Source organism: Mycobacterium sp. 1482292.6 (genome assembly GCF_001672995.1).
Lineage (GTDB): Bacteria > Actinomycetota > Actinomycetes > Mycobacteriales > Mycobacteriaceae > Mycobacterium > Mycobacterium europaeum_A.
Genome location: NZ_LZKV01000120.1, coordinates 1 through 56,673 on the forward strand (window position 1 = coordinate 1; position 56,673 = coordinate 56,673).

Below are 56,673 nucleotides of genomic sequence, written 5' to 3' on the forward strand. Positions count from 1 at the left end.
GCGATGAGGAGGAGTGGCGCGATGACCGCGCCGGCGACGATGCAGAGCACAGCGATGAGGAGGAGTGGCGCGATGACTTTGTCGGAGGGGCATGCCGCGCGCGCGTCGACGGGCAACGGCGACGCCAGATTCGGCGAGGCGCCGCTTGCCCAGACCGTGGCCGCCGCTGCCGCCATGCGGCGCCTGAGTTCGCTGCTGGTGTCCCTCGAGCACCCACACCCCGCGGTGGACGCCATGCTGGAGAAATTCGCCGAGTGGGAAGGCGAGCTGGTCGCCGCGGCGCCCGCGGACAACGCACCGCGCATCGGCGAATTGCCCGACGATCCGCGCCGCGTCTACCTCAACCACGCGACCGACATCGGTGCATACAACCCGTGCTTTCCGGAGTACCGGTTCGACGGACTCGACGCCGAGAACGCTACGGGCACTGTCGAATTCCCCCTGGTGTACGAAGGGCCGCCGGGCCTGGTGCACGGCGGCTTCCTGGGCGTCTTCTTCGACTGCGTCATCCAGCACCACAATTGCGTCACCGGCCTGTCCGGCAAGACACGATCCCTGGTCGTAACCTTCCGCCGGCCGACCCCGGTGTTGACCGAGCTGCGCTTCGACATAGCCCGCACGGAGGGTGAACGCGGCATCACGTCGACCGGGCGGCTGTCGCTTCACGACGAAGTCCTCTGTACCGGCGAGGTCAACACGTTGGCGTCACGGCCGGAAAAGCTTGCCGGATCGCGGTTCGGCAGGCGCCGAAAGGAGTCCGATACATGACCGCCTCGAGCACCTCTGACGATCGCGTGCTCTTCGACATCGATCCCGATCGGCGCATCGCGACCATCACGTTGAACAATCCCCAACAACGCAACTCCTATGACGCGGCAATGCGTGAGGCCGTCGCCCGATGCCTTGATCAGGTGGCCGAGGACGACGACCTGACGGTGGTGCTACTGCGCGGGGCGGAGGGGGTGTTCTCCACCGGTGCGGACATGAACAACGCCTACGGATGGTACGGCTCGTCCGCGCCACCGGACCAGGCGGCCGGTGCCGACCGGGCCGCCAAACGTCGCCCCAGCCAGCGGCGACGACTTACGGTGGACCGCAAGTCTTTTGGCTTCTACCACAATTTCATGGGATTCCCGAAGGTGACGGTCGGGGAGATCGCCGGTTACGCGCTCGGCGGCGGTTTCGAGATGGCGTTGATGACCGACATCTCGGTCATCGCGCGTGACACCAAGATCGGCATGCCCGCGACACGGTTCCTGGGCCCCGCCCTCGGCAGCCTGCACATGTTCTTTCACCGGCTCGGCCCGGTGCTGGCCCGGCGCCTGCTGTTGACCGGCGACATCATCGAGGCGGGCGAGATCGAGCACCTGGGAATCTTCACCGACACCTGCGCACCCGGCGCGGTGACGGCCCGCGCGCGCTACTGGGCCGAGAAGGCGGCGAAGATGCCCGCCGACGGGGTCGTCATCGCCAAGGAGGCATTCCGGCTGGTCGAGCAGAGCCAGGCGTATCAGGGCGAAGAGGTCGCCAGCTATCTGTTCCACGCGCTCGGCACCAACCTGCAATTCGGGCCGGGCGAATTCAACTTCGTCAAGACCCGCGCGCAGCACGGCGCCAGGGAGGCGTTCCGGTTACGCGACGAGCACTTCCACGTCCCGGAACCCGAGGGCTGACAAGCCCTTTCGGGGCGCTAGCGAGCCGCTGTCGCCTTGGTCCGGCCCCGGGCCGGCGCCGACTTGGCCGGCTTGCGCTGCCGCGACGGCGCCGCCTTGCCGCCCTTGGATCCGTTGCTCTCGTCGATCAGCCGGCTGGCGTGATCGAGGATGCAGGTGAGTCCGTATTCGAAATTCGTTTCGTCGGGGGCGCCGATGCGGTGGCCTATCCCGGTCACCTGAGCGAGCAGCGGCGTCTTCTCCGGGTCGATCGCAACCGCGTCCTCGATGGCCCGGGGACCGACGTCCGAGGACTGGTTCTTTTCGTAGAGCCGTTGCAGCACCACTGAACCGCGCACGTGCACCGAAATCGCCGAATAGGTGTCGAAGGCATCCTCCGGCGACAGCCCGGCCTGCACCAGATTGGCGACCGCCTTTTCCATCTCCTGAGCGCCCATCCGCGCCGCCTTCGGCGAAAGCGCGGCTCGAATCAAAATCAGGTCGCACAGAATTGGGTTGCCCATGAACGTCTTACGCATCAAGCGCGCGTGGTTGGCCAAGGTCTCACGCCAGTCGCTGGCCTCGACATAGGGCGTGGCGAACACGTACTTGCTCAGCGCGCGGTCGGTCATCGCGTTGAGCAGGTCGTCCTTCTTGCGGAAGTACCAGTAGATGCTCGTCACACCCACGCCGAGATGTTTGCCGAGCAGCGGCATGCTCAGGTTGTCGATCGACACCTGCTCCGCGAGTTCGAATGCGCCGCTGATGATGTCGTCGGGATTGATGGACCCGCGTTCGCGTCGTTGACGCTTATCGGCGGTTGCCTGTTTTGCCACTACGGGCACCTCCATCAAAATCCGTTCCGGGTATGCGGTCTGGCAGCCGTGCTGCCGGTACGATTGAATTTACCGGCACTTCTTTTTTGACCTGCGTATACGCCTTCGTGTCACATTATCCCTCTGCTACTGTAATACCTATCGTAGGCTTTTTGGTAAAGCGGCTGGACAGGCGAAAATGACCAGACTGGGGCTACGGATTACGCAATGGATCTAGGGCTGGCGAATGCCACGGCGGTGGTAGTCGGCGGTAGCCGCGGCATGGGATTGGCAACGGCGCGCTGCTTCGCCGACGAAGGCACCCGGGTCGCGGTGATAGGCCGCAGCCGCGACGCCCTGGACGCCGCGGTGACCGATCTCACGCAGCGCGGTAGCCCGGACGCGATCGGATTGACGGCGGACATCGGGGACGACGGTGCGGTGAGCGAGGTGTTCGGCGAGCTCGCCCGGCGATGGGACGGCGAACTCAACGCGCTGGTTATCACGGTGGGACCGGGCGCGGCCGGCACGTTCGAGCAGCTGACCGACGACCAGTGGCGGCAATCCGTCGAAGACGGCGTGCTGGGAATGGTGCGCTGCGTCCGCGCGGCGCTTCCGCTGTTGCGCAAGGCGCAATGGGCCCGGATCGTGAACTTCTCCGCACACTCGACGCAGCGGCAAAGCGTCATGCTGCCCGCCTACACGGCGGCGAAGTCGATGCTGACCAGCGTGTCGAAAAACCTGTCTCTGCTGCTGGCCAAGGACGAGATCATGGTCAACGTGGTGTCGCCGGGCAGCATCGCATCGGAATCGCTGATCGGCTGGGCGAATTCGGTGGGGGTCGACGGCAATGACCCTTACGCCCTGATGGACGCCATCGGCAAGCATTTCGGTCATCCGGCGCACATGCCGCGTGCGGGCTTGCCGGAGGAAATCGGCCCGGTCGCCGCGTTCCTCGCCTCGCGGCGCAACTCCTACATGACCGGCGCCAACATCAACGTCGACGGCGGTTCGGACTTCACCTGACGACGGGTCGAAGAAATCGATTGGCAGACAAAAGGAGTCGATTGTGGCTACGGCAGCGGAGGCGCGGGCGTGGGCGTCGGGCGCATTGCGGGGGATCGGTGACTCCCTTTACACGCCGTTCTGCGGCACCGACGGCGATGACATCGACTGGGAGGCCTATCGGACGCTGGTGCGCTATTGCGTCGGTGATCTGGGGCATCCGATGTTGTGGTGTACCAGCGGGATCGCGGAGTTCTGGTCGCTGACCATCGAGGAACGCAAACGCCTGCTGGAGGTGGCCGTCGAGGAAGCGCGCGGCATCAATCCCGACGTGGTGGTGCAGGCGTGCACGGCGGCGATGTCGGCGAAGGACTGCCTGGACCTGACGCTGCACGCGCAGGAGGCGGGGGCCGACATCGCCTACATCCAAACGCCGATGATGGAGGCGCACGGGGGTGACGGCGTGCTGCGCTTTTTCAAATACGTGGCGGCGCGGACGGATATCGCCCTGGGCATGTTCAACTCGCCGTCCTCGGGTTACGTCTTGACGCCCGCCGAGAGCGCCCGGATCTACGACGAAGTTCCCGCGGTGTGCGCGACCAAGGAAGGCGCCTTCCGGCCGGCGAGCAGCCGGATGCTGCATGAGCTGGCGCCCGGCCTCGCGGTGTGGGAATGCGACAAGACCGTCTACCGGGCCGGCTGGCTGCGCGACGGGATCGTCTGTCCGGCGCAATTGGGTACCGCCGGCTACCTTTTCGAGACGCCCACCCGGCGACTGTTCTCCGAATACTGGGATCTCATCCAGAGCGACAAACTCGTCGAGGCCATGGACTACGGCCGTGAGTCGGGCTTGGACCAGTTCGACCTCGACGTCGGATCCTGGTGGACCTGTTACCCCGGCCGCGCGGATTACTTCACCCACTGGGGCGGCGCATTCAAGTACGCCGCATCGCTGCTGGGCCTGCCCATCGGCGCGTATCCGCACTCCCGCCCCCCGCAGGCCGAGCTGCCCGCCGAGGCGAAAGCCCAGATCGAAAACGCCTACCAGCGGTTGGGCCTGCTGGAAACCGCGTTGCGGTAGCAGGGTTTACGCAGCGAAGCGGGCCCGGTCAGTGACCGGGCCCGCTCGACTAGCTGACCGTTTACTGCTGCTCGGCCCGCTCGCGCTCCTCGTAGGCCTTGGCCTTGCCGCGGGCTTTCTCGGCGGCGGCTTCCTTCTTGCCGGCGTTGCGCTGCGCTTCCGCCTTGTCCTGCTGAGCCTTGCCCTCTTCGGCCAGGCTGTCATTGCCGATGATGATCCCGATGACCTGCTTGGTCTTCCCGAGGGCATCCTCGACGATGCCACGGACGAGTTCGATCGGACCACTCTTGACGTCAACCATTGCGTCTACCTCCCTTGTCGACTGGCTGGCTTGTTCCGGGATTCCCGATCGCGCGGCCGACGCAAACGTGGCAGCAACGTGTCCCACACCACAACATTTAAGTCTTGCCACGTCGGCGGCCGGTTGCCGCCGAAAATTCATTTCCGGCACCCGATTCGGCGGTTACGACCGCGTCAAAATCGTCGCCCGCCGGGCCGTCGACCCGCGGGCGCCCGAGTCGGCGTCGCGGTGCGTGAAACCGCTGTTTAGTCGGGGTTTCGCCGCCGGATCGCGGCAGTTGTGGAATGCAGTACCGATAGGTATACAGTATGGGTACAAACTCGCCAGTCGATCAGCTATGAGGGGACGGTCTGATGAGCGCCGCCGACCGCGTGGTCACCGATGCGGCGGTGCTGTATGAGACCACTGAAACCGGTGTGGCGGTTCTGACGTTCAATCGCCCGGATCGGCTCAACGCCTGGGGCCCCGACATCGCCGCCGGGTTTTATGCGGCGATCGATCGCGCCGAACAGGATCCGGCCGTCCGGGTCATCGTGTTGACCGGCCGGGGCCGGGGGTTTTGCGCGGGCGCGTATTTGGGCGCGCCAAGTTCGGCACCCGGCTATGGCGAGACGATGGAGAAGGCCGGTCAGACGAATCTGGCCGAGTTGGTCGGGGAGCGCCCGCCGCACTTTGTGACGACGTTGCGCAAGCCCGTCATCGCGGCCGTCAACGGGGCGTGTGTCGGCATCGGGTTGACCCAGGCGCTGATGTGCGATGTCCGGTTCGCGGCCGCCGGCGCGAAGTTCGGCGCGGTGTTCGCGCGTCGGGGTCTGATCGCGGAGTTCGGCATCTCTTGGATACTGCCGCGGCTGACCAGCTGGGGCGTCGCCCTCGATCTGTTGCTGAGCGGGCGGACGTTTCTCGCCGAGGAGGCGGCCGAGTTGGGTCTGGTCAAAGAGGTTGTCGCGCCGGACGATTTGATGAAGCGCGCGCTGGAATACGCCGAGGACATCGCCGCGAATTGCTCCCCGGCGTCGATGGCGGTGATCAAGAGGCAGGTATACGGCGACGCGACCCGCGACGTCGAGCAGGCCAATTCGCTCGCCGAAGTTTTGTTGCACGAGGCGATGCCGCGCCCCGATGTCATCGAGGGCATCACCAGTTTTCTCGAGAAGCGGCCGCCGCAATTCCCGTCGCTCGATTCGACCGACGCTTAGTGTTCGCCGGTAATGGCGGAAAGGATGATCATGGCTGAGTTGGGTTACCAGGCGATCGACGTCGACAATCACTACTACGAGCCGCTGGACTCGTTCACCCGCTATCTGGACAAGAAGTTCAGGGGGCGGGGCGTCCAGATGGTCAACGAGGGCAAGCGGACCTGGGCCGTGATCGGCGGCCGCATCAACCATTTCATCCCCAACCCCACCTTCGACCCGATCATCGTGCCGGGTTGCCTCGACCTGCTCTTCCGCGGCGAGATCCCCGACGGGGTCGATCCGGCCTCGCTGATGAAGGTCGAGCGGCTGGCGGAACACCCCGAGTATCAGAACCGCGACGCCCGGATCGCGGTGATGGACACCCAGGACATCGAGACGGTGTTCATGCTGCCGACGTTCGGATGCGGAGTCGAGGAGGCGCTCAAGCACGACATCGAGGCGACGATGGCGTCGGTGCACGCGTTCAATCTGTGGCTCGACGAGGACTGGGGCTTCGACCGTCCCGATCACCGAATCATTGCCGCACCGATCATCTCGCTGGCCGACCCGGACAAGGCCATCGAAGAGGTGGAGTTCGTGCTCGCGCGCGGCGCCAAGCTGGTGCTGGTGCGCCCGGCGCCGGTGCCCGGCTTGGTCAAGCCGCGGTCGCTGGGCGATCGCAGCCACGACCCGGTCTGGGCGCGGCTGGCCGAGGCAGGGGTGCCGGTCGGATTCCACCTGTCCGACAGCGGCTATCTGCACATCGCGGCGGCCTGGGGCGGCAAAGCGACGTTCGAGGGCTTCGGCGCCAAGGATCCGCTGGATCAGGTGCTGCTCGACGACCGCGCCATTCACGACACGATGGCGTCGATGATCGTGCACGGCGTGTTCACCCGTCACCCGAAACTCAAGGCGGTCAGCATCGAGAACGGCTCGTACTTCGTGCACCGGCTGATCAAGCGATTGAAGAAGGCGGCCAACACCCAACCCCAGTACTTCCCCGAGGACCCGGTGGAGCAGTTGCGCAACAACGTCTGGATCGCGCCCTACTACGAGGACGATCTGGCCGACCTCGCCGGCGCCATCGGCGTCGACAAGATCCTGTTCGGTTCCGACTGGCCGCACGGGGAAGGCCTCGAATCGCCGGTGTCGTTCGCCGAGGAGCTAAAGGGCTTCAGCGAGTCCGACGTTCGAAAGATCATGCGGGACAATGCGTTAGACTTGCTCGGCGTCCAAGTCGGCTCGGCCGCTTGACCTCCCTTGATCACCCGAGGCCGGCTACACCAGTGAGCGAATGGACCATAGGGGCGGTTCTCGACGAAATCGCCCACGTCGTCGGGGACCGGACGATGACGGTATGCGGCGGCCGCCGCAGCACCTTTCGCGAGTCGGCCGAGCGCACCCGCCGGCTGGCAAACTTCCTGGCGGGCAACGGATTAGGGGCACATCGGGAGCGCGCGACGCTGCAGAACTGGGAATGCGGGCAGGACCGGGTGGCGCTGGTCATGCACAACGACCTGTACCCGGACATGGTCATCGGCTGCCTCAAGGCCCGCACCGTCCCGGTGAACATCAACTACTACTACACGCCGAACGAGGTCCGCGAGCTGCTCGACTACGTCAAGCCCCGAGCGGTCATCTACCACCGCGGGCTGGGCGCGAAATTCGCCGACGTGCTCACGGATGCCGGCGTCGACCTGTTGGTGTCCGTGGATGACGGCAGCGGCGCTGCGGAACTGTCGGGCGCGGTGTCGTTGGATGACGCACTGGCGCAAGGGGATACCGGCCGGGGGGTGACGGCGTCCCCGGACGATCTGCTGATGATCTGCACCGGCGGCACCACTGGTCGGCCCAAGGGCGTGCTGTGGCGACAGTCCGACATCTATGTGTCCTCCATGGTGGGGGCCGATCATGCCTGCGCGGAAGAGATCCACGACAAGGTGCGCGGTAACGCCGGTGCGCCATGGTTCGCCGTCTCGCCGTTGATGCACGCGGCCGGCATGTGGACGGCCTTCTCGGCGATCATGGCCGGCACCACCGTGGTGATGTATGACACCGGCCGCAAGCTCGAACCGCGATTGGTGTGGGAGACCGCGCAGCGCGAAAAGGTCGGCCTGATGACCATGGTGGGGGATGCCTACGCCGCGCCACTGGTGGCCGAGCTGCAGGGCGGCTTCTACGACTTGTCCTCGCTGTACGCCATCGGGACCGGGGGCGCCGCAACGAATCCCAAGTATCAACAAGCCCTGCTGGAGCTGTTACCCCACATCACCCTCATCAACGGTTACGGCTCATCGGAGACCGGGAACATGGGCTTCGGCCACAGCCGGCGCGGCTCCCAGGCCGACACCTTCACGCTGCGCGAAGGCGGCTTGGTGCTTTCCGAGGACTACAGCCACTTCCTCTCCCCCGGCGAGCCGGAAGTGGGCTGGGTCGCCCGGGAAGGGCGAATACCGTTGGGCTACTTTGACGATCCCGACGCCACCCGCAAGACCTTCCCCGAGATCGACGGCAAGCGAGTGGTGATCTCGGGTGACCGCGCCGCACTGGAAGCCGACGGCGCGTTGCGGTTGTACGGCCGCGACTCGCTGGTGGTCAACACCGGCGGCGAGAAGGTCTTCGTCGAGGAGGTCGAAGAGGTGCTGCGCGCCCACCCGGCGGTCGCCGACGCGCTGGTGGTCGGCCGGCCCAGCGAGCGCTGGGGCGAAGAGCTGGTCGCGCTCGTCGAACTGCGCGACGGCGCCACCGGAACCGCCGAGGAGCTCCACACGCTGTGCACGTCGCGACTGGCGCGGTTCAAGGCGCCCAAGGAGTTCCTCGTCGTCGAGCGGGTTCAGCGCTTGGGCAACGGGAAGGCCGATTACCGTTGGGCGAAACGTCACGCAACAGCAAAGGCGCCGATGTCGACATGAAAGCTATCGATTGCCTGGTCAACGTGCACTTCGGCGAGACCGAGCAGCAGCCGACCTGGATGCTCAAGGTGCGGGACGACTACTTCAAGGGGCCGGAGTCCATGTTCGCACCGGTCGAGTTGTCGAAGCTGCTCGAGGAGATGGACGCCCAGGGTGTGCGCAAGGCGATCTTGATGGACAACCTGGCCACGCCGTCGGTGACCGCGCGCAAATTCGTCGAGGAGAAGCCCGACCGGTTCGCCCTGGCGATGGGTGGGGTCAACCTGTTGCGCCCGATGCCGTCCCTGCGTGAGTTGTCCGCCATCGTCGACGACCTGCCCGTCGCCTATGCCGCTGTGGGACCGAGCTTTTGGGGCGACGGCCAATACCCGCCCAGCGATGCCGTCTATTACCCGCTGTACACCAAGTGCGCCGAGCTCGAGCTGCCACTGTGTATCAACACCGGCATCCCCGGACCACCCATCCCCGGGGAGGTGCAGAATCCGATCCACCTCGACCGGGTCTGCGTGCGATTCCCGGAGTTGAAGCTGTGCATGATTCACGGCGCGGACCCGTGGTGGGACATCGCGATCAGGCTGTTGATCAAATATGCCAACCTGCGGTTGATGACGTCGGCGTGGTCGCCGAAACGGTTGCCGGAGAGCCTGTTGCACTACATGCGGACCCGCGGGCCGGACAAGGTGATCTTCGCTTCCGACTGGCCGGTGCTCAAAATGCACCGCGTGGTTCCCGAAGCGGCCGGGCTGGACCTGCCGGCCCACGTGCTCGACAACTATCTCTACAACAATGCCCAAGAATTCTTCTTCGGTGGCCAGGAGGAAGGCTGAGGATGGACCGCTATGAACTACGTAGGCTCGACTACAGCCTGACGTCGGATCACGAGGCGTTGCAGGCCGCCTACCGCGATTTCTTCAAGACGCATTGTTCGATCGAAACCGTGCGCGCCGCGGAGGAAACCGGCTTCGACAAGAATCTGTGGGAACGGTTGTGCGCCATGGGCGCAACGACCATGGCGGTGCCCGAGTACGCGGGCGGGGACGGGGCGACGCTCGTCGACCTGACCCTGGTGGCCGAGGAGATCGGCCGGTCGCTGGCGCCGGTACCGTGGATCGACCAGGTTTGCACCGCACGGCTGCTCGCGCGCCTCGGCGCGGTCGAACCCGATGTGGTCCACGGCAAGCGACTCGCGGCCTTCGACCCGCAGCACGACAGCGCCGCCGGGGCGCGGCTTTTGCCCACCGGGTCGATCGCCGACCAGATCATCGTGCGCGACGGCGACGACGTCGTCGCGCTGACGTTCGGCACGCGCCCGACCAAGGTGGACAACATCGGCCGGCTGCCGATGGCCTGGGTGGATCCCGCGTCCGCCGATACCCGCACCGTGCTGGCCGGCGGATCCGAGGCGCTGGCCGAATATCAACGGGCGCTGGATGAGTGGCGGGTGCTGAGCGCGGCGGCGTTGGTGGGCCTGGTGGAGGAGACCATGACCATCGCCGCCGAATTCGCCAAGACCCGCTACACGTTGGGCGTGCCGATTTCGACGCTGCAGGGCATCTCGCATCCGCTGGCCAACATCGCGATCACCGTGCAGGGCGGTCGCAACCTGGCGCGGCGCGCGGCCTGGTTCCTGGACAACGAGCCGCACGAGCGCCCGGAGCTGGCGCCCTCGGCGTTCGTGTTCATGGCCGAGGAGGCGGCGAAGGCCGCGACCATGGCGGTGCATATCCAAGGGGGACTTGGCGTTTCGGCGGAGGCCGCCGCGACGGCATATCTGGTGCGAGCCCGTGGCTGGGCATTGGCCGGCGGGGATCCCGGCGCCAGCGCCAAGTATGTCGGCGAGCTGGTCGCCGCGCGCGAAAGTGGAAAGGGCGCCTAAGTGGATTTCTCACGAGTCACGCTGTCCGACGACGATCAGCGGTTCCTCGAAGAAGCGCGCGACTTCCTGCGCACGCATGTGACCGAGGACGTCAAGCGCAGGGACCGCGAAACGGGTGACAACTTCGACGAAGGAGTGCACCTGGCATTGGGCGCCGCCGGTTACCTCGAACGCGAATGGAAGTCGGAGGCCGACGGCGGCTTCAGCAGGGTGCGTCGGCGCATCTGGGAACTGGAGAAACGGCGCGCGCACGTGCCCTGGGTGACCTGGGGCACCACCGCCATGGTGGCCCGCTCGGTCGCGAAGTTCGGCTCGGCCGAACTGCGGGACGAGGTGTTGCCGGGCGTGTTCAGCGGGCATGTCCGGCTATGCCTGGGCTACACCGAACCCGAGGGCGGGTCCGACATCGCCACCTGCAAGACCCGCGCGGTGCGTGACGGCTCGGGAGATGGGGGCTGGATTATCAACGGTTCCAAGATGTTCACCACCGGCGCGCACAACTGCCAGTTCGTCTTCCTCATCACCAACACCGACCCGGGTGCGCAGAAGCACAAGAGCCTCACGATGTTCCTGGTTCCGCTGAACTCCCCGGGCATCGAGATCCAGGGCATCCGCACCGTCGACGGCGACCGCACCAACATCGTCTACTACAGCGACGTGCGCGTCGACGACAAGTATCGCCTGGGCGACGTGAACGCGGGCTGGACGGTGTTGCGCGAGCCCCTCAACACCGAGCACGGGGCGGTCGCGGCCGCACCGGACGGGCTGCAAGACGTGTCGATCATGATGCACCAGGCCGGTTTCATGGCCGACGCGCTGGACAAGGCGGCGGCCAAAGTAACGCAGCCAGACCCGAACGGGCGCAGGCTTATCGACGACGCCGCGGTGGCCTATCGCCTGGGCCGCAGCGCCGCGCGGATGGAAGCCTCCCTGAGCGCGCCCAGCATCTTCGGACGCGTCGCGCTGGCCCAGACGATGCGTGACATCTCCCCGGATCTGATGGACATCCTGGGCACGGCGTCGACGCTGCCCGTCGGCACCGACGGGGCGGACGACGGCGCCGCCGAGTACGTGTACCGGTTCGCGCCGCTGGTCGGGATCTATGGCGGCACCCTCGAGGTGTTCCGCAACATGATCGCGCAGTACGTGCTGGGTCTGGGCAAGCCGGCGTACGCGCCCGTCGCGCAGAAAGCCTCGTAGCCGCGGCTAGCGCTTCGCACCAGCGAAATCCAATGTGAGGCTAGGGCTTTGGGTGTGAATTTGCGGCGGGGTTTGCCGGCGCGTCGTCGCCCGGTAATGACACTCAAAGCCGAGGATTAACACTCGACGCGCCCCCGGCTTGCCGACGCCGTTGCTTCCTGCCGTCGAGTTAGGTTACCCTAACTTCGATGGAAGGAGGTCTGATGGCGACAACATGGGTGGGCGCGCTGCTGCGGAAAAGGCGCGATCCGGGACCGTCCCCCTTTCCGCATCAAGCGACGTTTCTTCTGGACAATCCAGTTCGGCGAGCGCTGATGCCGCCCCGGCGCATCATCGACGCCTTGGACCTGACCGGCACCGAGCGGGTTCTCGAACTCGGACCGGGCCCGGGTTTCTTCAGCGTCGAGATCGCTCGCCAGCTCACCGATGGCAGGCTCGACTTGTTCGACCTCCAGCCGGAAATGCTGGAGAAGGCTCGGCGCCGACTCGAGCGGGCCGGCTTCGTTGATGTCGGCTTCACCAGTGGGCAGGCAAGCGAGCAATTCCCGTTCCCCGACAACGCTTTTGATGTGGCGTTTCTGGCGGCGGTGATAGGGGAGGTGCCCGACCAGCCAGGCATGCTTACGCTCGCTGCACCGCGTCTTGAGGCCAGGTGGCCGACTTGTTTTCGTGGAGATGCCGTCCGATCCCGACCGGCTGAGCGTGCCGCAGTTGCGCGACCTCGCCGAACCGGCGGGCTTCGAGTTCACCCACGCAACAGGAAACCGCAGGGAAGACGTCGTGCACTTTCGCGCGGTCGCGCAGAAAGCCTCTTGACGCCGTCAGGTCGTGAGGATGGTCGCCGCGGCGGTGCCCGGCGCGCCGTAGAGCTGCGTGAATCCCACCTTGGGGTTGCCGGGCACCTGACGATCGCCCGCCTCACCGCGGAGCTGGCGCACGATCTCGTGGATCTGCCGCAAACCGGAGGCGCCGATGGGCTCGCCGTTGGCGATCAGCCCGCCGTCGGTGTTGACCGGCATCGCACCGTTGATCTCGGTGGCGCCGTCGGCCAGTAGCTTCTCCTGATCGCCGTGCTCGCAGAACCCGCACTCGGCCATGTGAATGATCTCGGCGCCGGCGTCGGTGTCCTGCAACTGGATCACGTCGACATCGTCGGGGGCGATGCCCGCCTTCTCGAAGGCGGTGCGGGCGGCGTAAACCGTTGGGGCCACGTCTTCTTCGACCGGGGCGCACGTGGTGTTCACCTCGTAGGCTCCGTAGCGGCGGGTGCGGACCTCCACCGCCCGCAGGTAGACGGGCTTGGAGGTGTAGCGGTGCGCGATGTCCGCCCGGCACATGACCACGGCGGCGGCGCCCTCGTCGGGCGCGCAGAACATGTACTGGGTCAGCGGATAATTGAGCATCGTCGAGTTGAGGATGTCTTCCTCGGAGATCGGCTTGCGGCGAAAGGCGTTGGGATTCATGGCCCCGTTGCGGAAGTTCTTGGCCGCGACCTTGGCCAGGGTCTGCTGCGAGATGCCGTGGTCGTGCAGGTAACGGTTGGCTTTCATGCCGAAGAACTGGGTGGTCAGATACTGCCCGTTCTGCGCATACCAGCGCGGCATGCCGACCAGGGCGGGGTCTTCGGTGAACGCGCCGCGCGGGTGCTTGTCCAGTCCGATGGCGATGCCGATGTCGTAGTCGCCCAGTCGGATACCGTCGGCGCACGCCTTGGCCGCGCTGGCCGCGGTCGCGCACGCGTTGAACACGTTGGTGAACGGGATGCCGGTCAGCCCGACCATGCCGACGATCGCGTCCGGGTTGGCCACCGTCCAGCTGCCGCCGGTGGCGAATTGGACGTCGCGCCAAGCGATACCGGCGTCGGCGACAGCGGCGTGGATCGCGTCGACGCCCATCTGCATCGCCGACTTGCCCTCGAAGCGCCCGAACGGGTGTAAGCCCACGCCGATGATGGCGACATCATTCACGCCGCGCCACTCCTCACGCAATAGCTCCTGCATTCTTGAGTTCGTCGATCCGGTCCCAGTCCATGCCGAGCTCCATCAGGACCAGCTCGGTGTGCTCGCTGGCCTGCGGCGCCCGCGTCGTCGTCAACGGCTCGTGGTTGAACTGGACGGGGCCGCGGACCACGCGGAACGGCTTGCCGCCGCCGGCGAGCTCGACTTCGGCGATCATGTCGTTGGCGATCGCCTGCTCGTCGTCGACCAGGTCGATGAGGCTCTGGAACGGCGCCCATTGGCCCTTCATGGTCTTAAGGTGTTGTCGCCAATAGGCAAAGGGCTTGGCGGCGAAAGCTTTTGCGATCAGTTCGGCGGCGGCGTCGGCGTTCTGGATCAGCGGGAGCACGTCGGAGAAGCGGGGATCGTCGGCCGCCTCGGGGATGCCCAGGTGTTCGAACGTGTCGCGGATCAGCCCGGTCGGGCTGATGATGCACAGGTTGATCGTGCCGCCGTCGGACGTTTCGTAGTTGCCCATGAAGGGATTCACCGACGGCGCGCCGGAACCCGGCATGGGGGTGCGCATGACCTCGCCGGTCTCCATGCCCTGCGTCACGCTGGCGCCGGCCGCCCACCAGGCAGTGCTCAGCAGCGACACGTCGAGCTCGACGGCCTCACCGGTGCGCTCGCGATGCAGCAGCGCGGCCGAGATGCCACCGGCGATGAACATGCCGCCGATCGAATCGCCGAACGCGGGAATGCCTTGTCCCAGTGCGTCGCCCAGCTCCTCGGGGGTCAGGGCGTACCCGATGCCGCTGCGCGTCCAGAACGCCGTGCCGTCATAGCCGCCGGTGTCACGCTCGGCGCCTTTGTCGCCGTAGGCCGAGCCACGGGCGTACACGATGTTCGGGTTCACCGCCCGAATGTGCTCCACGTCGAACTTGTGCTTCTGGCGCTGCGCGGGCATGTAGTTGGTGAGGAACACGTCCGCGGTTTTGGCGAGCTCGTAGATGACCTCCTGACCGCCGGGCGTGGAGACGTCGATGCCGACGCTGCGTTTGCCGCGGTTGGGATGTTCCATCAGCGGGTGTCGTTCCGGATCGACTTGAATGCCACCCATATTCAAGAACCCGCGCTGGGTGTCGCCGCGGGCCGGGTGTTCGACTTTGATGACGTCCGCTCCCCAGTCGGCCAGGATGGCTCCCGCCGCCGGAACGAAGGTGAACTGCGCAAGCTCCAAGACCCGAAAGCCCGACATGACTTTGACCATTTTGCCGACCCTACTTCGCGTCGAACGTCACCGGAAGCGCATTCGGGGACCGGAAGGGCTGACCGTGGATGTGCGGGTCATCATCGGTCAACAGGGTGAGGTTGGTCAGCCGGTTCAGCAGGCATTCCATCGCGACGCGTGTTTCCAGCCGCGCCAGATGCAAACCCAGGCAGGTGTGCTCTCCGGCGGCGAACGAGATGTGGGGCGTGTGCTTGCGGAAGATGTCGAACTCTTCGGCGCGGTCCCAGCGCCGCTCGTCGCGGTTCGCCGAACCGATGCACACCCCGATCACCGAACGGGCCGGAATCTGCACGCCTTCCAACTCGGTGTCTTCGGTCGTGAAGCGTTGCACGGTGGTCAGCGGTGTCTCGTAGCGCAGCCCTTCCTCGATGGCCGGTGCCAGCAGCTCGCGGTCGGCTTGCAGCGCGGCGAACTGCTCCGGGTGGGTGAGCAGCAGATACAGCAGGTTCCCCGAGGAGCGGTAGGTGGTCTCCAGGCCGGCGGGCAGCAGCAGCCGCAGGAACGAATAAATCGCTTCGTCGGTGAGCTTTTCGCCGTCGATCTCCGCGGTGACCAGGTCGCCGATGATGTCCTCGGTGGGCTTGGACTTGCGCTGTTCGATCTGCTCGACGAAATAGTCCTTGAGCGCCGTCGAAGCCTCGAAGGCGCGTTCGTAGTTGACGTGGTAGCTGATCAACTGCACGGCGCGGGTGTGAAACATCGGCAGGTCTTCGTCGGGCAACCCGAGCAGCCGGGCGATGACCCGGGTGGGAAACTCGAACGTGAACTGCCGGACCAGGTCGGCTGTGCCGGTTCCGATGAACTCGTCGATCAGGGCATTGCAGATCGGCCGCACGATGGTCGGCTCCCAGCGGGCCAGCGCCTTGGATTTGAAGGCCGCGGACACCAGGTTGCGGTGTTCACGGTGCTTCTTGCCCTCCATCGCCAGAATCGTCGGCCCCATGAACAGGCCGATGGTCTTGTCGTACGGCTTGGAGCTGAACACCCGGCCGTCCCGGAACACCGTGTTGACGGCGTCGAACGACATCGCGGAGTACTCCTGCTTGGGCAGCAGCGACTCCGGGGTCTTGGAATAGTCCATCACCGTGCCGGCGAACACGCCGGCCTCCCGCCGTTTGCGGGCAAAGAACGGGTAGGGGTCTCGCAGGCTGACGGTTTCGTCGCCGGCACCGGCGGCGGTGTGAACGTTGGTCGTCACCTGATCTCCAGCATCTTGATCTCAGCACGATCGAACACTTCTTCGTAAGATCGTACTGTAATTATTACAGTAGCAATATGGGCATTACCGGCGAGGTCGCTCGCGGGTTGGATACCGAAGGTGATTCATGAGCACACTCGACGGACACGCTCCCGCCGCACTCGAACGGCGGGTCGCTGAGCTGGGCGCCGTCCTTACGCGGCAGCGCCAGGCGTTCGTGGATGAGGGGCCGCCCGGGCTGGCGGTGCGGCGCAACCGCATCGATCGGTTGATGGCACTCGTGGTGGACCACACCGATGCGTTCGTGGAGGCGATGGCGGCGGACTTCGGCACCCGCTCCAAGGCCGCTACCTTGTTCACCGAGGTCATCGGGATGTTCTCGGTCATCGAGCACACCAGATCCCATGCGGCCCAGTGGATGCGGCCCACCAAGCTGCTGCCGGCCGCGCGGCTGTGCGGACTGCGGGCGGAGGTTCAGCCCTCACCACTCGGGGTGATCGGAATCATCGGGCCGTGGAACTTCCCGCTCAATCTCGTTGTCCTGCCCGCGGCCACCGCGTTCGCGGCCGGCAACCGGGCGATGATCAAGATGTCGGAGGTCACCTCGCATACCGCCGATCTGATGGCCTCGCTGGCACCGGAGTACTTCGACCCCGACGAGTTGCACGTCGTCACCGGTGGTGCCGACGTGGCGGCGGCCTTCGCAGGGTTGCCGTTCGACCATCTCTTCTTCACCGGCTCACCGTCGGTCGGGGCGCTGGTGCAGCGCTCGGCGGCACAGAATCTGGTTCCGGTGACGCTGGAGCTCGGGGGCAAGAACCCCGTCGTCGTCGCACCGGCTGCCGACGTTCGGCGCGCGGCGGCACGGATCGCCCAGGCTCGCATGGTCAACGGGGGCCAGGTCTGCGTGTGCCCCGACTACGTGTTCGTGCCCGAGGAGAAGCTGGAGGCCTTCGTTGACGCCGCGCGACACACCCTGCGGGACATGTTCCCCACGATCGTGGCGAACAAGGACTACTGCTCGAGTGTCAATCAGGCGAATTTCGACCGAGTCGTCGGGCTGATCGAGGATGCGCGGGGCAGGGGTGCCACGGTGGAAACCATTGCGCCGGTGGGGGAGTCGCTGCCGGACCGTGCCTCCCGCAAGATCGCACCCACCATCATCCGTGATGTCGACGACGGCATGAAGATCGCCGGCGAGGAGGTTTTCGGTCCGGTTCTCGTCGTCAAGGCGTATTCGCGGCCGGCCGAGGCCATCGAATACATCAATGCCCGACCGACGCCGCTGGTGGCGTACTGGTACGGACCCGACGATGCCGAATTCCGGGCCTTCGTCCGCAGCACCCGCAGCGGTGGGGTCGCCCGCAATGACTTTGCGGCGCAGATGATCCCGTCGGCGGCGCCGTTCGGGGGAGTGGGCCGCAGCGGGATGGGCGCCTACCACGGCAAGGCCGGTTTCGATGCGTTCAGTCATCACCGCACGGTGGTGGGCAATGACCTGCCCTTCAGCATCACCGGAAGCGCGGCGCCGCCGTTCGGCCGGCCCCTGCGGCTGGGCGCCGAGGTGATGATGCGCATGACACGCGCTCGCACCCGCCGGCGGCTCCGCGGCCACCCGCGCGGCTAGCGAGGTCTAGCGGTCGGCGCGTGCGGATCCCGGGCTGGTCAGCCTCGCGGCGCGGGCCAGCAGGTCCGCGTAGCGCACGCCGAGCAGCCGCGGCATCGCCGCCATCGCCCGCCCGTCGGGGCCGATGAGGATCCGGGCCCGATTCTTCTCCGCGCCACGCAGAATGAGCCGAGCGGCCTTGGCGGGCGAGGTCAGCGCCGTCCGGTCGAAGAGCTTGGCCGCGAGATCGGGATCCTCGGTATCCGAGGTGCGCATGTTCGCGCGGAAGTTGGTCCGCACCACGCCGGGATGCACGCAGTGCACGGTCACCGGACGGCCTTCCATGATCATCTCCTGGCGCAGCGCCTCGGTGAAGCCACGCACCGCGAACTTTGAAGTGCTGTAAGCGCCCTGGTAGGGAATCGCGATGAGACCGAACGCGCTGGACAGGTTCACCAGTCGGGAGGGGCTCCGGGGGGAGCCTGCCTCGATCAGTTGCGGCAGAAAGGCTTTGGTGCCGTTGACGACGCCGCCGACGTTGATGCCCATCAGCCAATCGAAGTCCTTCCAGGACATGTCCGCCACGCCGGCGAACAGGTCGACTCCGGCGTTGTTGAACACCAGCGAGGCGGGCCCGTGTTGCCGGTGCACCTCGTCGGCGAAGCCCAGCACCGCATCCCGGTCGGCGACGTCGACCCGATACGGCGTGACCTGCCCGGGCGGACACCCGGCCTGGGTTTCGGCCAGGCCATTCGGATCGATGTCGGACGCCGCGACGTGCGCGCCTTCTTCGGTCAGTGCCCGCGTCAAGGCGCGGCCGATGCCCGAGCCGGCACCCGTCACCACGGCGACACGGCCTTGGTACTTCATGAGTTCCCTGCCTCCACAATCGCTTTGATCCGACCCACGGACGTCTCGAGGTTCTTTTGCAGATCGCTACGACGATCCCGGACGAACAGGAACAGGCGCTCGAAAACCACAGCGCCGAGCGTCAACGGCACGCACATCCGGAAGGTTTCGGTGAGGCGCGCGGTACCCGCAGTGGTACCGGGTTCGATCAGGTATGTCCATTGCGTCCAGTCGCCGCCCATGGCCTGCACCACGAACGAAAACTTGTGTCCGGGCCACGCGTCGACGACTTCGGCATCCGTCCGCCACCGGCCGAGCCGTCGGCGGTTCCAAGCGCGAAAACGGTTGGGCGACAGCCACGTTGCGCGTCGCGTCTCGGGACTCCACTCGGGGATCCTGGTGACGTCGGCGATCACGGCGTAAACCTGGTCGGCCGACGCGCGCACCTGGGCCGAGGCCGTCAGCGTCTCGTCCTTCTGCAGCAATGACATGGCCTGCGCCCTCCTCAGCGGCTACCGGCGCTGCCGGTCAGCCATTGACCGCCTGCTCGCGCGCCCACCGGTAGTCGGCCTTGCCGGACGGGCTCCGCTCGATGGCCGCGCGGAACACGATCGCTTTGGGGAGCTTGTAGCGCGCCAGCGTCTGCGCGGCGTGGGCCACCAGTTCCGCCGCTTCGGCGCTGGCACCTTCAGCCAGCGCCACCACGGCGACGACCTCCTGGCCCCATCGTTCGCTGGGCCGGCCGGCGACCACCACGTCGGCGACGGCGGGATGTGACGCGATGGCCGTTTCGACCTCCTCGACGAAGATCTTCTCGCCGCCGGAGTTGATGGTCACCGAATCGCGGCCGAGCAACTCGATGGAGCCGTCGGCGCCGTGGCGCGCGCGGTCGCCGGGGACGGCGTAGCGCACGCCGTCGATCACCGGGAAGGTCTTGGCCGTCTTGGCCGCATCGCCCTTGTAGCCGAGTGGAACGTAGCCCCGCTGCGCCAGCCAGCCCATCCCGTCGTGCCCGGGTGCCAGGATCGCCGAAAGGTCCTCGGCGGCAACGAAAGTGTCCGGCCCGGCGTTGAACGTCCCCGTCGCCACCGCCCCCGACGTCGACATGTGGTGCATCTGCGCCCCGGTCTCCGACGATCCGACACCGTCGACCACGACGGCGTTCGGCAGCGTCTCGATCAAGCGTTTCTTGACGTACGGGGTCAGCAGGGCGCCGCCGTTGGCGACGACCGCCAGCGACGACACATCGGCGATCCCCTTCTCGATGGCGGCGACCAGGGGGCGCGCCATCGCGTCACCGACCACCGTGACCACCATGACCTTCTCCCGCTCGATGGTGCGCACCACGTCCTCGGCGTCTAGATGGTCGACGACCGTGGGAAACACGACGGACTGGCCCGTGGTGATCGCGGTCATCACACTCCACTGGGCCGCACCGTGGATCAGCGGGGGCAGGATCATCAGCTTGGTGCCCGGCCCGGAGGCGGCGCGTTCGACGATCTCATCGATGGAGCTCGACGGCTCGCCGGTCATCAGGTTCCGTCCGCCGAAGGACGTCATGAAGATGTCGTGCTGGCGCCACAACACGCCCTTCGGCATTCCCGTCGTGCCACCGGTGTACAGGACGTACAGGTCGTCGGCGGAGTGCTGCACGGGCGGCGGCTCCGGGGACACCGACGCCAGCGCGGCCTCGTAATCGACCGCGCCCTCGAGCAACTCGTTACCCGAGTCGTCGGCGATCTGGATCAGCACGCGCAGCTGTGGCAGCTCGGGCAAGATCTCGGCGACTCGCGGTGCGAACGCGGCGTGGTAGAGCAGCGCGGTCGCGCCGGCGTCCGCCAGCAGGTATTGCAGCTCGCTCTTCACATAGCGGAAGTTGACGTTGAACGGGGCGACGCGCGCCTCGAAGCTGCCCAGCAACGCCTCGACGAATTCGTTGCCGTTGTAGGCGTAGAGGCCCAACAGATCCTGGCCCACTTCATGACCGCCGAGCGCGGAGCGCTCGGTGTGGCAGCCCAACCCCTGCGAATGCAGGTACGCGGCCAGCCGGGTGGAGCGTTCGATCACCTGCGCATAGGTGTAGCGCCGATCGCCCTGGATGATCAGCTCGCGATCGGGGATCGCGGCGGCGACGGCCTTCGCGACGGCCGGGACCGTGAATGTTGTTGTGGTGTCGGACATCGTGCCTCTCACGGCTGGTGGGGGAGCAGTCGGACCATCAGGCCGTTGGCTTCGCTGAGCAAGGTTCCATCGGCGGCTATCATAGTAGCGTCAATGAAAACCTTCCTGCCCTCGATGTCGGTGATGCGGCCCCGGGCCGTCAGTGGCTGGTCGATCGGGGTGATGTTGCGGTAGTCGACGTGCAGGAAGGCGGTGCGCGTCGGGCGGATGTCCGCGGACGTCACCACCATGCCGAACAGCCAGTCGTAGAACAGCGGGATCATGCCGCCGTGCACGGCCCGGTTCCCGCCGATGTGCGAGGTGGTGAAGTGACCGGCCATCGTCACGCCCTCGGGACCGGATTCGGTCACCAGCCAGGGCGGCATCAGGGGATGGGCCAGCCCGGGCAGCGTCAGCACCCGGCCGGCCACCGCCTCGGTCTCCGGGACCTGGTGGCCGTCGAGCAGCGCGCAGGCGTTCTCCAGGTGCGCGGCCGCGGCGGCCCACAACTCGGGATCGGGCCTGGTGGACACCGTCAGGTCCTGCAGCCGGCGCAGCGCGGCGACGAACGGGCCCAGTTCCGCAGGGGCATTCTCGACGGGTCTGACGTCGGGAAATCCGCCACGAACTTCCGGCGCGGTATCGGTCATCGCGTTCCTTCGTCCCAGGCCCGCAGCAGGTCCTCGGTACCTGTGATGGTGGCCAGCAGCGACAGCGTGTTGGCGATCATCGCTGCACCATAGTCGGCGGGTATGCCGGCGACCGCATCGCGGGGGACGACCACCCGGTAGGCGGCGTTGACGGCGTCCATGACGAGGTTGGGGATGGCGATGTTCAGTGAGACGCCCACCACGACAATGGTCGACACCCCGAGATTGCGCAGCACCGCGTCCAGGTCCGTGCCACCCATCGGGCCCACGCCGTGCCAGCGGCGCAACACCAAATCCGAAGGCTCCGGCCCCAATTCGGGCAGCAGTTCCGCACCCGGCGTGCCGGGCGTGATGTCCACCCGGTTCCCGCCGCCCATCGCGAAGATCTTTGCGTTGTGGTTGGAGCCGAGCCCGTCGGACCGGCGCTGCACGAGGCAGTGCACGATGCGCACCCCGGCCGCCCGGGCTGCCGGCAGCAGGCGCGCGATGTTGGGCAGCGCTTCGCGGCGGGCTTCCTCGGCGAGCATCGCCAGCCCGGCGTCGGGACCCATCACCGCGCCCTGGCACTCCTGGGTGACGAGTGCGGTGTGCGCGGGCGCGATCAGTTCGGCCAGCCGATCCGTCATGCGGGGGCGCCCACCGGCGCGACGTCGTAGAACTGGGTCGCCCACTTCCGCAGCGCCATATAGCCTTTCGCGTCCGTCTTCGACAGCGCGGGGTGTTCGACGTACTTCTGGTAACGCCAGATCTGCAAATCGTCGAACACGGTGGACAGGAACTGCTTCTTGATGACCTCCCGCAGTTTGCCCTCGGGGACATCCGCGGTGTCGCCGGGCAGTCGCGGCCACCAGATCGAGTAGAACAGGTCCGAGCATTCGTCGTCGACCGGCGTGCAGGTGAAGATCAGCCGATGATTCTGGGCGCCCTCGAAGACGCTGATCGCGCCGCCGAGGCCGAACAGGTGGCTGTGGAACCGCAATGCGAGGTCGTCCGGGTTGTCGCTGCGCGCGTCGGGCCAGCCGGCGATGAACTGCCATTCCTGGTCGACGATCCTCCACTCCAGCACCCTGGGCGTCACGGTGGCGTGGTGCACGTACTCGAAATGCGCACTGTCGGGCGCATTTTCGGCCACGATCTGCGGGTGCACCGGTTCGCGCTCCGCACGCCGGGAGAACTCCGGGTATGCGCGGTAATAGGCCGCGGGGTCCGTCTCGAATTGCGGGAACTTGTGAAAGATGTCGGGCATCTCCCACTGCGGCTCCTTGCCGTCCGGATGGTGCCAGACGAAGACGCAGTCGTACTGCTCGCGGACGGGATACACCTTCAGCCGTAGCCCGCGGTTGGGCCGGTCGGGCTGGTAGGGGATGTATTTGTTGCAGCCGTCCGGGCCCCAGCGCCAGCCGTGGAAGGGGCACTCGACGCAGTCGCCGACGACTTTGCCGCCGTGGCCGAGGTGGGCGCCCAGGTGCTTGCAGTGCGCTTCCAGGACGTGCAGCTCGCCCTGCTCGTCGCGGTAGGCCACCAGGTCCTCGCCGAAATACTGCAGCGGCCGCGCCTCGCCGACGGGAAACTCCGGGGACCAGCCGACCATGAACCAGCCGGTGACCTTCCAGGTGAACGGGACTTTCACACCAGCGCCTCTCGCCATCGTTGATACTAAATCCATTACAGTATAGATTTCAGCAGTCCGGCCGGCACACGGCAAGGAGTGAAATGACGACAGCGGCTGACGAGCTGGAAGCCATCCGACAACTGAAGGCGCGCTACTGCCGCTTCCTGGACACCAAAGACCTCGAGTCCTGGCGCGACGTGTTCACCACCGATGTCGTGGTGACCCTCGATATGGCGGTGTCCACCGCCGGTGCCGACCCGCAGACCGCGCCACCGATCGAAGGCGTGCAGAACTTCGCGCCGATGGTGATGGGCGGGCTCGAGGGAGTCGCCACCAAACATCACTGTCACACCCCCGAGATCACGCTCACCTCCGCGACCACCGCGGCCGGCATCTGGGCGATGGAGGACCTGCTGATCTTCGGTGACGGCCGCGAGTTGTACGGCGCCGGCCACTACCACGAGACCTACCAGAAACGGGACGGTCGTTGGCAGATCAAGTCGCTGCACCTCACCCGAACCATCCTGAAGATCACCGGCGGTGACGATGGCAAAAGCTGATACCTCGTTCGACGTGCTCGTCATCGGCGCCGGTTTCTCCGGGCTGTACATGCTGCACCGGCTGCGGCAACTCGGGCTGCGCACGCGCGTGCTGGAGATGGCCGAAAAGGTGGGCGGAACCTGGCTTTTCAACCGGTACCCGGGCGCGCGCTGCGATATCGAGAGCATCGAATACTCCTACAGCTTCTCCGAAGATATTCAGCAGGAGTGGGTATGGACGGAGTCGATGCCGGCCCAGCCCGAGATCGAGGCCTATCTGAACTTCGTGGCCGACCGGCTCGACCTTCGCCGCGACATCCAGTTCGGCGCCAAGGTCGTCGCGATGACGTTCGAGGAAGAAGCCGGCCGGTGGCAGGTGCGCACCGAGACCGGCGAAACCTTCCGGGTCCCGTTCGTCGTCGCCGCCTCCGGAATTCTGTCGGTGCCGCTGGAACCCGACATCCCCGGAATGGATACCTTCGCCGGGACCTCCCTGTTCACCAGCCGCTGGCCGGAGGGCGGCGTGGACCTCACCGGCAAGCGGGTCGGTGTCATCGGCACCGGTTCGACAGGCGTTCAGCTCATCCCCGTGGTAGCCCGAGAAGCGTTGCACCTGTCGGTGTTTCAGCGCTCGCCCGCCTACACCCTGCCCTGGCGGGTGCATCGGTTCGAACCGGGCGAACTGGACGACATGAAGGCCCGCTACGCCGACATCCGGGCGGCCCAACGCGCCCACCCGATCGGGGCGGCGCGGTTGAGCGCCTTCTCCGTGCTGCTGGAGATGCTCGGCCGACCGCCGCTGAAGTCGGCGACCCGCGAAGAACAAGTGCGCGCCATCGAGGAGAACGGCGTGATGGGGGCGCTGAACTGGGGTGACATCTTCTTCGACATCGAAGCCAATCGGATGGCCGCCAGGCTGTACGGCGAGGCGGTGGCCCGGATCGTCAAAGATCCCGACACGGCCGCCTCGTTGGTGCCGGTACACCCCTTTGCCTGTAAGCGGCCGATCATCGACCAGGGTTATTACGAGACGTTCAACCGGGACAACGTCAGCCTGGTCGATCTGCGGAAGTCGCCGATCCGCGAGGTGACACCGACCGGAATCCGCACCGAGGACCGGATGCACGAACTCGATGTCATCGTGTACGCCACCGGCTTTGACGCCATGACCGGTGCGCTCAGCCGCATCGATGTGCGCGGTCGCGGGGGAATGTCGCTGGGCGAGTTCTGGGCCACCGAGGGGCCGCTGTCGTATCTCGGCCTCGCGGTCGCCGGCTTCCCGAACCTGTTCACGGTTCAGGGGCCCGGCAGCCCGAGCGCCGCGACCAACTTCGTCGCCGCCCTCGAACAGCACGTGGAGTGGATCGGTGACTGCATCGCGTATCTGCGCGCCAACGACATCCGCACCATCGAGGCGCTCAGCAGCGCCCAGCAGGAATGGATCGACCACGCCACCGCGCTCGTTGCGCCGACCGTCCTGGTTCATCCGTCGTGCAACTCCTGGTACAACGGTGGCAACGTGCCCGGCAAGAAACGGATGTACATGGGTTATACCGGCGGGATACCCGAATACCGGCGCCGCTGCGACGAAATCGCCGCCGGCGGATACATCGGGTTCAAACTGGTCTAGCTGGCGAAGGTGAGCGACATGGCGACGGCGTTGAGCGGGCTGAGCCTGGCCAGAGATGTGGCCCGCGAATTGGGCATGCTGATGCCGCGCACGGTGGCCGGCCTGCGCGAGTCGACCGGTTGGTCCCCGCTCTCGCCGCGCGGTGCGCGTCAGTTCGGCGAGGCGATGCTCGATGAACTTGTGCTGAGCGCCTTTTCGCTGCTGGGCCGAAGCCCTGCACCGATGCGGCCGTTGGATGGGTGTACCGCGGCGGCCGAGGAGCTCTCCTCGCTGGGCATCGACCGGGCGCACGCCGACCCGAACCCGTTGCGGCCGACGTCGATTCGCAGGCGCAGCATCGCAGGCCTTGGCTACGAGCGGATGGCTTTCGAGCACGACCCCGCCTTGCCGGCCACGCTGGCGGCCGAGGGTTTGGGCGGCCCGGCGCGGGCGGTGGTGCACCTGTGCCGGCACGGCGACGGGCCCAGGCCGTGGCTGGTGTGGGTGCACGGCGCGGGCCAGGGTGGCACCGAGGACCTGCTGCTGTCCCGGATCGGACGCATCCATCACAAGCTCGGGTACAACGTGGCGATGCCGGTGCAGCCCGGCCACGGCTGCCGGCGACGCCAATGGCCGGCCTATCCCGACATGGATCCGCTGGGCAACGTGGCGGGAATGATGCGCGTGGTTTCCGAGGTGCGCGCCGTCGTGCGCTGGGTGCGGCCGCAGGCCACGGCCGTTGTGGTGGCGGGGATTTCGATGGGAAGCCCGGTGGCCGCGCTGGTCTCCCACCTGGAAAAGCAGACCGACGCGGTCGCGCTCTACACGCCCATCCTGGGGCTCAACGCCATGATCGCGCGGCACCTGCAACGGTGGGGCTCATCGCGCGAGGGATTCCGCGAGCTGCTGGAGTCGCCGGCGGTCACGAAGCTGACCTCGGTGATCGATCCCTTGGCGGTCATTCCGTCCCCGCCGCCGCAGCGCCGGCTCATCGTCGGGGCGTGGCACGACCGGATGGCGATGCGCGAGCCCACCGACGCATTGCAGGAGCGCTGGGGCGGCCAACTGTACTGGTACGACGGCAGCCACGTCGGGCACATCTTCTCGCGACGGGTGCAGCGCATCACCGACCGATTCCTGGGCGAGGTGGCCGCGCTGAAAGCGGACGACTCGGTGCCCGACTGATGGCACCCACTTGGACCGCGCGAACCGTGGTCGAGCTCTACAACCTCGTCGTGTGGAACGAACGCAACATCGAGCTGGCCGAGGAATTGTTGGGCGACACGGTGATTCGGCACGAGGTCGGTGGTGCGCGCACGCTGACCCACGCCGAAGCGGTGCAGCGGGTGGTGGACATGTGGGAGCTGGCCGATTCGCTGCACTTCGACCTCAACATCGTCATCGAGGGCGACGACGGCGAGCACGTGGCGATCGTCTACGACTCGACGATCACCACCAAGGACGGCACCGAGACCAATATCGCCAGCATCGAGGTGTTCCGCGTCGTCGATGGCAAGATAACCGAGGTTTGGAACGGCGGCTACCAGCAAGGGGTTTGGAATTGACTGACCGGACGCTTGATGAATTGGGGTTCTACCTGTTGGCCGGGGCGGGCGGTGAGGGCCCGGCGACGTTGATGGACGAGGCCCGCCGCGGCGAGGAACTCGGCTTCGGCACCGCCTTCATCTCAGAGCGGTGGAATGTCAAGGAGGCGTCGTCGCTGGTCGGGGCGGCCTGCGCGGTGACCAACCGGATGCAGATCGCCACCGCCGCAACCAATCACAACACCCGTCATCCGCTGATCACCGGGTCGTGGGCGACCACGATGCATCGCCTGTCGGGCGGCCGGTTCACCCTGGGCGTCGGCCGAGGCATCGCCGCGATCTACGGGGCCTTCGGCATCCCGGCGGTGACGACGGCGCAGATGGAGGACTGGGCCCAGGTCATGCGGCGGCTGTGGCATGGCGAACTGATCTTCAATCACGACGGCCCGATGGGCAAGTACCCCATCCTGTTTCTCGATCCCGACTTCAACGAGGATATTCGACTGGCGCTGGTGGCCTTCGGTCCCAACACCCTCGCGCTCGGGGGGCGCGTGTTTGACGACGTCGTACTGCACACCTATTTCACCCCGGAGACCTTGCAGCGCAGCGTCAAAATCGTGAAGTCGGCCGCCGAGAAGGCCGGCCGTGACCCGGACAGCGTGCGGGTGTGGTCGTGCTTCGCCACCGTCGGTGACCATCTGCCCGAAGAACTGCGGCTGAAGAAGACCGTGGCGCGGCTGGCCACCTACCTGCAGGGCTACGGCGATCTGCTGGTGCAGACCAACAACTGGGATCCCGCTGTGCTGCAACGGTTTCGCGACGACCCGGTGGTCACCTCGATCGCGGGCGGGATCGATCACAAGGGCACCGCCGAGCAGATCGAGCACATCGCGACGCTGATCCCCGAGGAATGGCTGGAGCCCTCGGCCACCGGGTCCGCGCAGCAGTGTGTGGATCGCATCCGTAAGGAATTCGACTACGGGGCCGACGCGCTCATCATGCACGGCGCCACCCCCGACGAGCTCGAGCCGATCGTCGCGGCCTACCGCGCCGCTAAGTAGCGCGTGCAGAAAAAATCACGGCATGATGACGGTCCGGGTGACCGGTTCGGCGGCGGCCTGCCTGCTGGACAGGCCGCGCTTCAAGGACGCGAGCAACGCGTCGCGCGTCTCCCGGGGATCGATGAGTTCGTCGAAGCCCATGTGTTCGGCCGACCGGAAGGACGCCTCCAGCTCGGCGTTGCGCAGCTTGGCCGAGAGGTCCTCGCCGGCGTGTGACGCGCGGCTGAGCGCCGCGGCGCTCATGGCGCCCATCGTCGCCCCGGGATAGGCGAAGGTCGCGACCTGATGGTCGAAGCCCAACAGCGACATGACCATCGACCCGAACCCGTACGCCTTGCGCAGCGTCAGATGCAGCTTCAACGTGGTGGCGGCCGTCTGCGCGGCGAACATCCGTGCGCCGGCACGCAGCACGCCGCTGCGCTCGGAGCGGCTGCCGGGCAGCATGCCGGGATTGTCGGCGAGGAAGACGATGGGCAGGTGGAACGAGTCGGCCACCATGATGAAGTGCGCGGCCTTGTCGGCGGCGTCGGCGTCGATGGAGCCCGCCAGCACCTGAGGCTGGTTGGCCACCACCGCAACCGGGTGACCGCCGAGGTGGGCCAGCCCGCAGATGATCGCCTTGCCGTACTGCGGCTGCACCTCGAACCAGTCTGGGCTGTCGAAGATGACGTCGAGTACGGCGCGCATGTCGTAGACGCGGCGGTTGTCCCGAGACACGATGTCGAGCAACTCCGGCGTCTGCCGCGGCTCGGCGGCCTCGTCGGCGGGCAGCGGCGGCGGATAGGACCATGCGCTCGGCGGGAAGTAGGACAGATAGCGGCGGACGTCGTCGAGGACGGCCTCGTCGTCCTCGGCGACATTGTGGATCACGCCGCTCGGCAGGGCGACGGTCGGTCCACCGAGGTCCTCCTTCGAAATCTCTTCTCCGGTGGACTCTTTGACGACAGGCGGGCCGGCGGTAAAGATTGCTCCCTGCCTGCTCATGATCCGGAAGTCGCAGACCGGCGCCACCAGTGCGCCGTGCCCGGCCGAGGGGCCGAGCACGGCGGCGACGGTCGGGACTCGGCCCGAGCACTGCGCCTGGGCCAGCAGGTCGGTGGGGGTCCGGCCGTAATGGCCACCGGTGGGCCGGAAGCCGGCCCCCTCGAGCAGCATCACCAGCGGAATCTTGTCCCGGACCGCCAGTTCGGCGATGCGGTACCGCTTCGAGTTGCCACCGGGGCCGATGCTGCCCGCCATGGTGGTGAAATCCTCGGCCCCCAGCATCACTGGTGAGCCGTTGATCTCCCCGGAGCCGACAACCAGGCCGTCGGCCGCGATCTCGCCGCCGACCAGGGTGCCCAGCTCGCGGAACGTGCCCGGGTCGAGCAGGTAGTCGATGCGCGCACGGGCGTCGAGCTTGCCCTTGCCGCGATGCTTGTCCAGCCGCTCCGGCCCGCCCATGTCCCACGCCTGCCGGCGGCGCCGCTCGAGATCCTTGAGCGTTTCTCCCCAATCCTGGGCTTTCGCCATTCCTATGTCCTACCTCACGGAGATTCGTCGCGCGACCAGTCCTTTGGTGGCGACCCGCCGCGCCCGGCTACGCCGCGCTTGCGATCGCCACCGGTCCTATGGTGGCGACCCGCCGCGCCCGGCTAGGCCGCGCTTGCGATCGCCACCGGTCCTTTGGTGGCGACCCGCCGCGCCCGGCTACGCCGCGCTTGCGATCGCCACGTTGCAGGGTCACATACTGGATTGCTTACTGTAAAGTTACCCGCATGTCTGACGCCGCTCGTCGGGAGGTCGACCAGGCGTCCCAAATCGAGGAGTCTCACCAGTGAGTGCAACGACGATGGACGAGGCCGCGAAGCTCTTGGCGGACCCGTTGGCGTACACCGACGAGCGGCGGCTGCATGCCGCGCTGACGCACTTGCGCGCCAACGCCCCGGTGTCGTGGGTAGAGGTCCCGAATTACCGGCCGTTCTGGGCGATCACCAAACACGCCGACATCATGGATATCGAACGCGAAAACATGCTCTTCACCAACTGGCCCCGGCCGGTGCTGACCACCGCCGAAGGTGACGAGATGCAGGCGGCCGCCGGGGTGCGGACGCTGATTCACCTGGACGACCCGCAGCACCGGGTGGTGCGCGCGATCGGCTCCGACTGGTTTCGCCCAAAGGCGATGCGGGCGTTGAAGGTTCGGGTGGACGAACTGGCCAAGACCTATGTCGACAAGATGATGGCGGTCGGCCCAGAATGCGACTTCGTGCAGGAGGTCGCGGTCAACTACCCGCTCTACGTCATCATGTCGCTGCTGGGGCTGCCCGAGGCCGATTTCCCGCGGATGCTCAAGCTGACCCAGGAGTTGTTCGGCAGTGACGACTCCGAATTCAAACGCGGGAGCACCAACGAGGATCAGCTGCCGGCGCTGTTCGACATGTTCCAGTACTTCAACGGGGTGACGGCGTCTCGTCGTGAGCACCCGACCGAGGACCTGGCGTCGGCGATCGCGAATGCCCGGGTCGACGGCGAACCGTTGTCGGACATCGACACGGTGTCCTACTACCTGATCGTGGCCACCGCGGGCCACGACACCACCAGCGCGACCATTTCCGGTGGGCTGCACGCCCTTATCGAGAACCCCGATCAATGCCGGCGCCTGCGCGACAACCTGGACCTGATGCCGCTGGCCACCGAGGAGATGATCCGCTGGGTGACACCGGTCAAGGAATTCATGCGGACCGCCGCCAAGGACACCACCGTGCGGGGAGTGCCCATCGCCGCGGGCGATTCGGTGCTGTTGTCCTATGTTTCGGCCAATCGTGACGAGGACGTCTTCAGCGATCCGTTCCGCTTCGACGTCGGTCGCGACCCCAACAAGCACCTTGCCTTCGGTTACGGTGTGCACTTCTGCATGGGTGCGGCGCTGGCCCGCATGGAGGTCAACAGTTTCTTCTCCGAGTTGCTGCCCCGCCTGGAATCCATTGAACTGACCGGTGATCCGGAATTGGTCGCCACCACCTTCGTGGGCGGCCTCAAACACCTTCCGGTGCGCTACTCGCTGACCTGAGCGCGGGCGCACCGTTGCGTCGGGGTCCTCGCTACACTCCGGTGTGGAGGTCTCGCAATGACGCGCAGGACGATTGTCATCACCGGCGCCAGCGACGGTATCGGCGCAGCCGCGGCCCGTCGCCTCAGCCGCACCGGCGACCAGATCGTCGTGGTGGGCCGCTCCCCAGGCAAGACCGCCGCGGTGGCCGCCGAATTGGACGCGGACTACTTCGTCGTCGATTACGCCGACCTGTCCCAGGTGCGGGCGCTGGCGGAAAAGATTCGTTCGCAATACCCGCGCATCGACGTGTTGCTCAACAATGCGGGCAGGATGGCCAGCAAGATCGAGCTGACCGCCGACGGTTACGAACGCACCTATCAGGTCAACTACCTGGCGCCGTTCCTGCTGACCACCCAATTGCTGGATGTGCTGCTGCAGTCGCACGCCACGATCGTCAACACCACCAGCTCGTCGCACAAGCTGATTTTCCGGGCCACCGTCGACGACCTCGAGAACACCGCCAGCCGTCGGCCGGCCGCCGCCTACGCGTTGTCGAAGTTGGCAATCATGTTGTTCACCAAGGAATTACACCGGCGCTACCATGCCGGCGGACTTTCCGTCGCGAGCGTGCATCCCGGCAACGTCAACTCCAACATCGGTGTCGCGTCGGGTTCGCGATTCCTGGTCTTCATGCAGCGGTACACCCCGGCGGTGCTGTTCATCTCGACCCCGGACCAGGGCGCCGACCAGTTGGTGCGGCTGGCGTCGAGCACGCCCGGTTCTGAGTGGACACCCGGCGCGTACTACGCCAAGCGCAAGGTCGCCAACACCAGCCGTCTGGCAGAGGACCCGCGATTGGCCGCCGAACTGTGGGAGCGCACCGCGTTCAGGCTCGGCTGACGGCTCCGTCGGGGTGATCTTCGATACTCCGGAGTATCTAACCGATACCGAACGGTATGCTGCTGCACATGTCACCTGTCAAGCCGCTTCGCAGCCGCCCCACCCGGGGCGAGGTTCGCGACCGGATCCTGGACGCGGCGTCGAAGGTTTTCGCCGCCGAAGGGTTCGCCGGTGCCACCATCGACGCCATCGGCCAAGCCGCGGGCTTCACCAAGGGTGCGGTGTATTCGAATTTCGAATCCAAGGACGAGCTGTTCCTGGCCCTGCTCGACCGCGAGTTCGAGCTGCGCGGCGAGCAGATCGCGATTGCGCTGGACCGCAGCGCCGGCGACCGCGCCGCGGCCGCGCGAGAGGTGAGCCGATCGGTGCTCGACTCGGTCCGCGAACATTCCGACTACTACGTACTGCTCGTCGAGTACTGGTTGCGCGCCCAGCGCGATCCACAGCTACGGGAACGCCTGATCGGGCGCCGCCGCGCCGCGGCCGACCAGGCACTGCACATCGTCGAATCGACCGACACCGTGCCGGGCGACCGGCGACTGACCGACGTCGCCCAGCTCGTCGTCACGATCAACCTGGGGGTCGCGATGGAAGAGGTGTTGCGTCCGGGAACCATCAACCCCGATCTGCTCGCGCAATTGATCACCGCACTGCTGGAATCGATTCCGGTTTAAAGGGTATTAGGGAAAGCCACACCATGGATGCCAAGGACGAACCGGACGACATCGCACCGGTCATCACCGCCACCGGATTGGGGGTCGACGGTGAGCACGGGCCGTTGTTCTCGGGGGTCGACCTGACCCTGACGCCGGGTTTTCACGCGATCCAGATGCCCGGCGGGCACGGGCAGACCACCCTGCTGCTGACACTCGCGGGGCGTTTCAAGCCGAGCCACGGCACGCTCACCGTCCTCGGCGAGACAACCCCGCGCGCGATTCGCCGGCAGTGCTCCATCGCGGCCTTCGATGACATCGATGACCTGGAGGATTCGGTGACCGTGGGGACAGTGCTCGCCGAGCAACGCCGGTGGCTGGCGCCGTGGTACTCATCGGTGCCGCTGCAATCGGGTCCGGCCGAGCTCACCGAGGTCTTCGGCGAGATGGCTCCGCCGTCGAACGACACCTACATCGTCGAACTGTCAGACCTCGAACTGTTCTTGCTGCGAATCACGCTGGCGTTGCTGTCGAACCGTCCGATCCTGGTGGTCGGCGACCTCGAACAGGTTCGGGACAATTCCCGGCGAACGATCGCCGCCGACCGGCTCGGCGTGATCGCGAGACAGCGCACCGTCGTCGTCGGGGTGACCAACCCGCTCGGCACGGACGCACCCGACCACGAACTACACGATCACCGCATCCTGACCGGAGAGGGCTGAAAGATGCTGGCTGGACTCGCCTTTGGCTCAGAGATCAAACGCTTCGGCCGTAGCCGATTGACGCGCGTGGCCATCGTCGTACTGATGCTGTTACCCCTGGTGTACGGGGCGCTGTACCTCTGGGCGTTCTGGGATCCGTTCGGCCACACCAACAAGATGCCGGTGGCGCTGGTCAACTCCGACCGTGGCGCCGTCGTGTCCGGGCAGCAGTTCAACGCCGGCGCGGAGATCGCCAAGAGCCTGACCGCGGACGGCGGCCTGGACTGGCACGTCGTGGACTTAGCCGAGGCGCGCAACGGAGTCGACCACGGAAAGTACTACTTCATGGTCGAGCTGCCGCCGGATTTCAGCGCGGCGATCGCGTCGCCGGTGACCGGGCAACCGAAGAAGGCCAACCTGATCGCCGTCTACAACGACGCCAACAACTACATCTCGACGAGTATCGGCCGTACCGCCATCGGCCAGGTACTCAACGCCGTATCCAGCCGGATCTCGGGACAGGCCGTCAATCAGATGTTGTCGGTGGTGGTTTCGTCGGGATCGGGTATCAAGCAGGCCGCGGACGGGGCGGCCCGACTCGATGACGGTGCCGGTCAGCTGGTGGCCGGCCTGGACAGCGCGCGGTCCGGCTCGGCGACGCTTGCCGCCGGTGCCAAGCAACTGTCAGACGGAATCAACCAGGCCACCGACCCGCTGCTCGCGGTGACCAAGGCGGTGTCCCAAATCGGTGGCAGCACGCAGCAATTGCAACAGGGTGCCACCGCGCTTGCGCAGGCCAACGATCAGCTCGGCACCATCGCCGCGGCGCAGGACGCCGCCGCGAGCTCGCTGTCATCGGTGATCGATCAGCTCGCCGCCCGACAGGATCCGCTGGCGAACAACCTGCGCGGCATCCAGGATCAGCTGCGGGGCCACCAGTTCACGCCCCAGATCCGCCAGCAGCTCACCGATGCGCAGAACGCGGCGATCGCCATGACATCGGGATTGCGCAACCCGGGCAGTCCGCTCGCGTCGGCTCTCGACCAGGTCGGCGGTAAGGGACAGGAGTTGACGAACAAGCTCACCCAACTGCGCGACGGGGCCCAGCAAGTCGCTACCGGTAACGCCGAATTGGCCGGCGGCATCGGCAAGCTCGACGACGGCGCGCGCCAGCTCAAAACGGGATCGGCCGAGCTGGCGACCAAACTCGCCGAGGGGGCCAAGCAGGTACCCAACTGGACAAGCCAGCAAAAGGATGCGGTCGCCGACACCATCGGCGGTCCGGTGCAACTCGAGGCTTCACATGAGAACGCCGCGCCCAACTTCGGCACCGGGATGGCTCCGTTCTTCCTGACGCTCGCGCTGTTCTTCGGCGCCTTGGTGCTGTGGATGGTGCTGCGGCCCTTGCAGACTCGCGCGATCGCCGCGGAGGTGCTCGCGATCCGCGTGGTGCTCGCCAGCTACCTGCCCGCCGCCGCGATCGCGGTATTCCAGGCCGCCATTCTCTACTGCGTGGTCCGGTTCGCTCTCGGTGTGCACGCGGTGCACCCGGCGGCCATGCTGGGGTTCATGATGCTGATTTCCGCCGCGTTCGTGGCCGCCACGCAAGCCATCAATGCGCTGGTTGGTCCGGCGGTGGGCCGGGTGCTGATCATGGCCCTGCTCATGTTGCAGCTGGTCAGCGCGGGCGGCTTGTACCCCGTGGAGACCACTTCGCGGCCGTTCCAGGTCCTGCACCGCTTCGACCCGATGACCTACGGCGTCAACGGACTCCGGCAGCTGATACTCGGTGGTGTCGACGCCCGGCTATGGCAGGCGATCACGGTGCTGGCCGGGATAACGGCTGTCGCACTGGCGATCTCGTGCCTGTCGGCGCGCAGAGACCGGCTCTGGAATCTCAGCAGGCTGATTCCCGCGATCAAGATATAGCCGGCGTGGTTCAGCAGATCCCGAAATCGATGATGCCCCGCACGATTCTGCCGTTGAGCAAATCGTCGTAGGCGTCGTTGACCTCGTCGAGGCGATAGCGCTTGGTGATCATCTCGTCGAGCTGGAGCTGGCCCGTCTCATAAAGTTTGGCCAGCCTGGAGATGTCCGCCTTGGGGTTGCACGAGCCGAATATGGTGCCCGCCAACGTCTTGTTCATCAGGATGAAGTCCTGCAGGTCGATCTTGACCGACCGGGTCAACTGCGAGGTCATGCCGGTGAGCACGCAGGTGCCCCCCTTGCGGGTGAGCTTCACCGCGTCGCGTACGTCTGCCGGAGTGATCAGCGACGGCGAGACCACCACCGCGTCGGCCATCACTCCGTAGGTCAGACCGCGCACCAGGTCCAGCGCCTCGTCGATCGTCGCCGCGGTGTGCGTGGCGCCGAACTGCAGCGCCGATTTCTGCTTGAAGTCCACCGGGTCGACGGCCACGATCTGGGCGGCGCCGTTGATCCGGGCGCCCTGGATCGCGCCCGTCCCGATCCCGCCGACACCGATCACCGCGACGGTGTCCCCGGCGCGCATGTTCGACCGGTTGGCGACGGAGCCGTAACCGGTTGGGATGGCACAGGACAGCAGCGCGCTCGACGTCAGCGGCAGGTGTTGCTCGATCTTCACCAGTGAATTCGTCGACACCACAGTGTGTTCGGCGAATGCGCCGATCTTGGCGATGTGGCCGAGGCTGCGGCCGTCGGCGGTGTGGTGGCGGAAGGTGCCGTCGGTCGGCATCCCCGGGATCATGGTGCCGATGCCGACATCGCAGAGGTATTCGATTCCGCTGGCGCACCAACGGCATTGGCCGCACACGGCGACGAACGACATCACCACGTGATCACCCGGCGCGAAGTCGGTGACGCCGGGGCCGACCTCACGCACGATGCCAGATCCCTCGTGACCGCCGATCGTCGGGAACATGGTCGGCAGCCCCATGGATCGCATCACCTCATTGGGCGCCGACATGTCGCCCTTGAGGATGTGGTCGTCGGAATGGCACAGGCCGGCGGCTGCCATCTGTACCAGGACCTCGCCGGCCTTGGGGGGATCGAGCTCGAATTCCTCGACGGACCACGGCCCGCCGACGTCGTGCAGGATCGCCGCGCGGCTTCTCATGTGGCGGGGGCGAACGTGACCGGAAGCTTGTTCGGCGACCGGAAGGTGAGCCCGACGATCCTGGATTCCTCGCCGGTTCCGTCGTCGGGCACGAACGCCAGCCGTTCGACGCGGTCGAACAGGCTGTTCAGCATGACGCGCGTTTCCAGCCGGGCCAGGTGCATGCCGAGGCACATGTGGATACCGCCGGCGAAGGCGATGTGGGACTGGCGCGGCCGGCGAATGTCGAAGGTGTTCGGATCGGTCCAGCGGCTCTCGTCGCGATTGGCCGAACCCATACACATGTCGATCTGCGCCTCGGCCGGGATTGTCTTGCCGCCGATTTCGACCTCTTCGGTCGTGGTGCGCATGACCATGGTCAGGGGCGTCTCGTACCGCAGGCCTTCCTCGATCGCCATCGGTATCAGCGACCGATCCTGATACACCATGGCCAGCTGTTCGGGATGGGTGAGTAACAGGTACAACAGATTGCCCGACGAGCGATAGGTGGTCTCCAAGCCGGCCGGCAACAACAACCGCAAGAAGGCGATGATGGCCTCGTCGGTGAGCTTTTCCCCGTCGATCTCGGCGGCAACCAGGTCGCCGATGATGTCATCGGTCAGCTTGCGCCGGCGCTGTTCGACTTGTTTGAGGAAGTAGTCGTAGAGCTCGGTGGCGGCGTTCAATCCCGCCACGATGTCGGTGGGGATCGAGATCAGGTCGAGGGACAGACGCCGGAACAGGTCGAGATCCTCGGCGGGCAGCCCGAGCAGCGTCGAGATGATTCTGGTGGGAAATTCGAAGGTCACCGCCTTCACCAAATCGGCGTGACCGTCGTTCTTGATTTCGTCGACGAGTTGGTCGCAGACCGGCCCGATGACCTTCGGCTCCCAGCGCTCCAGCGCCGTCGCGCGGAACGCTTTGGCCACCAGGTTGCGGTGGTCGTGGTGTTCCCTGCCGCCCATCGCCAGGATGGTGTGTCCCATCACCAGCCCGATCGTCTTGTCGTACGCGGCCGAGGTGAAGACGCGGTCGTCGCGAAAAGCTTGCGAGACACCGTCGTAACCGAACAGGACCCATTCGTCGTTGGGCCGCAGCTCTTCTGGCAGCTGGCTGTTATCGCCCAGGGAACCGTGCCATACCGGGTCGGTGTGGCGCATGTGCTCAAAGAAGGGATAGGGGCTGGTTTCGCCGGTGAAATCCAATGCAGGTACGACGGGCTGACCGTTCGGGCCAGTGCTGAGCGTCATCAGCGCTCCTCCTGAGACAACCGATAAGGCCGTTCACGCGGACCAAAAGCGAGTGCCCGCGAAGTCCACGGCGGGTGGAACCGAGCGGAAAATAGCTATCATAGTATAGATAGCAACGTAGCCCAATGGCTCAAACGCTTTCCGTCGCACTGCGACGCCTGGCACGTTCCCCCGCGACGAGCACCGCGTGTGTCGACCCCCAAAACGCGGGTCTACCTTGAAGATGGTTTCCGGTAAGGCCTACCTTCCGAAACCGCCGATGAGCCCGCCCGACGAGCCCGAAAAATGAGTGGACATGACACAGACGAATCTGGCCCGGCCACACGGCCTCACTCGCATCGATCCGGTGCTGCGCGACGCCGCCGTGGCGTTGGGTGCCTTCGAATTCCGCGCCGAGACGCTGCCGGCCGAGCGTGAACACGCCAACCTGCTGGCCACCCAGCGCGCCGCGTCGGCAGACACCACCGGCGTGTCCATCGACTCCCGATCCATCGCCGGCCCGGACGGTCAGCAACTGGAGCTGCGGTTGTATCGCGGCCACACCGAATCCGCCGCGCCGGTGGTGATCTACGCCCACGGCGGCGGGTTCGTCACCGGAAACCTGGAGACCGACCACGCGCACTGCGTGGAGCTCGCCCGTGACGGCGGCTGCCTGGTTGTTTCGGTCGACTACCGGCTCGCGCCGGAACATCCGTGCCCGGCGGCGCTCGACGACGTCGAAGCGGCCTTGCGCTACGCGGTCGACAACAGCGCGGAGCTGGATGCCGACGCCGCCCGCATCGCGGTAATGGGCCGCGACGCCGGTGCGGCGCTGGTCGCGGGACTGACCCAGCGCATGTTCGACCAGGAAGGTCCGGCGATTCTGATGCAGATCCTGCACCAGCCGATGCTCGATTCCGACGCCACGCCCTCACGTCGGGAATTCCAGCGAACCCCGGGCCTCAACGGTCCGGCGGTGAGCCGGGCGTGGAACCACTACCTCGGCCACGCCAGCGCCAACGGTCAGCACGTGCCGGCGCACCGCGCCAACCTCGAAGGCCTGCCGCCGACGTTCGTCAGCTGCTCCGAGATCGATCCCTGTCGCGACGAGGCCATCGACTACGCCAACCGGCTGTTGCACGCATACGTCCATACCGAATTGCATGTGATCGCCGCGACCTTCAACGGCTTCGACTCGATGGTGCCGGATTGGATTGTTTCCCAGGAGAATCGGGCGCTGCATGCGCAGGCCCTGCGCCGCGTGTTCGCCATGTAGCGCAGCCGCGCCCCGGTGATGCCGGGCGACGAGGCGGACTCACCGGAGGGCGTGCCCGTCCCAATTTTTACCGACTGAGCTCCGGTATCTCTTACCGTATTGCGCGTTGCTAACATCAGAAACGCCAGCCAACCGAGGACCGATCGGGCGGATGATCAAACACTCAAACCGTTTCCGTTGCAGCCGCAGCGATCGAATGTCAAGAAGGATCCCCTCGGCACCATGACGACCCTCGACTCTCCGGAGAAGATTCTTTTCACCTCGACCACCCAGGCCTTTTTGGACAAGGAAGCGCCGCTGCGCCGGGTGCGGGAGCTGCACGCCGAGGGCACCTCGTTCGACCCCGCATGGTGGCGGCGCGCCGCGGAGCTCGGCTGGACCGCGCTGTTGGTCCCGGAGGAGTTGGGCGGCGGAAGCGTGTCGGGGAACGGCTTCGCCGACCTGGCCACGGTCGCCGAACAACTCGGGAAGACGGTGGCGCCAGGGCCGCTGTATCCGGTCAGCGCCGTGCTCGCCGGCCTTGTCGAGTGCGCAAATTCCGGCGAGCACGCCGACACCATCGAGGCGCTGGTCTCCGGTGAAACCGTGGCGTCGTGGGCGGTGTGTGAGCCGGGGCAGGGTTGGGCACCGCTGAATCCCTCGGTGACGGCCACCGAGACCGACTCCGGTTACCGCATCGACGGCAGCAAGGACCGCGTCGAGGCGGGCGCCCAGAGTGCGGTGCTGCTCGTGGTGGCGCGCAGCGGCGCGCAGATCCGTCAGTTCCTGGTCCCGACGGACGCCCCTGGCGTCCGGATCGAACCCCAGCAGTCGGTCGATCTGGTCAAGCAATACGCCCGTGTGCACTTCGACGGGGTCGTGGTGCCGCACTCCGCGGCCGTCGGCACCGCCGACGAGGCGGCGGTGCTCGTCGAGCGACAGAGCCAGATCGCTCAGGTGCTGCAATGCGCCGAGGTGGTCGGCGCTCTGCAGAGGGTGTTCGACTTCACCGTGCAGTGGGCACTCGACCGGCACACGTTCGGTCGTCCGCTGGCGTCCTACCAGGCCCTCAAACACAAGTTCGCCGACATGAAGCTCTGGCTGGAAGCCTGTCGCGCCACCACCTCGGCGGCCGTCGCCGACGTGGCGGCCCGCGCGCCGCAAGCGAACCTGTCGGCCAGCATCGCCAAGTCCTACGTGGGAGAGATGGCGGGCCAGATCGTCCAGGCCTGTGTGCAGATGCACGGTGGTATCGGTGTCACCTGGGAACACGACCTGCACCTGTACCTGCGTCGAATCACGTTGTACCGCAGCATGTTCGGCACGCCGGAGGAACACAATCTGCGCGTGTACGAGTTCGAGAAGGCGGGTCGTTCGGCGAAATGATGAAGACGAGATGACATCAACCGAGTCTGTTGCGCAGTTCGCCGCCCGGGCCAGGGCATGGCTTGCGGCCAACATGCCCGCCATCGACCGCGAGGCCCCACCGGCCGCGCTGCGTGACGACGAACGGTCGTGGTTGCGGGCCCGGGAACTGCAAAAGCGGTTGTACGACGGCGGGTTCGCCGGGATCTGCTTCCCCCGCGAGTACGGCGGCCTCGGGCTGGACTACGAATACCAAAAGGCCTTCGACGTCGAATCCCTCGACTACGAGATGCCGTTGATCCTCAACACCCCGACGTTCACCATCTGCTGCGCCACGCTGCTCGACACCGGCAGTGAAGACCAGAAGAAGCAGCACATCGCCGCCGCGCTGCGCGGCGAGGAGGTGCTGGTGCAGTTGTTGAGCGAACCCAGCGGCGGATCGGATCTGGCCGGCGTCCTCACCCGCGCCGAGCGCCGCGGCGATCGTTGGATCATCAACGGCGCCAAGACCTGGAGCACGAGTGCGTTCGCCGCCGATTACGGCCTGTGTCTGGCCCGCACCAATTGGGAGGTACCCAAGCACGAGGGCCTGACGATGTTCCTGGTGCCCATCGCGCATCCGGGAATCACGTTGCGGCACATCACGATGCTCAGCGGTTCCAGCGAATTCTGCGAGGAGTTCCTCGACGGTGTCGACGTGGGAGACGACGCCGTCGTCGGCGAGGTCAACGGCGGCTGGGCGGTGGCCTCGCGGCAGCTCTACCACGAGCGCCGAGCGGTGGGGCAGGGGTCCGAGTTCGCCAGCGGCGGTGGCAGCGAGGGCGGCAACGCGATTCCGGTCGACTACGTGGCCCTTGCGGAGAAGACCGGACAGGCCGACGACGAACGCGTGCAGGAGATGGCCGGTCGAGCCATGGTGCACCGCGCGGTGGCCGAGCAACTGATCGGTCACGTGTACCGCAGCGTCAGAGACGGCGCGCTGCCGCCGGCCGCCGGGACGCTCATCCGGCTGTTTCACTCCGAGACCACGACGACCGATGTCGACACGGCGCTGGCGATCGCGGGAAGTGCCGGAGTCGTCGGGGAACCGGGCGCCGGACTCGAAACGGGTCTGCGCTATTTGTCCCGGCAGACCGTCGCCATCGGCGGCGGCACCACCGAGATGGCCCGCAACGTCATCGGCGAGCGGGTGCTGGGCTTCCCCCGGGAATACGCCGCCGACCGCGGGGTGCCGTTCAACCAGGTGCGGCACGGCGACAGGGCCGACCGGGCTTAACCCTCGGCGACGAGGTTCTCGGCGAGGCCGCTCACCACCGGGATCTGGACCAGTGACAAGACATGGTGTGCCGGGCTGCCCGGCGGGGCCACCAACACGTATTCACTGCCTTGCCGCTGGGCCCGCCCGCGGGCGGCGGCCAGTGCGCTGACGCCCGCCGATCCCAGGTGGGTGACGGCACTGAGGTCGACCGTCAATGGCGCGACGCCGGAACGGCTTTCGACGGCGATCTGACGGTCCAGGATGGATGCGGTGTTCGAGTCGACGTCGCCGCTGACGACGATGCGGCCCGGTTCGCTGACCTCGGAGGCGAATTCCGCGTTGAACGTGCGCCGCTCGGCCGCCCGGCTGATCACGGAATCGGTGACGAAACTCGCCGGTCGCGAGAGTCGGTGCGTCAGACTGGCGGTCGTTCCCTCGGCTCCGTGGCGGACGTGCGCCTCCGACACCAGGGCCTCTGCCATGGCGAGGCCGCGACCACGCCCCGTCTCGCCCTCGCGGTGATCCTTCCACCGGCCGCGGTCGCTCACCGAGGCGTGCAGGCTGCCATCGCCGGACAGCGTCGCCTCCACCACAACGCCGTCGGTGACCTCGGTCGCATACCCGTGCTCGACCGCGTTTTCGACGAACTCCGAGATCGCGTGCACCACATCGGAGATGTCGTCCGCGTCGGCGCCCACCTCCGACAACCATTGGCGCAGGCGGGTGCGTACCATGCGCGCCGCACGGATCGTCGCGTCCAGTGTCAGGTGCAGCGGCGCGGGCGGCGTCCGGCGTTGTGCCGCAAGGAGTGTCACGTCGTCGCTGTAGCCGGTCGACCGCAGCAGCAATTCCAGTGTCTCCGAACAGATGCGGTCGATCGCCCGTTGCGAGGATTCGATGACGAACCCGCGTTGTCCGCCGGCGATGTTCGCGGCCAGCTCGGCGAATTCGGCGGTGCTGGCGCCCAGTGGCCGGCCGGGTCTTTCGATCAAACCGTCGGTATAGAGCAGGATCGAGTCGCCCACGTCGAGGAATTCGGTGCGCACCGGAAAACCGGTGCCGCTGCCGAGGGGTCCCGCGCCCGACGGCTCGAGATAGCGCGCGGTGGCGTCCGTCGTCACCAGCAGCGGCGGCGGGTGTCCCGCGGTGCAGTACCGGAATTCGCCGGCGGCGAAGTCCAGGGAGCCGACGCAGATTGTGGCCGTGTTGGATCCGGGGACGTGCTTGCGGAATCGGTCGACGGCCTCGAGCGCTTCGGCGATCGGATATCCCGCGACGACCTGCATCCGCAGCGCGGTGCGCAGTTGCGACATCGCCGCGGCCGCTTTGACGCCATGGCCGACGACGTCACCGACGACGAGCACCAGCCGGTCGCCGAGGGGTATCGCGTCGAACCAGTCGCCGCCGGCCGCGGTGTCCTCCGCGGCGACGAGGTACTGTGCGGTCACGTCCGCGCCGGGAGTGACGGGCACTGAGGGTGCCAGTAGTGCCTGCTGCATGACGGTGGCGGAATCGCGGACGTTGCGGTACCGCTCGGAGAGTTCCTCGAGGCGCGCTTCGTCGGCCATTCGCGTCTGCACGCGGCTGGTGACGTCGACGAAGGCAAGCTGCACGCCTTCGATCGAGCCGTCCTCCGCCCGGCGCGGCGTGACGATGAAGTCGAAGAAATGTTCCTGTGCCTGCCCCGCGCCGTCGAAGTCGGCCTGGACCCGCCATTCCGTGCCCGACTGTGGCTCGCCCGTTTGATATACCCGGTCGAACATGTGCAGGATTTCTTGGCTCTCCAGCTCGGGATAGATGTCGCGCACAAATAGCCCAATGGAGTCGATTGGCGGACTGAGTGTGCGGTACGCCGCGTTGACCGCGACAAATCGGTGGTCGGGCCCCTCGAGCCCGACCAACAGCGCGGGAACGTTCTCGAAGACGCGGCGCACGTCCTCTGCCGCACCGACAGTTCTGTCCCAGTCTTTTTCGGCCACCATCTGGCCGTCCTCCTAGCAGCCCCGAGCGGCCCGCCAACCAAGGGCCGACTCGAAAACCGGGTCAATGGGTTGACCCAATTTGCACACGTAGTTGTTCACATTAGCAATGGTTCTTGGCTGCGTAATGCAACGGTTTGGTTACCGCTGTGAATTGTGTCGGCTAATTCGGGTGGCAAATGCAATTGACGTCTGCGAAGATCGCGGCCCCTGACGCGTAAACGGCTCCGTTTGCGCCGGTTTGGCGCGGGTACCTCGCTGTCGTGGCCGATCTCGTGGCTCGACGCGCGACGGCGCTCTGGCGGCGCCTGCTGACGTCACCAGTGCTCACCTTGAACGGCTGGGTGGCATTCAACCTGCCCCGTGCGGTGACCGCGCTGGGCGGGGCGTTGCTGACGGGCCTGGTTGCGGTGCATGTCTACGTGCTGGCCAGCCGGCCGTACCTGCCCGGGTATTTCGCCGCGTACGTCGCCGCTTTGGCGGCCGCCTGCCTAATCGCCGCGAGCGCCATGCTGATCGGCATCAAACCCTCAGTGCCCCAAGGCGGTTGGTATTTCGGCAGCCTGATTTGCTCGGCCTTTCTCATCGTGTATGTCCTCACCCGGTGGATCGGCCCGCCGGGATTGGAAGCGGTGACCGCCCGATGGGACTTCGCGCCGGGAACGCTGGCGATGGTGTGCGCGGCGGCTTTCATCGCCGTGCACACGACCGTGCTGTCGGGCATCAACGTGGCCTATCCGCACAGCCAGCAGTGGTATGACTGACGGGGCCCGAGCATGACGACGTTGGACTATCCGGTATGGCTGCGCATCGATCATTGGCTGAACGTGCTTTTCGTGACGCTGATCCTGCGCAGTGGTCTCGAGATCCTGGCCACCCACCCGAAGTTGTACTGGCACGACGACAGCAAGCCGGGCTCGGAGTGGGCCCGCTTTACCCGAAAGGTCATGCCGCGGGACAGGATCTACGACACCCTTGACGAAGAAGAGGACTACAGCCCGTTCATCTCGCTGCCCGGCCGCGCGCAGCTGGGCGTGGGCCGCCACTGGCACTTCTTCGTGGTGATCGGCTGGATCCTGCTGGGCCTGTCGTACTACATCCTGTTGTTCGCCACCGGCCAATGGCACCGCTACTGGCCCGCGTCATGGTCGATTTTCCCCGAAGCGTGGGACGACCTCGTCACGTATCTGTCGTTCAACCTTCCGCCGGTGCTGCCCGGCGAGCCGCTGGACGCCATGCAGAAGCTGACGTACGCGGGAGTCGTCTTCATCCTTGCGCCGTTTCAGATCCTGACCGGGGCCGCTCAGTCGCCGGCGATCGAGGCGCGGTTCCCGTGGTACGTGCAGATGTGGGGCGGTCGCCAATGGGCGCGCAGCTTGCACTTCTTGGGTCTGGTCGCCTTCCTGGTCTTCATCGCGATTCACCTGTCGATGATTTTCTTTTGGGGTTGGGGCCGGCTCACCGCGGCAATGATTTTCGGCGCCGTTCGCAACACCTACTGGTCGACCGCGATCTCACTGATGATCATTGCGGCGATCATCGGCATCCATGTGGCGGCCACGATTTGGAGCCTGCGCAACCCGCGGTCGGTGCAGCGGGTGCTGGGGGCGGTGGTCACCGCCGCTCGTCGTCTGCTGTTGCGGCCGCTTAATTCACGACAGAACTATCCGGCCCACAAGATCTCAAAGCAGCACCGCGTCAACGGAAAGCCGCCCACCAGCACGGAATACAAGGTGATGGCGGTGCACAACTTCGTGGACTGGCGACTGCGGGTCGGTGGACTGGTGGAAAACCCGGTGACCCTGGACCTGAGCGCGCTGCGGGCCCTCGCCGAGTCGGAAACCCAATGCGTGATGCACAATTGCGTCCAAGGTTGGACCAGCATCGGCCAGTGGACCGGAGTCCATCTGCGTCAGCTGGTGGACTTGGTGCGGCCGCTGCCCCAGGCGCGCTACGTCTGCTTCCTGACCATGCAGGACAACAGCACCGACGAGCCGGCGTCGCACGGCGGAGGCCAATTCTACGAGGTGCTTGACCTCGAGTTCGCCGACAAGCCGCAGACCCTGCTGGCGTACGAAATGAACGGCACGCCTTTGCCGATCCAGCACGGCGCGCCGTTGCGTCTGCGGGTGGAAACCCAAGTGGGATTCAAGATGGCCAAGTGGATCAATCAGATCGAGTTCGTCGAGGACTACGCCGGCATCGGCATGGGTACCGGAGGCTGGCGCGAAGACCGCGTGTACTACGACAAGGACGTGGAAATCTGAGATGACCGACACGGCGACCGAGGGGGTCGGGGTACGTCCCGAGCTGATCAGCTTGGATTCGGTGGCCCGACATCGCGTCCTGAAGCAAGTCACCGCCAAGGGCGGACATTGTGAAGCCTGCGGCGCAACGGATTTCGCCGTGGGCGACGCCCTCTACCTGGGTTACCTGTTTCTGAATGAGGACGCCGACGCCTACCTGGTCGCGCTGACCTGTCGCAATCCGGACTGCGCGAAGCCACGGACCGCGATCAGATTGTCCGACAAGGACTTTCTCACCTACGCGCCAGGCGCCACGGACGCTTCCAAGCATGACCCCCGCTAGCCTGGCCCTCGTTGGATCCGGGAAGCTTCGGCCGGGTCAGATCGAATCGCTCTATCAGAGGCGATAACTCGCGTAGCTGATCGCACAGCGAACCGAACCGCCGCTGATCGTCCTCGCCGAGTTGGCCCAGCGAACTGTAGTGCGCCACGCGCGGCAGCCGTCCCGCGAGGGCGGTGCCCCACCGGATGTTGAGGTCGTAGACCTCTTCATCGTCGACGTCGTCACGCTGTCCGAGTCGCTTGAGCGCGTCGATCTGCTCGGTGAGAAACGCGACGTCGTCGTCGATATTGACCGGCGTCCCATCGTGCGGTGCCACGCCTCGACGAGTACCCAACGTCGGCCCCGCTACACGGGGCCGGCGAGCGGTCAGTTAAGCGACTACGCCGAGACCGGCTTCTTGGCGGGCGCCGAGACCTTCATGAGCTTCATCAGGTTGCCGCCCATGATCTTTGCCTTGTCCTCATCGCTGAACTCGGCGAGTTCGTCGACGAAGGTGATCGGGTCTTTGAGGCCCTCGGGGTGCGGCCAGTCGGATCCGAAGACCACCCGGTCGGTGCCGACCATGTTGACGATCTCGGTGAACCGGTCCTCCCAGAACGGGCTGACGTAGACGCAGCGCTTGAACGTCTCGATCGGGTCCTCGGCGAAGGCCTGCGGCATCTTCTTGTAGACGCCCTTGAGGCCCTTGAACAGGTTGGGCACCCAGTCGGCGCCGTTCTCGATGGACAGGATGCGCAGGTCGGGGTTGCGGGTCAGCGCGCCGTGACAGATCAGGGCGCCAAACGCGTCCTCGATGGGGCGGTGACCCATGGCCAGGCTGCGGAAGGCGGTCGGCTTGAAGGGCAGGAATTCGTCGCCGGGTTCCCAGATGTTGAGCAGCTCCGAGTAACCGCTGTCCGAGGCGTGCATGGAGACGGGGATTTCGGCGCGCACGCAGGCCTGCCAGAACGGGTCGAACTCTTCGAGGCCGAACGACCGGCTGCCGCGGTAACCGGGCACCGGCGCCGGGCGGACCAGCACCGTGCGCGCGCCGCGCTCGAGGCACCACTGAAGCTCCTCGAGCGCGCGGTCGACGATCGGCAACGTGATCACCGGGGTGGCGAAGATGCGGTCCTTGTAGTTGAACGACCACTGCTCGTACATCCACTCGTTGAGCGCGTGGATGACGTCGTGGGTCATCTCCGGGTCGTCCTTCATGCGCTCTTCGACCAGGCTGGCCAGGGTCGGGAACATCAGCGCGAAGTCGATGCCGAGCTCGTCCATAACCTCCAGGCGCGCACTCGGTTCGCGGAAGGCGGGGATGGCCTTCATTGGCTCGCCGAGGATTTCGCGGTAGCTCTTGCCCTGTGAGCCGTTGCGGAAGTAGTCCTCCTGTGCGCCCGGGCGAGCCACCACTTCGAACGTCGGGTTCGGGATGTATTCGCTGATGTGCCCGCGCACCACGATCTTGGTGCGGCCGCGTACCTGGACGTAGTCGATGACGTTTTTGCGCTTTTCCGGCAGGAATTTGGTCAGCGCTTCCTGCGGCTCGTACATGTGGTTGTCCGCGTCGAAGACGGGGAAGGGCAGTTCCCGGGACGGCATGGCGATCTCCTAGCAGAAGTCTCAATTCTCACCTGTGGTAACGACGTTACCACTTGTGCGCAACAGGGTATAGCGGTTCAGCCGTCGGCTCGCAGCCCGCCCGTCGGGGTGTCGCCGTTGATGACGGCGAAATTCACGGTGGCCGTGGCGCGCAGTTCGTCGTCTCCGTCGCCGTAGATGTCGACCTGCATCACCATCGCCCGTCGTCCGGACCGCAGCATCGTGGGCACCGCGAAGGCCGCCCCCTGCCGGACCGGCCGCAGGTAGCGGATGAACAGATCCGCGGTGGTCATCGTGGTGCCCGGCTGCAGGTAGTCCAGCCCGAATTGTCCGCCCGCCACGTCCACGAGCGTGGCGATCAGGCCGCCCTGCAGCGCGCCGGAGGTGTTGACGACCGCGGGGCTGACCGGCATGGTCATGGCGAATTGGCCATTGCGGGTCGTGGGGCGCATGCCGATCTGGCCGAACAGCTCGGCGAGCGACGGGGCGGTCGACTCTTCGTCGGTGTCGCGGATGCCCAGGGCGCGGCTGCAGAAGTCGTACAGCTGGCCGGCGTCGACCGGCGTTCCGTTCAATTCCGAACCGAGCCAATGCAATCGCTGCGCACCCATCATCGTCTGCATGACGATGGCGGCCGCCGCGCCGACGTCCAATCCGGGGTTGAAGACCCCCTCGGTGATGCCTTGCCCGACGATGTCGCGAATCAGTCCGTGCAGGGGAGAGAGCACTCGGGCGTATTCGCGCGGCCGGGTCTCGGCCAGGTGCTGGTTGTAGAGCGTCAACGCGCGGTTGAGGCTGTCCTGGGTGCTCGATTCCGGCTGCTGGCTGAGTCGGTCGATCAACAGCTTCAGCGCCGAGGTGCTGTCCAGTCCCGTCGTCTCCGCGCGCCAGGTCTTGACCGATTGGGCGATGGTTCGGTCGAACAAAGCCAGCAGCAACTCGTCCTTGCTGCTGAAGTGTTGGTAGAAGGCGCGCAACGACGTCTTGGACCGTGCGACGACCTCCTGCACGGTGAAGTCGGTGCGTCCCGTTTCGCCCAGTATCGCCACGGCCGTCTTGATGAAGCGGTCGCCGCGCGTGATCTCGATGTCGTCGCCGGGGTCGGCCATGAGCGAGTGGTCCCCTTCCATTGCGCGCTGCTCGCGCCATGAGAATGAGGTTACCGCGCCTGGCAACCTATCCCTTGATCGAAGACGATGGCGGGTCTCGACAGCGAATTCTCAGGTGCTTGGCACCGCAGGAGCGAATAGCCGGCCGCCGGTGCGGGTACGCGCTCAGTGAACGGCTGTACTCGGCGAAGTGCGGCACTCAACGGGGGCGGTGAAACGCGACGGGGGTCGAGGTTCGACTCGCAAGTCGACCGCTCCTTGGAAAATCGACCGGCGCGCCGCGGTTGGCCGAGGGAGGAAAGGGTTCGGAGATGCCAGAGGTCCAACTTCACCACGAGGGACATCCGAAGTATCGACGGATGGTTCGATTCGACTGGTCGGACACCCCGCTGCACTGGGTGCCCGGCGACCCGTTCTCGACGCACATGATCAACGTGTTGCATCTTTTGCTGCCCGAGGGTGAGCGGCACTTCATCAAGGCGGTCCTCGAAGCGTCGTCGCTGGTCGATGATCCCGAGCTGGAGGCGGCGATCAAACCGTTCATTCAGCAGGAGTCCTGGCATGCATGGGCGCACCAGGTGGTGTTGGACCATCTGGCCGAGCAGGGCATCGATACCAAGCCGTACACCGACCGGCTCGGCAGGTTGTTGTCACTGACGTTGGGTGATCCGCCCAGGTGGTTTACGCCCGCGATGAAGCGGTGGTGGCTGTATCGACGCCTGGCCGATGTGGCGGCGCTCGAGCATTACACCGCGATGTTGGGCCAGTGGGTGCTGACGAACCGAGGCCTGGACTATGCGAAAGCCGACCCGATGATGCTCGACCTGCTGCGCTGGCATGGCGCCGAGGAGGTCGAGCACCGCTCGCTGGTGTACGACGTGTTCCAGCATGTCAGCGGCAACTACTGGATCAGGGCGTTCTCGATGTTCTTCACTACGCCGTTGTTCATCGCCTGGTGGGTCGCAGGTGCCCGCTACCTGATGGCCCAAGACCCCACGATCGACCAAAAGTGGCGTTGGCGCGACTGGTTGTGGGCCGCCCGCGAGTACCGGTTGCCAGGCCCGTGGAAGCTCATGGTGACAACGCCCGTCCGGTACCTGCGGCCCAGTCATCATCCCAACGATGAGGCGTCCACGCAGATGGCGGTCGACTACCTGAACTACTCGCCGGTGGCGAGAGCGGCTAAGGAGCGCGCGCGCTCGCAAGCGAAGTCGGGTGGTCCTGACAGTTCTCGAGGCACCGAAAGTTCCACCGGTGCGGCAAGAAAGGCCGAGGTCCGATGAAGGTTGTGGTGGATCTGGACACCTGCGATGGAAATGGCGTGTGCATGAGCATCTGCCACGAGGTGTTCGACGTGCGAGAGGACGGACTCCACGTGCTGCAGGAGCAACCGCCGGAGTCGTTGCGGGACAAGCTGGTTGGGGCCGAGGTGTCGTGTCCCACTCGGGCGATCACGGTGCAGGACTGACCGATGCCCACAGATCAGCTCAGGCAGGTTGTCGTCGTCGGTGCGGGCGTTGCCGGGACGCGGGCGGCGGAGACCCTGCGACAAGAGGGGTATGACGGTGACTTGACCATTGTGGGCGCCGAACGCCAGGCCCCGTACCACCGGCCTCCGCTCTCGAAGAAGTTGCTCACCGGCGAGGTGCACAGGGCCGGCGTCGACCTCGCGCCCCAGTTCGAGCTCGATGCCCGCGTGCTGCGCGGAGCTTCGGCGCTCAAGCTGGACATGGCCGCGCGTACGGTTCACGTTCGCGACGAAGATCACGACCTCGCTGTGCAATTCGACGGACTGGTCATCGCCAGCGGCGCGGTGCCGCGCGAGTGGCCGGGCGGGCCGGTGCCCGACGGCGTGCTGACGTTGCGCACGGTCGAGGACTGCCTGGGGATCCGGGAAACACTCGGCGCGCGCCCGCGGGTGGCCGTGGTGGGCGGCGGCTTCATCGGCGCGGAGGTGGCCGCCAGTTGTCGATCCCTGGGCCTGGACGTGGTCCTCATCGAGAAGGCCGAAAACCCGCTGCTCGCCGCATTGGGCAAGGAGTTGGCGCCCTACTGGGCCCAATTGCACCGTGACCATGGCGTGGACCTGCGGGTCGGCGCGGGTGTCGACGCATTCGTCGGCAACGGGCGGGTCGAGGCCGTTCGGCTCAGCGACGGTTCGCAGGTGCCGGCCGATCTCGTCGTCATCGGCCTTGGCGTGGTTCCTGCGACCGAGTGGCTGGACGGCACGGGACTGCGGGTCGACGACGGAGTGGTCTGCGATGGCACGGGCGCGGTCCAAGGCGACGCCGCGGGCGTCCCGGTCGTCGCGGCCGGCGACGTCGCGCGCTGGTGGCATCCGCTCTACGAGCGCCACCTGCGCACCGAGCACTGGGACGACGCCGGACGTCAGGGTGCGGCCGCCGCCCGGACCCTGCTGGCCGGCCTCGACCGCGCGGACACCTACGACGAGCTGCCCTACTTCTGGTCCGATCAATACGACGTCAAGGTCCAGATGCTCGGCGTACCAACAGGATACGATGCGCTGGAATTCGTCGAAGGCGATCCCGACTCGTGGGAATTCGTTGCCGCGTACGGCCGTAACGGCCACACCATCGCGGTGCTGGGAACGATCCCGGGTCGCGTGCATGCCTACCGCGGAGCCATCGAGAAGCGGGCCCAATTCCCGCCGTTGCCGCCGGACTAGCCGCCCCGGGCCGCGATCATCGCCGAGCGGTTGACCTTGGTCGCCGCGGTCCGGGGAATCGCATCGACGAACTCGACGGTCTTGGGCGCTTTGTAGGGGGCGAGGCGGTTCTTCGCGTACTCGATCACTTCCTGTTCGGTCAGTGGCGCGGCCCCGTCGGAGTCGGCGCGCTGAACCACGGCGTGCACCCGACGCCCCCATTGCGGGTCGGCCAGGCCGATCACGACGACGTCGGCGATGCCGGGGTGGCCGGCGAGCGCCGATTCGACTTCGGCCGGAAAGACGTTGGCGCCGCCGCTGACGATCATGTCGACGCGGCGGTCGACGATGTAGAGGTAGCCGTCCTCGTCCAGGTGGCCGATGTCGCCGGCGGAGCGGAACCCGTCCTCGGTCGACGGCAGCGGCGGCGCTCCGCCCAGATAGCGGTATCCGGCGCTCATCGGCGCCCGCAGGTACACCTCACCGTCTTCGCCGGGACCCAGCGGTCGCTTGTCGGCGTCCAGAATCCGGATCTCGGTGTCCCGGAATCCGCGGCCCACACTGCCCGGGTGGGCTAGCCATTCGTCGCCGCGCAGCGCGGTGAGCCCGAGGTTTTCGGTCATGCCGTATGCCGTCACGATCTGCTCGGGACTGAGCAGATCGAACCAGGTGTGCAACAGCGACGGCGGCATCACCGCGGCGCCCTGCAGGATGAACACGATGCTGGACAGGTCTCGCCGCCGCACGTCGGGTCGGGCCGCGATGCGCGCCAGCATGGTGGGCGTGGCGGTGAAGTTGGTGATCCGGAACCGCTCGATGACATCGAGAACCAGTGCCGCATCGAACTTTTCGAGTATCACCAGATGGTCGCCACCCAGCATCATCAGGAAGGTGGCGAAGCCGTTGGTGTGATACATCGGCGCGGGCACCATGATGGTCTGCGGCTGGACCACCGGTGTCCAGTTCGACAGGAACGGTTCGCCCTGTTGCGGGATCCACAGCGAGGGCGCCAGGTTGAGGATCACCTTGGGCACGCCGGTAGACCCGCTGCTGCAGATCCCGTTGGCGGTGGGGGAGACGGCGACCGGCAAGGCGCCATCGGGTTCGCCGGCCGCGCTTGCGTCGAGTTCCCAGCGGCTCTGTTCGTCGACGACCACGACGGGGTTGATGACGTCGCGCACCCGGTCGCGTTCCCACTCGGGAAGATCCCAGTGCATGGGGACGGGCACCGCGCCGATCTTCCAGCATCCCAGCGTCGCCAGCACCAGATGCTGGGAGTTCGGAATGGCCAGTGCTACAAGTGAACCCGTTTGCGCCCCGCGGCCGGCCAGCGCACGGCCCCACTGGTTGGCGCGGGCATCGAGTTCACCGAAGGTCAGCGAGGCCGCGCTGCCGTCGAGCGCGACGATCGTCACGGCCAAATCGTCGCGCCGTTCTTCGGCCAGCTGCCGCAGTTTTACCCCGAACGGGATGCCCTCAGCGAACGGATTGGGCGTCACCGCGGCGGCTGGGGATTGGCTCATTTGCGCCGCTCTCCTCCGCAAGCGGGCGGGGGTACCTCCCACATGTGGGGGCGTGCCGCCGCTGCATCGTCACCGGCGCGGGTCATGCCGATACCGGCTCACTGAACAGCGTCTCGAAGGACCCGTCCGAGACGCAGGGGATCAGGCGCAAGGCCAGTTCCTCGGTGCCCAGCGGCAACCGGATCAGCGGCTGGGTGTGCCGGTCGAGGACGCTGACGTCGGACTCGTCGCAGAAACCCAGGGCGCCGAGTAACTGGTGCGACGTGCGCATCACCTGTCGTGCCGTGTCTGCGGCCTTGAGCCGAAGAATCAGGGCGTCGGCCGAATGGATCTGTGCAGCAAGCGATTCCGGCCGGCAGATGGTGAACTTCGCGAGTTCGTGCAGTCCGCGGACCGCGACGGCGGCATCGGCGACGGCGAACCTGACGGCCTGGAAGTCGGCGAGCGGCTTGCCGAACTGGATCCGGGCGCGCACGTGCTCGGTGACCACCCGCAGCGATTGCTGCACCGCTCCCAGAATCCGCCATGATCCCAGCACGAGATGAAGGTTAACGTCACCGGCGGGCACGCTTGCATCGGGTGCGCTCAAGGTGGCCGGAACCAGGAACGGCCCCAGCTTGGCGCCGGTCCGCGACCCCGGCTGGGGCCGATAGCGATTGCCGTCCAGGTCCGCGGCGACCCACTCACCGGCCAGATCGCCGTGGTCGATGCGCGGGGCTTTCGGATTGACCAGGGTCAGGCGTGCGCCGTCGATCGCCAGCAGCTCCTCCACCAACGGATAGGGGAGCACGGTGGCGCCGGCGGCCTGACACAGCACCGCCGCGGCCAGCAGGTCGTCCGGCTCCGAGCGCACGTCGAGCTCGAAGGCACCGACGTCGTTGAGCGCGGTGCGCGCCGCATCCCGGATGGTGTCGTCGGTCTCGGCGCGCAGCGCGGCCGGCGGTCCGCCCAATCGGGTCAAACGCTTACCCGCGACGGCCGCGAAATCGCTGATGTCTTGCGGCAGATCGGTTTTCACCTGTGTTCTCCCAATACGTCTCGTGCCACCAGCATGCGTTGCACCTCGATGGTGCCCGATGCCACCGTGGCCGCCTGCGCGTAACGCCAATGGTCTTCGATCGCTCCGTGCAGCGCCGCGGAGGTTCCGCTGTCCAGCGCCGTGGGGCCCAGCACGTCGAACAGCAGCTCGGCGACGAGTTGATCGCACGTGGTGGTGATGATGCGTGCGGCGCTGGCGGCCGCCCCGGCCGCCGGATCGTCCTGCAGTGACACGGCGCGATAGGCCAGCAACCGGGCGACCCGCAGGTCGACGAGGGCGCGCACCCAGCGGGTGCGGATCGTTTCGGGAAGCTGGTCCCAGTCGTCACCGAGTTGGGCGCGCATCCGTTCGAGCAGCGATTCGCAGCGCGCGTAGCGCGCGATGCCCACCCGCTCGAACGCCAGGGCTTCGCGCATCACCCGCCAGCCGTCGCCGACCTCGCCGAGCACGTCGCCGGGATACGCCTGCACGTCGTCCAGGAACATCTCGTTGAGGTGGTGCGGTCCCAGCATCGACGGGATCGGCCGGACCGTGAATCCGGCTCGGTCCATCGGAATGAGAAAAAGGGTGAGCCGCTTGTGCTTTGGGGCTTCGGGATCGGTGCAGGCCGCCAGCACGCACCAGGATGCCATCAGCGCGTACGACGTCCACACCTTCTGGCCGGTGATGCGCCACCCGTCGCCGTCGGCAACGGCGCGGGTGCGCAACGACACCAGGTCGGTGCCGGCCTCCGGCTCGGAAAAGCCCTGGCACCAGATCACGTCCCCGGAGGCGATGGCCGCCAGGTGCTTGGCCTTCTGTTCGGCCGTCCCGTACCGCATGAGCGCGGGCCCGACCCAGTTGATCCCCATGTACTGCGGACCGCGCGGCTCGTGCTGCGCCCACATCTCCTCGCGCAGGACCGTCTGCTGCCAGACCGAACCACCACCGCCGCCATGCTCTTTCGGCCACGCCAACGCCAGCAGCCCCTCGGTGGCCAGCAGCTTGCAGAACGTCTCGGTGGTGGCGAGGTCCTGCGGGTTTTCGGTGCAGGCGCCCAGAAAGTCGGCGGGGATGTGGTTGGCCACCAACTCGCGCAGGTGGCTGCGCAGTTGCCCGGCGTCGTCGCCGAGGTCATAATCCATTGTCGTCATCCCTTCGGCAGCCCGAGCAGGCGCTCGGCGATGATGTTGCGCTGGACCTCCGACGTCCCGCCGTAAATGGTCGCGGCCAGCGCGTCCTGGCGTTCGAACAGCAGATCCGGGTCGGTGGCCGAATCCGGGCCCGCCGCGGCCGCACCGAGTTCCCAAACCCGCTGCAAGGTCAGCGATCCGAGCAGTTTCATGGTGTCGGCTTCCGGGCTGGGCCGGCCCGCCAGTTCGTTGCCCAGGGCGCGGTAACCGGTGGCCCGCAATGCTTCGGCGTCTGCCAGCAGTGCACCGAGTTCGGCGTAGGCGTCGTGGCTCGAGTCCGCGGCGTCGCGCACCGAGTCGAGCCCGCGTTTGATCTCGACCCAGTTCATGATCCAGATCATCTGGCGTTCGTGGTGCAGCGACGACATGGCGACGTGCCAGCCGCCGTTGAGCGGTCCCAACAGGTTCTCCGCCGGCACTGCGACGTCGTCGAGGAAGACCTCGCAGAACGTCTCATCGGAGATCGACGACATCCGGATGGGTTCGATCCTGACCCCGGGCGACTGCAGGTCGAGGATGAGGCACGAGATGCCACGGTGTTTCGGCGCGTCCGGATCAGTGCGGGCGTAGAGGGTGCACCACCGCGACAGGTGCGCCTGGGTGGTCCAGATCTTGTGGCCGTTGACCCGGAACACGTCGCCCTCGCGCACCGCGCGGGTGCGCAGGCCGGCGAAATCCGACCCCGCTTCGGGCTCGGACATGCCCAGCGCCCACCACTCGTCGCCCCGCAGCAGCGGGACGAGCAGACGCTCGATCTGGGCGGGTGTGCCGAATTGCCGGATGCCCGGCGCGGCGACGCCGGGCCCCGCGATGTTGGGGAGCTTGGGTGCCGACCGCAGTGCCGCCTCGATTCGGACCTCCATGGCGTCGCGCAGGCCCAGCGATCGGCCGCCGTGCTCGCGGGGCCAGGTCGGCTGCAACCACCCGGCCTCGAATGAGGCCCGCTGGTAATCGCGCCGCAAACTCAGATCCCAGCGGTAGTGCCGATAGTTCGCGTAGTAGTCGTCGGGCAGAAACTCCGCCAGCCACGCGCCGAATTCGTCCACCACGACACTCACCGGCACCGCTCCTGCTCGTCGCGGCGTCCCCCGCAAGCGGGCGGGGGTACCTCCCACTTGTGGGGGCGTGCCCCCGCTGCATCGTCGCCGGTGCGACTCACGCGGCACCCCCACAGAATCGGCGGCCCACCTCGTAATACAGGGCGCGGCTGTCGCCTAGCAGGGCGGCGCCCTGCCAGGCGCGCCTGACGTAGAGGTGGGCGTCGTGCTCCCAGGTCTGCCCCAGGGCGCCGTGCACCTGAACGGCCGTGCGCGTGCAACTGGCCGCCGCATCGTTGGCCGCCGCCTTGGCCAACGCCGCGGCGGTCCACATGTCGGTCGAGGGCGTGTCCGGTTCGGCAAGGCGCGCCGCCGCGGCGTAGGTCAGGCTGCGGGCGCGTTCGATGCTGACGTAGTTGTCCGCCAGTG

General features: G+C 66.5%; 53 protein-coding genes and 1 pseudogene (1 of these 54 only partly in view). 31 read left to right on the forward strand and 23 right to left on the reverse strand.

Annotation, left to right across the window (positions count from 1 at the left end):
- Positions 1-72: 72 nt before the first annotated feature.
- Positions 73-768, forward strand: coding sequence for a hypothetical protein (locus A5624_RS12470; RefSeq protein WP_197505165.1), 696 nt, complete (start codon positions 73-75; stop codon positions 766-768).
- Complete coding sequence (locus A5624_RS12475) at positions 765-1,673, forward strand: enoyl-CoA hydratase/isomerase family protein (protein WP_066866540.1); 909 nt, start codon at positions 765-767, stop codon at positions 1,671-1,673. Before A5624_RS12470 ends, A5624_RS12475 begins: the two co-directional genes overlap by 4 nt.
- 17 nt (positions 1,674-1,690) lie before the next feature.
- Here A5624_RS12475 and A5624_RS12480 read toward each other — a convergent pair whose 3' ends face one another.
- The gene (locus A5624_RS12480; protein ID WP_066866544.1) at positions 1,691-2,503 is read right to left on the reverse strand and encodes a TetR/AcrR family transcriptional regulator; all 813 of its coding nucleotides are present in this window, start codon (positions 2,501-2,503) and stop codon (positions 1,691-1,693) included.
- Positions 2,504-2,695: 192 nt separating this feature from the next.
- Between A5624_RS12480 and A5624_RS12485 the strand changes: the two genes are divergently transcribed.
- Complete coding sequence (locus A5624_RS12485; protein ID WP_066866546.1) at positions 2,696-3,493, forward strand: SDR family NAD(P)-dependent oxidoreductase; 798 nt, start codon at positions 2,696-2,698, stop codon at positions 3,491-3,493.
- Between the two features lie 43 nt (positions 3,494-3,536).
- Positions 3,537-4,553, forward strand: a complete 1,017-nt coding sequence (locus tag A5624_RS12490) for a dihydrodipicolinate synthase family protein (protein ID WP_066866548.1) — start codon at positions 3,537-3,539, stop codon at positions 4,551-4,553.
- Between the two features lie 61 nt (positions 4,554-4,614).
- Here the strand turns inward: A5624_RS12490 and A5624_RS12495 are convergent, their stop codons facing one another.
- Positions 4,615-4,854 carry a CsbD family protein gene (locus A5624_RS12495; RefSeq protein WP_066866550.1) on the reverse strand — a complete coding sequence of 80 codons (240 nt, stop codon included), beginning with the start codon at positions 4,852-4,854 and terminating at the stop codon, positions 4,615-4,617.
- Between the two features lie 353 nt (positions 4,855-5,207).
- On the opposite strand from A5624_RS12495, the gene A5624_RS12500 reads away from it, so the two are divergent.
- From A5624_RS12500 to A5624_RS29490, 7 genes and pseudogenes are all read left to right on the forward strand, one after another.
- Positions 5,208-6,053 carry an enoyl-CoA hydratase gene (locus A5624_RS12500; protein ID WP_066866552.1) on the forward strand — a complete coding sequence of 282 codons (846 nt, stop codon included), beginning with the start codon at positions 5,208-5,210 and terminating at the stop codon, positions 6,051-6,053.
- 30 nt (positions 6,054-6,083) lie between these two features.
- Positions 6,084-7,286 carry an amidohydrolase family protein gene (locus tag A5624_RS12505; RefSeq protein WP_066866647.1) on the forward strand — a complete coding sequence of 401 codons (1,203 nt, stop codon included), beginning with the start codon at positions 6,084-6,086 and terminating at the stop codon, positions 7,284-7,286.
- Positions 7,287-7,318: 32 nt separating this feature from the next.
- On the forward strand, positions 7,319-8,944 hold the full coding sequence (locus A5624_RS12510; RefSeq protein ID WP_066866554.1) for an acyl-CoA synthetase: 1,626 nt from the start codon (positions 7,319-7,321) through the stop codon (positions 8,942-8,944).
- Positions 8,941-9,771 carry an amidohydrolase family protein gene (locus tag A5624_RS12515; RefSeq protein WP_066866556.1) on the forward strand — a complete coding sequence of 277 codons (831 nt, stop codon included), beginning with the start codon at positions 8,941-8,943 and terminating at the stop codon, positions 9,769-9,771. The genes A5624_RS12510 and A5624_RS12515 overlap by 4 nt, the downstream gene beginning before the upstream one ends.
- 2 nt (positions 9,772-9,773) lie before the next feature.
- Positions 9,774-10,820, forward strand: coding sequence for an acyl-CoA dehydrogenase family protein (locus A5624_RS12520; RefSeq protein ID WP_066866558.1), 1,047 nt, complete (start codon positions 9,774-9,776; stop codon positions 10,818-10,820).
- Positions 10,821-12,020 (forward strand): acyl-CoA dehydrogenase family protein, encoded by a 1,200-nt coding sequence (locus A5624_RS12525; RefSeq protein WP_066866560.1) that lies wholly within the window; start codon positions 10,821-10,823, stop codon positions 12,018-12,020.
- A gap of 218 nt (positions 12,021-12,238) precedes the next feature.
- Positions 12,239-12,836, forward strand: a pseudogene (locus tag A5624_RS29490) (class I SAM-dependent methyltransferase).
- A gap of 5 nt (positions 12,837-12,841) precedes the next feature.
- Here A5624_RS29490 and A5624_RS12535 read toward each other — a convergent pair.
- The 3 genes from A5624_RS12535 to A5624_RS12545 are packed head-to-tail and all read right to left on the reverse strand — an operon-like array spanning position 12,842 to position 16,446.
- Positions 12,842-13,987 carry a thiolase family protein gene (locus A5624_RS12535; RefSeq protein WP_066866648.1) on the reverse strand — a complete coding sequence of 382 codons (1,146 nt, stop codon included), beginning with the start codon at positions 13,985-13,987 and terminating at the stop codon, positions 12,842-12,844.
- Positions 13,988-14,000: 13 nt separating this feature from the next.
- On the reverse strand, positions 14,001-15,215 hold the full coding sequence (locus A5624_RS12540; protein ID WP_066866650.1) for a CaiB/BaiF CoA-transferase family protein: 1,215 nt from the start codon (positions 15,213-15,215) through the stop codon (positions 14,001-14,003).
- Positions 15,216-15,237: 22 nt separating this feature from the next.
- Positions 15,238-16,446 carry a cytochrome P450 gene (locus A5624_RS12545; RefSeq protein WP_066866563.1) on the reverse strand — a complete coding sequence of 403 codons (1,209 nt, stop codon included), beginning with the start codon at positions 16,444-16,446 and terminating at the stop codon, positions 15,238-15,240.
- A 127-nt stretch (positions 16,447-16,573) separates the two neighbouring features.
- On the opposite strand from A5624_RS12545, the gene A5624_RS12550 reads away from it, so the two are divergent.
- The gene (locus tag A5624_RS12550; protein WP_082990555.1) at positions 16,574-18,073 is read left to right on the forward strand and encodes an aldehyde dehydrogenase family protein; all 1,500 of its coding nucleotides are present in this window, start codon (positions 16,574-16,576) and stop codon (positions 18,071-18,073) included.
- A 6-nt stretch (positions 18,074-18,079) separates the two neighbouring features.
- Here the strand turns inward: A5624_RS12550 and A5624_RS12555 are convergent, their stop codons facing one another.
- Genes A5624_RS12555 through A5624_RS12580 form a run of 6 tightly spaced genes read right to left on the reverse strand, consistent with a single transcriptional unit; the run spans position 18,080 to position 23,341 of the window.
- A complete protein-coding gene (locus tag A5624_RS12555; protein WP_066866565.1) occupies positions 18,080-18,922 on the reverse strand; it encodes an SDR family oxidoreductase in 843 nt (280 codons plus the stop codon).
- Positions 18,919-19,392 (reverse strand): SRPBCC family protein, encoded by a 474-nt coding sequence (locus A5624_RS12560; RefSeq protein ID WP_066866568.1) that lies wholly within the window; start codon positions 19,390-19,392, stop codon positions 18,919-18,921. Before A5624_RS12560 ends, A5624_RS12555 begins: the two co-directional genes overlap by 4 nt.
- Before the next feature lie 37 nt (positions 19,393-19,429).
- On the reverse strand, positions 19,430-21,082 hold the full coding sequence (locus A5624_RS12565; protein ID WP_066866570.1) for an acyl-CoA synthetase: 1,653 nt from the start codon (positions 21,080-21,082) through the stop codon (positions 19,430-19,432).
- Positions 21,083-21,090: 8 nt separating this feature from the next.
- Positions 21,091-21,711 carry a PaaI family thioesterase gene (locus A5624_RS12570; protein WP_066866572.1) on the reverse strand — a complete coding sequence of 207 codons (621 nt, stop codon included), beginning with the start codon at positions 21,709-21,711 and terminating at the stop codon, positions 21,091-21,093.
- A complete protein-coding gene (locus tag A5624_RS12575) occupies positions 21,708-22,337 on the reverse strand; it encodes a cysteine hydrolase (protein WP_066866574.1) in 630 nt (209 codons plus the stop codon). Before A5624_RS12575 ends, A5624_RS12570 begins: the two co-directional genes overlap by 4 nt.
- A complete protein-coding gene (locus A5624_RS12580) occupies positions 22,334-23,341 on the reverse strand; it encodes a Rieske 2Fe-2S domain-containing protein (RefSeq protein ID WP_066866576.1) in 1,008 nt (335 codons plus the stop codon). The genes A5624_RS12575 and A5624_RS12580 overlap by 4 nt, the downstream gene beginning before the upstream one ends.
- A gap of 83 nt (positions 23,342-23,424) precedes the next feature.
- Between A5624_RS12580 and A5624_RS12585 the strand changes: the two genes are divergently transcribed.
- Genes A5624_RS12585 through A5624_RS12605 form a run of 5 tightly spaced genes read left to right on the forward strand, consistent with a single transcriptional unit; the run spans position 23,425 to position 28,076 of the window.
- A complete protein-coding gene (locus tag A5624_RS12585; protein ID WP_066866578.1) occupies positions 23,425-23,883 on the forward strand; it encodes a nuclear transport factor 2 family protein in 459 nt (152 codons plus the stop codon).
- Positions 23,870-25,492: an NAD(P)/FAD-dependent oxidoreductase gene (locus A5624_RS12590; protein WP_066866581.1), complete on the forward strand. Its 1,623-nt coding sequence runs from the start codon at positions 23,870-23,872 to the stop codon at positions 25,490-25,492. The genes A5624_RS12585 and A5624_RS12590 overlap by 14 nt, the downstream gene beginning before the upstream one ends.
- A gap of 18 nt (positions 25,493-25,510) precedes the next feature.
- Positions 25,511-26,656, forward strand: a complete 1,146-nt coding sequence (locus A5624_RS12595) for a PHB depolymerase family esterase (RefSeq protein WP_066866583.1) — start codon at positions 25,511-25,513, stop codon at positions 26,654-26,656.
- Entirely contained in the window at positions 26,656-27,036 is a 381-nt protein-coding gene (locus tag A5624_RS12600) for a nuclear transport factor 2 family protein (RefSeq protein WP_066866585.1), read from the forward strand. The genes A5624_RS12595 and A5624_RS12600 overlap by 1 nt, the downstream gene beginning before the upstream one ends.
- Complete coding sequence (locus A5624_RS12605) at positions 27,033-28,076, forward strand: TIGR03857 family LLM class F420-dependent oxidoreductase (protein WP_066866587.1); 1,044 nt, start codon at positions 27,033-27,035, stop codon at positions 28,074-28,076. Before A5624_RS12600 ends, A5624_RS12605 begins: the two co-directional genes overlap by 4 nt.
- Positions 28,077-28,091: 15 nt before the next feature.
- On the opposite strand, the gene A5624_RS12610 is transcribed toward A5624_RS12605, so the two are convergent.
- Complete coding sequence (locus tag A5624_RS12610) at positions 28,092-29,588, reverse strand: acyl-CoA carboxylase subunit beta (protein ID WP_066866588.1); 1,497 nt, start codon at positions 29,586-29,588, stop codon at positions 28,092-28,094.
- Between the two features lie 319 nt (positions 29,589-29,907).
- Here A5624_RS12610 and A5624_RS12615 point away from each other — a divergent pair, with 319 nt between their 5' ends.
- From A5624_RS12615 to A5624_RS12635, 5 genes are read left to right on the forward strand one after another with little or no spacing between them, the layout of a single operon-like run.
- Positions 29,908-31,128, forward strand: coding sequence for a cytochrome P450 (locus A5624_RS12615; RefSeq protein WP_066866589.1), 1,221 nt, complete (start codon positions 29,908-29,910; stop codon positions 31,126-31,128).
- A 57-nt stretch (positions 31,129-31,185) separates the two neighbouring features.
- Positions 31,186-32,010, forward strand: a complete 825-nt coding sequence (locus tag A5624_RS12620) for an SDR family NAD(P)-dependent oxidoreductase (protein ID WP_066866590.1) — start codon at positions 31,186-31,188, stop codon at positions 32,008-32,010.
- Positions 32,011-32,066: 56 nt separating this feature from the next.
- Complete coding sequence (locus A5624_RS12625; protein WP_066866592.1) at positions 32,067-32,684, forward strand: TetR/AcrR family transcriptional regulator; 618 nt, start codon at positions 32,067-32,069, stop codon at positions 32,682-32,684.
- Between the two features lie 23 nt (positions 32,685-32,707).
- Positions 32,708-33,385 carry a hypothetical protein gene (locus A5624_RS12630; RefSeq protein WP_066866593.1) on the forward strand — a complete coding sequence of 226 codons (678 nt, stop codon included), beginning with the start codon at positions 32,708-32,710 and terminating at the stop codon, positions 33,383-33,385.
- 3 nt (positions 33,386-33,388) lie between these two features.
- A complete protein-coding gene (locus tag A5624_RS12635; protein ID WP_066866595.1) occupies positions 33,389-35,293 on the forward strand; it encodes a YhgE/Pip domain-containing protein in 1,905 nt (634 codons plus the stop codon).
- Between the two features lie 10 nt (positions 35,294-35,303).
- Here the strand turns inward: A5624_RS12635 and A5624_RS12640 are convergent, their stop codons facing one another.
- Positions 35,304-36,461 carry a Zn-dependent alcohol dehydrogenase gene (locus A5624_RS12640; RefSeq protein WP_066866597.1) on the reverse strand — a complete coding sequence of 386 codons (1,158 nt, stop codon included), beginning with the start codon at positions 36,459-36,461 and terminating at the stop codon, positions 35,304-35,306.
- Positions 36,458-37,690 carry a cytochrome P450 gene (locus A5624_RS12645; RefSeq protein WP_066866600.1) on the reverse strand — a complete coding sequence of 411 codons (1,233 nt, stop codon included), beginning with the start codon at positions 37,688-37,690 and terminating at the stop codon, positions 36,458-36,460. The genes A5624_RS12640 and A5624_RS12645 overlap by 4 nt, the downstream gene beginning before the upstream one ends.
- A gap of 295 nt (positions 37,691-37,985) precedes the next feature.
- On the opposite strand from A5624_RS12645, the gene A5624_RS12650 reads away from it, so the two are divergent.
- The 3 genes from A5624_RS12650 to A5624_RS12660 all read left to right on the forward strand — a co-directional run bounded on the left by A5624_RS12650 (position 37,986) and on the right by A5624_RS12660 (position 41,565).
- Positions 37,986-38,945, forward strand: coding sequence for an alpha/beta hydrolase (locus A5624_RS12650; protein WP_066866601.1), 960 nt, complete (start codon positions 37,986-37,988; stop codon positions 38,943-38,945).
- A 222-nt stretch (positions 38,946-39,167) separates the two neighbouring features.
- On the forward strand, positions 39,168-40,310 hold the full coding sequence (locus tag A5624_RS12655; RefSeq protein ID WP_066866653.1) for an acyl-CoA dehydrogenase family protein: 1,143 nt from the start codon (positions 39,168-39,170) through the stop codon (positions 40,308-40,310).
- Between the two features lie 10 nt (positions 40,311-40,320).
- Positions 40,321-41,565, forward strand: a complete 1,245-nt coding sequence (locus tag A5624_RS12660; protein ID WP_066866603.1) for an acyl-CoA dehydrogenase family protein — start codon at positions 40,321-40,323, stop codon at positions 41,563-41,565.
- On the opposite strand, the gene A5624_RS12665 is transcribed toward A5624_RS12660, so the two are convergent.
- Positions 41,562-43,529, reverse strand: coding sequence for a SpoIIE family protein phosphatase (locus A5624_RS12665; RefSeq protein ID WP_066866605.1), 1,968 nt, complete (start codon positions 43,527-43,529; stop codon positions 41,562-41,564). The two genes, A5624_RS12660 and A5624_RS12665, sit on opposite strands and share 4 nt — an antisense overlap.
- A 260-nt stretch (positions 43,530-43,789) precedes the next feature.
- Between A5624_RS12665 and A5624_RS12670 the strand changes: the two genes are divergently transcribed.
- Genes A5624_RS12670 through A5624_RS12680 form a run of 3 tightly spaced genes read left to right on the forward strand, consistent with a single transcriptional unit; the run spans position 43,790 to position 46,115 of the window.
- Positions 43,790-44,290 (forward strand): oxidoreductase, encoded by a 501-nt coding sequence (locus A5624_RS12670; RefSeq protein WP_066866607.1) that lies wholly within the window; start codon positions 43,790-43,792, stop codon positions 44,288-44,290.
- A 12-nt stretch (positions 44,291-44,302) separates the two neighbouring features.
- Positions 44,303-45,793, forward strand: coding sequence for a molybdopterin-dependent oxidoreductase (locus A5624_RS12675; RefSeq protein WP_066866609.1), 1,491 nt, complete (start codon positions 44,303-44,305; stop codon positions 45,791-45,793).
- A 1-nt stretch (position 45,794) separates the two neighbouring features.
- Positions 45,795-46,115 (forward strand): hypothetical protein, encoded by a 321-nt coding sequence (locus tag A5624_RS12680; RefSeq protein WP_066866611.1) that lies wholly within the window; start codon positions 45,795-45,797, stop codon positions 46,113-46,115.
- On the opposite strand, the gene A5624_RS12685 is transcribed toward A5624_RS12680, so the two are convergent.
- The 3 genes from A5624_RS12685 to A5624_RS12695 form a co-directional block, all read right to left on the reverse strand.
- Entirely contained in the window at positions 46,066-46,431 is a 366-nt protein-coding gene (locus A5624_RS12685; RefSeq protein ID WP_066866614.1) for a hypothetical protein, read from the reverse strand. The genes A5624_RS12680 and A5624_RS12685 overlap by 50 nt on opposite strands.
- A 62-nt stretch (positions 46,432-46,493) precedes the next feature.
- Complete coding sequence (locus A5624_RS12690; protein WP_066866616.1) at positions 46,494-47,699, reverse strand: amidohydrolase family protein; 1,206 nt, start codon at positions 47,697-47,699, stop codon at positions 46,494-46,496.
- Between the two features lie 77 nt (positions 47,700-47,776).
- Positions 47,777-48,808 (reverse strand): hotdog fold thioesterase, encoded by a 1,032-nt coding sequence (locus A5624_RS12695; protein WP_066866618.1) that lies wholly within the window; start codon positions 48,806-48,808, stop codon positions 47,777-47,779.
- Positions 48,809-49,119: 311 nt separating this feature from the next.
- Here A5624_RS12695 and A5624_RS12700 point away from each other — a divergent pair, with 311 nt between their 5' ends.
- The 3 genes from A5624_RS12700 to A5624_RS12710 are packed head-to-tail and all read left to right on the forward strand — an operon-like array spanning position 49,120 to position 51,494.
- Positions 49,120-50,091: a metal-dependent hydrolase gene (locus A5624_RS12700; protein ID WP_066866655.1), complete on the forward strand. Its 972-nt coding sequence runs from the start codon at positions 49,120-49,122 to the stop codon at positions 50,089-50,091.
- The gene (locus A5624_RS12705) at positions 50,088-50,276 is read left to right on the forward strand and encodes a ferredoxin (RefSeq protein ID WP_066866620.1); all 189 of its coding nucleotides are present in this window, start codon (positions 50,088-50,090) and stop codon (positions 50,274-50,276) included. The genes A5624_RS12700 and A5624_RS12705 overlap by 4 nt, the downstream gene beginning before the upstream one ends.
- Positions 50,277-50,279: 3 nt before the next feature.
- Complete coding sequence (locus A5624_RS12710; RefSeq protein ID WP_066866622.1) at positions 50,280-51,494, forward strand: NAD(P)/FAD-dependent oxidoreductase; 1,215 nt, start codon at positions 50,280-50,282, stop codon at positions 51,492-51,494.
- Here the strand turns inward: A5624_RS12710 and A5624_RS12715 are convergent.
- The 5 genes from A5624_RS12715 to A5624_RS12735 form a co-directional block, all read right to left on the reverse strand.
- A complete protein-coding gene (locus A5624_RS12715) occupies positions 51,491-52,996 on the reverse strand; it encodes a class I adenylate-forming enzyme family protein (RefSeq protein ID WP_066866624.1) in 1,506 nt (501 codons plus the stop codon). The two genes, A5624_RS12710 and A5624_RS12715, sit on opposite strands and share 4 nt — an antisense overlap.
- Before the next feature lie 82 nt (positions 52,997-53,078).
- Entirely contained in the window at positions 53,079-54,014 is a 936-nt protein-coding gene (locus A5624_RS12720) for an acyl-CoA dehydrogenase family protein (RefSeq protein WP_066866626.1), read from the reverse strand.
- Positions 54,011-55,168 (reverse strand): acyl-CoA dehydrogenase family protein, encoded by a 1,158-nt coding sequence (locus A5624_RS12725; protein WP_197497882.1) that lies wholly within the window; start codon positions 55,166-55,168, stop codon positions 54,011-54,013. Before A5624_RS12725 ends, A5624_RS12720 begins: the two co-directional genes overlap by 4 nt.
- Complete coding sequence (locus A5624_RS12730) at positions 55,165-56,256, reverse strand: acyl-CoA dehydrogenase family protein (RefSeq protein ID WP_197518954.1); 1,092 nt, start codon at positions 56,254-56,256, stop codon at positions 55,165-55,167. The genes A5624_RS12725 and A5624_RS12730 overlap by 4 nt, the downstream gene beginning before the upstream one ends.
- Before the next feature lie 106 nt (positions 56,257-56,362).
- Positions 56,363-56,673: the end of an acyl-CoA dehydrogenase family protein gene (locus A5624_RS12735; RefSeq protein WP_066866632.1), read on the reverse strand. 760 nt of this gene lie beyond the right edge of the window; only the last 311 of its 1,071 coding nucleotides appear in the window; its start codon lies off the right edge, out of view; it ends in the stop codon at positions 56,363-56,365.

Excerpts from the sequence above, each read along its gene's own strand:
- A5624_RS12550 (WP_082990555.1), top strand. The coding sequence starts at position 16,574 with ATGAGCACACTCGACGGACACGCTCCCGCCGCACTCGAACGGCGGGTC.
- A5624_RS12500 (WP_066866552.1), top strand. The coding sequence starts at position 5,208 with ATGAGCGCCGCCGACCGCGTGGTCACCGATGCGGCGGTGCTGTATGAG.
- A5624_RS12630 (WP_066866593.1), top strand. The coding sequence starts at position 32,708 with ATGGATGCCAAGGACGAACCGGACGACATCGCACCGGTCATCACCGCC.
- A5624_RS12710 (WP_066866622.1), top strand. The coding sequence starts at position 50,280 with ATGCCCACAGATCAGCTCAGGCAGGTTGTCGTCGTCGGTGCGGGCGTT.
- A5624_RS12600 (WP_066866585.1), top strand. The coding sequence starts at position 26,656 with ATGGCACCCACTTGGACCGCGCGAACCGTGGTCGAGCTCTACAACCTC.
- A5624_RS12575 (WP_066866574.1), bottom strand. The coding sequence starts at position 22,337 with ATGACGGATCGGCTGGCCGAACTGATCGCGCCCGCGCACACCGCACTC.
- A5624_RS12700 (WP_066866655.1), top strand. The coding sequence starts at position 49,120 with ATGCCAGAGGTCCAACTTCACCACGAGGGACATCCGAAGTATCGACGG.
- A5624_RS12485 (WP_066866546.1), top strand. The coding sequence starts at position 2,696 with ATGGATCTAGGGCTGGCGAATGCCACGGCGGTGGTAGTCGGCGGTAGC.
- A5624_RS12680 (WP_066866611.1), top strand. The coding sequence starts at position 45,795 with ATGACCGACACGGCGACCGAGGGGGTCGGGGTACGTCCCGAGCTGATC.
- A5624_RS12620 (WP_066866590.1), top strand. The coding sequence starts at position 31,186 with ATGACGCGCAGGACGATTGTCATCACCGGCGCCAGCGACGGTATCGGC.
- A5624_RS12595 (WP_066866583.1), top strand. The coding sequence starts at position 25,511 with ATGGCGACGGCGTTGAGCGGGCTGAGCCTGGCCAGAGATGTGGCCCGC.
- A5624_RS12655 (WP_066866653.1), top strand. The coding sequence starts at position 39,168 with ATGACGACCCTCGACTCTCCGGAGAAGATTCTTTTCACCTCGACCACC.
- A5624_RS12560 (WP_066866568.1), bottom strand. The coding sequence starts at position 19,392 with ATGTCATTGCTGCAGAAGGACGAGACGCTGACGGCCTCGGCCCAGGTG.
- A5624_RS12675 (WP_066866609.1), top strand. The coding sequence starts at position 44,303 with ATGACGACGTTGGACTATCCGGTATGGCTGCGCATCGATCATTGGCTG.
- A5624_RS12705 (WP_066866620.1), top strand. The coding sequence starts at position 50,088 with ATGAAGGTTGTGGTGGATCTGGACACCTGCGATGGAAATGGCGTGTGC.
- A5624_RS12690 (WP_066866616.1), bottom strand. The coding sequence starts at position 47,699 with ATGCCGTCCCGGGAACTGCCCTTCCCCGTCTTCGACGCGGACAACCAC.
- A5624_RS12725 (WP_197497882.1), bottom strand. The coding sequence starts at position 55,168 with ATGACGACAATGGATTATGACCTCGGCGACGACGCCGGGCAACTGCGC.
- A5624_RS12650 (WP_066866601.1), top strand. The coding sequence starts at position 37,986 with ATGACACAGACGAATCTGGCCCGGCCACACGGCCTCACTCGCATCGAT.
- A5624_RS12540 (WP_066866650.1), bottom strand. The coding sequence starts at position 15,215 with ATGTCGGGCTTTCGGGTCTTGGAGCTTGCGCAGTTCACCTTCGTTCCG.
- A5624_RS12480 (WP_066866544.1), bottom strand. The coding sequence starts at position 2,503 with ATGGAGGTGCCCGTAGTGGCAAAACAGGCAACCGCCGATAAGCGTCAA.
- A5624_RS12615 (WP_066866589.1), top strand. The coding sequence starts at position 29,908 with ATGGACGAGGCCGCGAAGCTCTTGGCGGACCCGTTGGCGTACACCGAC.
- A5624_RS12470 (WP_197505165.1), top strand. The coding sequence starts at position 73 with ATGACTTTGTCGGAGGGGCATGCCGCGCGCGCGTCGACGGGCAACGGC.
- A5624_RS12495 (WP_066866550.1), bottom strand. The coding sequence starts at position 4,854 with ATGGTTGACGTCAAGAGTGGTCCGATCGAACTCGTCCGTGGCATCGTC.
- A5624_RS12590 (WP_066866581.1), top strand. The coding sequence starts at position 23,870 with ATGGCAAAAGCTGATACCTCGTTCGACGTGCTCGTCATCGGCGCCGGT.
- A5624_RS12695 (WP_066866618.1), bottom strand. The coding sequence starts at position 48,808 with ATGGCCGACCCCGGCGACGACATCGAGATCACGCGCGGCGACCGCTTC.
- A5624_RS12585 (WP_066866578.1), top strand. The coding sequence starts at position 23,425 with ATGACGACAGCGGCTGACGAGCTGGAAGCCATCCGACAACTGAAGGCG.
- A5624_RS12555 (WP_066866565.1), bottom strand. The coding sequence starts at position 18,922 with ATGAAGTACCAAGGCCGTGTCGCCGTGGTGACGGGTGCCGGCTCGGGC.
- A5624_RS12565 (WP_066866570.1), bottom strand. The coding sequence starts at position 21,082 with ATGTCCGACACCACAACAACATTCACGGTCCCGGCCGTCGCGAAGGCC.
- A5624_RS12475 (WP_066866540.1), top strand. The coding sequence starts at position 765 with ATGACCGCCTCGAGCACCTCTGACGATCGCGTGCTCTTCGACATCGAT.
- A5624_RS12635 (WP_066866595.1), top strand. The coding sequence starts at position 33,389 with ATGCTGGCTGGACTCGCCTTTGGCTCAGAGATCAAACGCTTCGGCCGT.
- A5624_RS12515 (WP_066866556.1), top strand. The coding sequence starts at position 8,941 with ATGAAAGCTATCGATTGCCTGGTCAACGTGCACTTCGGCGAGACCGAG.
- A5624_RS12645 (WP_066866600.1), bottom strand. The coding sequence starts at position 37,690 with ATGACGCTCAGCACTGGCCCGAACGGTCAGCCCGTCGTACCTGCATTG.
- A5624_RS12505 (WP_066866647.1), top strand. The coding sequence starts at position 6,084 with ATGGCTGAGTTGGGTTACCAGGCGATCGACGTCGACAATCACTACTAC.
- A5624_RS12625 (WP_066866592.1), top strand. The coding sequence starts at position 32,067 with ATGCTGCTGCACATGTCACCTGTCAAGCCGCTTCGCAGCCGCCCCACC.
- A5624_RS12570 (WP_066866572.1), bottom strand. The coding sequence starts at position 21,711 with ATGACCGATACCGCGCCGGAAGTTCGTGGCGGATTTCCCGACGTCAGA.
- A5624_RS12520 (WP_066866558.1), top strand. The coding sequence starts at position 9,774 with ATGGACCGCTATGAACTACGTAGGCTCGACTACAGCCTGACGTCGGAT.
- A5624_RS12665 (WP_066866605.1), bottom strand. The coding sequence starts at position 43,529 with ATGGTGGCCGAAAAAGACTGGGACAGAACTGTCGGTGCGGCAGAGGAC.
- A5624_RS12640 (WP_066866597.1), bottom strand. The coding sequence starts at position 36,461 with ATGAGAAGCCGCGCGGCGATCCTGCACGACGTCGGCGGGCCGTGGTCC.
- A5624_RS12715 (WP_066866624.1), bottom strand. The coding sequence starts at position 52,996 with ATGAGCCAATCCCCAGCCGCCGCGGTGACGCCCAATCCGTTCGCTGAG.
- A5624_RS12660 (WP_066866603.1), top strand. The coding sequence starts at position 40,321 with ATGACATCAACCGAGTCTGTTGCGCAGTTCGCCGCCCGGGCCAGGGCA.
- A5624_RS12610 (WP_066866588.1), bottom strand. The coding sequence starts at position 29,588 with ATGGCGAAAGCCCAGGATTGGGGAGAAACGCTCAAGGATCTCGAGCGG.